This is a genomic window from Candidatus Moraniibacteriota bacterium, assembly GCA_016699795.1.
Taxonomy (GTDB): Bacteria; Patescibacteriota; Minisyncoccia; order Moranbacterales.
Genome location: CP065011.1, coordinates 115343 through 173013 on the forward strand (window position 1 = coordinate 115343; position 57671 = coordinate 173013).

Genomic DNA, 57671 nt, shown 5'->3' on the forward strand with positions numbered 1-57671 from the left:
TTTCTCCTTCAGGATTCGGATAGGTATCATATAAATATCTCGTCACTACTAACTCTAAGACAGCATCCCCCAAAAATTCCAATCGTTCATTATGATCAAGCGCATACGAACGATTCTCGTTAAGGTATGATCGGTGAGTAACTGCTTGTTGATAAAGGTCAATATTATTTGGTTCTACACCAAAAGATTCAAAATAAACAAGTATATCTTTCTTTGTCATAACTAAAAAGTTTCTCAGCTCGCGCTTGATTTCCATGCGCCAACAGATAAACAAATGTTTTTCAAAAAAAATTGATTAAAAAACTTTTCTTTTATTCACTCTCTTCTTTTTGTAAAGGATCTTCCGATTTAATAGTAAAGATACCTTTTTTTTCAAGTCTTTCTCTGTTCTTTTGAGAATCATCGTCTTTCATAGGCTCTCCCATTTCTCGATATATTGTTCCCAAAACGCCATTTACAAAACGAAATGAACTATCCCCTCCAAATGTCTTAGCTAATTCTATAGATTCATTTATAGCAACTTTAGGTGGAACTTCTTCATAATTTCCAAATAGCAATTCATAAATACCCAAACGAAGAATCGCCCTATCAACAGCCGCAATCTTTTCAACTGGCCATTCAGGTGCGCATTTAGATATAAATACGTCGATTTGAGAAATATTTTCAATAACTCCAAAAACAATTCTTCCTGCAAGATCTGAATCTTCTACGCCAGGAGCGAATTGTTCAACATTTCGACTCAAAATGGATTTCATTTCACGATTCTTTCCTAGCAAAGCATAAAAATCCCATTCAAAGAGAGATTGCATTGCTAAGGATCGTTGGAGATGGCGATTTGCCATAAAATAAAGAACTTATACCACTAAATATTACAAAAAACAATTTATTCTTTGCTAGAAATAACTTGTCGTCCACGATAAGTTCCACATTCAACACATGCTCGATGAGGAACTGTTTTAGAACCACAACTCTTACAGGGAACAACGCTAGGGGTCTTAAGCACGCTATTATGGCTTCTTCTTCTATCACGTCTTGAACTCGTGTGTCGTCTTTTTGGTACTGACATAGATTCGCTTAAATTAACATTTCAAAGACATAATAACATACTTTTTCAAAAAAGCAATATCTCAAATATTCCTTACATTTCACGTAAGTCTCCCTCTTCTCGAACAAGCGCTAATGTCTTTGCCTTACCGAAAAGACGAGAATAAACCTTTTTTCGAAAATCACAAAATTCTTCAATACGAAGCCAATGACTCATTATTATATATGCTATAACCCCAATTGAACCAGCAAAAAAAAGACGTCCAAAAACTTCCCAAAAAGTATTAAGGTCAGTGATACTTCCCCAAAACAATTTCATAATCTGAACACATACTCCCGAAACAAAAACTGCTAAAAGCATAGGAAATATATTTAAAGATACGCCAGTTTTTTTATCCATCCAGCCACTCCCCACACGCCTTCTTAAAAAGAAAAAGAGGAGAAAGATTTGAACGATACTCGCAAATGAAAAAGCAATGGCCAAAGAATAAACACCCCATATTTTCCATGTTAAAAGAATGCCTATGATATTTATACATTGCGAAAAAAGAGCAACAAAGAAAGGCGTTTTTGTGTCCTCTAGAGAATAAAAAGCGCGTATAGTAAGAGGAAGAAGGCTTTGTGCGAATAAACTTATAGAAAGAAGGCCTAAAACTTGAAATGTTCTTGTTGTATCTTCCCAATTAAAAACTCCGGAACCAAGAACAACTCGAACTAATTCTGCTCGAAGTAAAATAAGGAAAACAGAAGCAGGAATAACAAAATATAATATTCGACGTGCAGTTCCTATGAAAATATGTCGAAAATTTTCCATATTTTCTTCATCAACAGATGCACTTAATTTTGGAAATGCAGCAACAGCAAAAGATACTCCAATAATAGCTAAAGGAATACTTTGAAAATTATTAGCAAAATTAAATACAGCAAGAGATCCCGATACCATTATTGAAGCAAATAAAGTAATTATCCAAAAATGTATTTGTGAAGATGCAATCGAAAAAATTTGAGGAAACATAAGAAGTAATATCTTTTTTATTTTTGGATTTTTCCATGGAAATGCATAAGGACATTGAAAACGATAGCCACTTCGAACAACGGATATTGCCTGTATAAAAAAATGAAGTATCGATCCCATTACAACACCCCAAGCAAGACCAGAAGACCCAAATTTTTCAGAAAAAAACAGAATACCAAAAATAATTCCAATATTATACAAAATTGGTGCTATCGCATAAGCAAGAAATGATCTCTTAGAAATGAGCACACCCCCAAAAACAGCACTCGCACCCAAAAATATTGGGCTAAGGAGCATTATTCTTGTCAGTTCTATCGTTGCTTCCAATTTTTGCCCCGAAAAACCAGGAGCTACCGCATAAACGAAAAAAGGCATGCAAAGAAAAGAAATTAAAGCAAAAAAAGTTATAGCCCCAACCAAAAGCAAAAGAAAATCGGATGTTAATTTCCATGCTTCTTCAAAATCATCTTTTGCATAAATTTTCGAAAAGACAGGTATAAAAGCAGCACTTAAAGCACCTAAAACAAGTATTCCGTAAAGAAAATCTGGGATTCGAAATGATGCATAATAAACATCAAGAACGTCTCCAGCTCCAAAAGTAGAAGCTAATAATCTATCTCGGATAAGCCCAAGAATTCGACTTAATATTCCGAATATAGCCAAAATCAAAGCAGCTCCGGCTACTGTAGATATCGGCCGAGAAAAATGAGAAAACCAATCTAAGAAAAAAATTCTATGAATCATTATTATTCTCCTATCCTAGGGATTTATTCAAAAACAGCTCCAAAAAACATATCCGTATCCCAATCAAAGGTTTTTCCTATAAGTTCCCCTTCTTTTGATTCTTCGATATTTTTATTTCTATATAAAATATCCCATTTTTCTGGATATTGCAAAGTATAGGAGTATTTTCTTCCCATATTTCCCGATTGTTTTTGTGCAAGTAAAGAAAAAGATTTAATCTTCTGAGAACTTTTTTCTTGAACTCGGAAAGGTAAAATATACGTATACGTAACAGTTACTTCTTCTTTTGGACTCACGTAAACCCAATTTCCAAAAACAGTCTTTCCAGATTCTTCAAAAATTTGAGTCCCTGAATCATCCCGTATCATAGTAGATTCAATGTGAGAAACGGTTTCATCTGAAGTAAAGCCTAGCGTTTTATAATCAAGTGGATTTCGGATTGCTTCTCGAGTATGTCCCGTAACAGAAATTAATTGAGATCCTTTTGGTACGTATACACGGAGATAATCAGCGTTAACACCATTATACCATTGATACTCCGTATCTCCTCCATTATGTTTTCGATGTATGGATACCGTGTTTTGAATAGATCCATCTTCCATAATCTTCGATTCATGTCGAACATCTTCTTCTATAACCTTATCTGTTTTAAAGCCATTAATATTTGAATGAATAATATTTAAATAATCATAATCCGTTTCTAAAATATCGCCAGACCAACCGGAAGATTCATAAAGAGTTTGGATCTTTTCGTTTCGTGAATACAAAAGAATATGTTTTTCACTCAAAGAATGAATCATTAAGGAAAGTATAGCAGAAACCCCCTCTTCACGTACATTCAAGAATAATTTTTCTATAAGAAGTGAAGAAAGCTCACCAAGGATTTTTTTTGGACGATTTTCTTTTGGATCATAACCTTCTTCAACTTCATATTGAATAAGGTCCATAAAATTTTCAGCATCAATAGTCACCTCATATTCTGGAATATCGATAGGGCCTGAAATTTGCAATAATCGCTCTAATACTTTTGGCGTAATAGCAATAACACCATCCACGGTTGGTCCCCCTCCTTTTTCATAGAAATACATTGCTTTTTCTGCTGAAAGAGGAAAATGTGGGAACCAATTGCTATCATGAAGACTCCATCCAGCGCTAATTTTTCTTATAGGTTCAGGAGGGATGGTATCTACTCGAAGCTGACCATCAGGATTAAAAACATCGTCCACAAAAAACTTTCGGATATGTCCCTTTTCAACATCAAGAAAACCGTAACTTCCTATAAAACCACCAGTAGCTCTCACTTCATGAGTATTCTGAAAAAGAAAGAGATATTTTCTAGGACCATTAGCCCCTACCATATCAGAAAATGCTTCCATATTCTCAACATAATGATCTGTTAAAGAAATAATCTCAGGAAGAGATGATTTGAGAAGAAGAAATAATTCTCGCTTTTCCTCTGGTAAATGATCTATCTGTATATTCTCAGTCTGTTTTTGAGCTTCAACAAGATATAAACGCGCCTCTGCAATATTTTTTGAAAATTCTTCCAAAAAAACAATAAATGTTGTGTCTTCTGGATTTTTTGATGTAATAGCATCTCCTGTTTCCAACAAAAGTCTCGCCGAAGCGCTCATACTTTTTCCTGCGTAAGACAAATTCATTGCAATTTCCAAGGCACTTTTTCCCGAAGATATTTTTGAAATAAAAGGTATAGACAAATAAGATCCCCCAAGAATACCAGCCCAATCATTAAATTGAGTAGAAAGATTTTCAAATTGTTTCCCCGCATCATTAAAATAATTTTCGGATGAAAGGAAATCGAGTTCTTTCATTTTTTCCACAGCAAACATAGCATCGTCCAAACCTTCTGTACTCACTCCCAAAACATACTGCTCTAAAGCGAGTCCTCTGAAAAGAAAAATGCCTGAAAATACAAAAATAAATACAACCGCTGAAGAAAGTGCAAAAGGTTTTATACTTAAGAAAGAAAAATTTTCTCTTTTTTTTATTCTCTTATTCTTATTTTTATAAAAAGATTGTATTGAGGATTTATTCAAAAAATACTTTCTTGCATTAAAAAAACCTAAAAATATACTCTCTTTCTTCTTTTCTTTAAGGGAAAGTTCTGGGGTTATTTTTTTAATAGGAAATGTTGCAAGTTCTTTCTTGTGTTCTTTCTCGGTTTTCTTGAAAAGTGAGAAAAGTGAACGTTTCTCTGGTTTAGGTAAAGAGATTGAGGGCGCTTTCCATGGAAGTGTTGTTTTATCTTCTTTTTTTAGCTCCTTCGATTGGATTACTTGTGAGAAAAGGGATACCTTTTTTAATTCTTTGGGAGGTGGAACAGGAATTCCTCCAAAAAAATATCCTGTTTCTCTTAAGCCCAGAGAAGGCTTCGAGGATCTACTTTTCAAAGAATTTTCCCCTTTCTTCAAAGCCCATTCTTTATTTATACTCTCAAATTCGGGTTTTTGAATTTTTATTTCTTCTGAAGAAAAAATATTTTTTTCAAGAATCTTCTTTTTTTTCAACAACGATACTTCTTTTCTTTCATGAGAAAAGATGCTATCTTTTTCTTCACTATAAAACACTTTATTCTTTATAGTTTTTTCTTCTTTTTTAAGATTATGAACAATCTTAATTTTGTGTTCATTTTTTTCAAGAGCCTTCTTTGAAATCACTCTATTCTCCTCTACTTTTTGCTCTTTAATCTGAAATAATTTCTCTATATCAGTATCCGCTCCAACTCGAATACCTTTAAAAATAATTTTTTTCTTATTTTCCTCTTCCTTATTTTCTTTAGAAATAATTATCTCGCGATTTATAACTTTCGTTTTTTCCAATTTTATTATTTCTTTTTCATTTGAGACCAATTCTTTTTTCAAGGAAATATCATTTTGAGAATAGAAAAAACCCCTCTTTTGAGTTTTTTTAGGGCCCATGCTATCGATATTCACTATTTTCTTTTTCTTTTCCACAAGACGTAATATTTCTTGTTCTTTTACTATTCTACTCTTTCGATGTTTGTGTGTACACCCGATGAATTATATGAATGAAACTCCTCCATTTATACTTTTTCACCTGCTCATATCCCCTACGAATACATCGATTTCGAACATCTTCATTATCTAAAACCATTCTCATTGCCCGCCCTAGAGAATTCTGATCCTTAACATCACAATACAAAGATGCTCTTCCTTGAATTTCCGGCATAGCACTTATTCGAGAACTTATCACAGGAATTCCTCTTGCCATTGCTTCCAAAGGAGGAAGGCCACATCCTTCATAAAGAGAAACAAACGTAAATGCTTTTGCCTCCCTATAAAGAACATCTAAAATATCATCACTTACTTCCCCCACAAATATAATAATTTTTTCTTCCATAGCTTCAGAAAAAAATTCCTGAAGACGTTTATAAAAAATATCTATTTTTCCCACAAGAACAAGACAAATATCATCTCTTTTTATTGAAAGAAATGCCTCTATAAGATTCGAAAGATTCTTATGTGGGTAAGCATTTCCTACATAAAGAAGATACGGTTTTAGTATACCACATTTTTTCAATATATCTGAATAGTCTGATGAATTTTTTAAATCTCTCTTTATAAGAGAAAAAAAGGGTTGATACGCTACAGTAATTTTTTCTTTTGGAAGAAACGGATAATGAGAAATAATATCTTTCTTTGAAAATTCCGACACCGTTAATATATGAGAAGCTCTTTTTAAGGAAGTACGTAAAATATATTTATATGCATAAAATTTAAATATATAAAAAAAGAAAAATAATGTTGAATTTTTTTGATGAGTGCTGTGTCGAAGAAGAATAAGATCATGAATTGTAACCACAAAAGTTCTTCGATAAAAAATAGGAACATTAAAATGTAAAAAATGAACCAGATCAAGTTTATATCTTCGAAGTATTTTCGGCATTAAAAATTGCTCTCGAAATCCATACCACGGAATATCGGCAAGAATTTTATGAAATCGATCATTTTTTGGTATATATTCAGAAAAATTTTGACTACGCAAGAAAATAAAATATTCATTCTCTCTGTCCTCTAATTCCAGATAATGAATAAGTTGTTGTGTGTATCGACCAAGACCTTTTCCAAGTTTTCCATAGAATCTCGCATCAATACCTATTCGCATAGAACAAAAAATAAGAGGTGATTCAATTTTTCTTGGGAAGAAGTGTTTCAATAGCTTTGTCCAGTTGTGGATCACGATCTTTTTGATAATCCTCTTCTGTCATGAGGACTTCTATTTCAGGTGAAATCCCTTCTTTATCTATATGTTCACCTGAAGGGGTTAGCCATTTAGCTATTGTTATTTTTGCAGCTGTTTTTTGAGGCAAAGGAACAAGTTCTTGCACGGAACCTTTTCCAAAACTTTTCTCTCCTATTAAGGTAACGTCTTCTCTATGATGTTTCAAAGCTCCTGCTAAAATTTCTGAAGCACTCGCACTCCCTCTATTAATAAGAATAACCATTGGCATTTTAGAAAGATATTCTGTCTCCGTTGTTTTTGTTGAACGTAATTCATTTCTTTTTCCACTTCCGTCTTCTTCAATAACAACAATTGATCCAGGATTGATCATCATACTTGCTATTTCAACCGCTGTAGAAAGATATCCTCCTGGATTATTACGAAGATCAATAACTAATGATTTCATATTTGCCATTCGAGCATTCCCTACAGCAACACGAAATTCTTGAAGTGTTTTTTCTCCAAACTGTCGAATTTCAATTAATGCTACATCATCACGCATTTCCAGAACAACACTCTCTACTTTTATAGTTTCACGAACTATACTCACATCAATCGTTTTTGACGCTCCTTCTCGAATAATAGTCAAAACGACTTCCGTTCCTTTTACTCCTCGTATCTTCGATACGGACTCCACAAGGCCCATATCTGTGATATCTTCTTTATTTACAGCAATAATAATATCTCCCGATCGAAGTCCCGCGCGATCAGCTGGAGACTCTTTTAGCGGGGCCACTACGGTCAATAATTCATTCTTTTTTTCTAATTCAGCACCAATTCCTTCAAACTCTCCTGATATACTTTGATCAAATTCTTTATTTTCTTCAGGATCGAAAAAAGTTGTATAAGGATCTCCTGTAGCATGGAACATTCCTTCTATAGCACCATAAATTATCTCTTGATTATTTATTTTTTTAGTATCCACAAATTTTTCCTTGAGAATATCCCATGATTTCCAAAATAAAGAAAAATCTGCGTCAAAATTCGAAGGGTTACAGGAAGAATTATCTCCAAAAGCAAAAGAAGATAAAGATGTTCCTAAACCACCTTCTTTTCCTTGTGTATATCCATAACGATATACACCGAAAAATGAAATAAAAAGAATAACCCAAAATAAAAAATATCGTAAAAAAAGAAATCTTTCTTTATTCTTTGGGGAGGTTTGCATTGTTTCTTGGGTATGATTTTCCACGGTATTTCCAAAAATATTTTAACGCACTATCTATATGTATCCATGTTAGTTTATTCCATAAAAGCGATCGAATCAACCCCCCATTTGCACTTCCCTTTCCGTGAAAATGATAAATTCTTGCTTTAGGGAAATAAATAACTTTTTTTCCAATCTCCCAGTATCTTCTACACAAATCAGTATCTTCAAAATACATAAAAAATCGAGAATCAAAACCTCCTATTTTTTTCACTTCCCTACGTCGAACCATCATTGCAGATCCCATTATCCAATCAGGTTCAGAAATTTCATCATTTCCGAATTCTTTCATTGTAAATTGTTCTAAATGTTTTTTGGCGAAAGCAAGCTTTCCCAAAAAAGTTCGTCGATAAAGAACCGTTATGGGACTATAAAAACGAAATCGCGTATTTTGAACAGATCCATCAAAATTTAAAACCTTTGGTGCAACCAATCCAACATCCGGATTCTTATCTAAATACATACCGAGATTTATAAGAGCCTCCTGATCTATAATAGAATCATAGTTAATAAAAAAAATGTAGTCTCCTCGAGCGTGTTTAAGTCCACAATTAGCAAGAGCTCCCATTCCAACATTTTTTTTATGAGGGAAAAAGTGAATATTTGGAAAATCTTCCCGCATCATCATTTCCGTATCTTCTTCAGTTTCAGAATCAGCCACAATAATTTCCGCCTCAAGACCTTTCGTTGCAGACATCGCATTTCGAACACACCGAGAAAGCATCTGGGCATTCTTATAACTATTGATAGCAACAGTATATTTCATATTATAAAACTCTCATTTTTGTATTATTTTTGAGAACTTTTTTCTTTATCTACAGCGCCATCTTCTTTAGGAAGAAATGATTGAAACATTTCACGAATACGGTCATAGGAGTCCCCTCGAGGAAGAAGAATATATCCAGCGTCTCCTGTATTTTCAGGAGCATAAAGAAGACCTTCTTCAGAATTTTCTAAAACTTTTTGAGGTATATCTTGTTTATCTTGAAAAGATTGAACGAACTCAAAAAACTTCTTCATTTCCCACAATTGAAGATCCGTTCTAAGATTATTTCCAAGAGCATCGAGTATTGCATTTACTTTATCTATATCAGTAACCAGGCCCAAAGAAAAAGCTTTCTCTTTTAATAGCTTAATAACTTCTTGTTGGCGTCTTGCTCGATCGAAATCGCTAGAAGTAACTCGTGAACGAACATAGCATAAAGCCTGCTCTCCATTTAAAGTATTCTTTCCTGCTGGAACTCTAAAAATACCTCCGCATTCCTCTTCTGCGTTATAACACAAAGGATACCTAGCACTTATTTTTCCAGTTTTTTTACTTATTTTTTCTTGATAATTCCCAGAAGGAACAGTGAAGACATTTGCATCACAAACACGTTCTTCATGAAACTGTAATGGTTCAATAAATTCATTTTCTAAAACAATTTCTATACCACCAAGAGCATCGATAAGTTCTTCAAAAGCTTTAAAATCAATACGAATAGCATAATGTATTTCTTGACCAAGAATATCAGAAAGGACAGTTTTCATATATTGCAAACCTTCTCCTTCACCTTTCTCTTCTCCTAATGTATGTATAGCATTTATTTTTACTCTATTCGTTGTTTCAGGAACAGCCACCTGAAGATCTCGAGGTATACTCACCAAAGAAACTGACCCTGTTTTATTGATACTTACTATCATTATAGTATCCGAAAGAAGTCCACCCCCCTCAACTCCCAAACCACGCATACCAAGAAGGACAATATTTGTTCGACCTTCTTCGGTAGATTTAAGCTCATCAGAAACGCCAGGCAATGATCGAAAGAGACTATTCATAACTCCAGCATTAGGAGCTATTTTTATAATTGTTTTTCCAAACCAAAAAAAGATCACCAACAAAAGAAGAAAAAATACAGCTATTACACTAATGATTATTTTCTTTTTCTTAGAAAATTTTTCTTTCTTTTGATCGGTATTATTTTGCAATTTCTTTGTTCTTGTTAAAATCATAAAAAAATATTTATATAAAAATCACTCTTACATTTTATGGTATACTTCCGCAAGCATTTGAGCTGATTTCTTCCAATTAAAAAGCTTTTTTCTCTCAGAACCTTTTTCCCGAAGAGACTGAGAAAAATGCTTGTCTATGATGACACGATAAAGAGATTCCGTCAATATTTCTTTTTTAAAGGGAACAAACAAGGCAGCATTTTCAGCCACTTCTCTATAAGGAGGGATATCAGAAACTACAAGAGGAATATTTCGAGCCATTGCTTCAAGAAGAGGTAATCCGAAGCCCTCATAGAGAGAAACACTCACAATAGTATCAGAAAGATCCATAATAATTTTAAGATCCTCCTCTGGGATATATCCCAGGAAGAGAACGCTTTTTTGAAGCTTATATTTTATAATGGTCTCCTCGATAGATGTGTCGAAATGATACGACTTTTTTGATCCTGTAAACACCAATGCCACATCTGGAATTTTTTTTAAAAGTTGAGAAAATGCTACCAAAAGAAATGGTATATTTTTTCGAGGCTGAAGAGTTCCTATGTGGAAAATAAATTTTTTCGGTAATATATATTTCTTTTTTACTTCTTCTTTCTGAAAATTAGTAGAAATATCTTGTCCATATACGTCCTCTACAGCATTAGGAATAACAAATATTTTTTCAGATTTTATTCGATAATAATGTATCAATTCTTCTTTTGTAAATTCTGAAACAGCAATAATCGCCGAAGAACGTTCAATACTTTTTGGAATAAGTGTTTGAAGAAAAAATCTATCTTTGTAAGAAAGATATTCGGGGTATCGTGCAAAAGAAATATCATGAATATGCGTTATCATCTTTGTCTTTTTTGGTATCCCCCATGGAAGAATATATTGAGTATGATAAATATCTAGATCTAATTTTCTTGCAGCATTTTGAGCAGAAAAAGCATTCCATAAAAATTTATTTCCATTTCCACATTGATACAAAGAAGTATCTCTAAAAGCTTTTACTCCTAAACGATTTTCTAAGATTTTTATTTCTTCTTCTGTTCGATCATCCAAAAGAAATCGAAAAGAGTCTTCTTCGCTTACCAGAGGAAGATATTTTGCTAAATGAAAAAATACTGTTTCATCACCAGTTCTATTCTTTCCTACATTTCGGATATCTAATCCAATTTTCATACTAATGTAAAATTTTAATTTACTTTCTTTCTGGGATCATCGGATTGAGAAGACTTTTCATACAAAAGAGGCACTACCAAACCCAACCACATCCAAAGCATACCCAAAAATTCTGCAGAATTAAAGAAGTTAAATATTCCCACTACACAAAAAGTAGAAAAAATTCCGTATCCAATAATTCTCGTTGATCGTTTTCTCGAAAAAATACTTTGAAAAATACTCCGCACTATATCACCAAAAATAAAAAATAAACCTATTACACCCAATAATCCTGATCCTATAGCAATATTTAAGAAGATATTACTTGCATTAAGTATTTCTCCTCTCCCGTCATATCCAAAAAGAAATTCCATCGAACCCCAACCCACACCAAAAAAACCGTATTCACGAAGAGCTTGAAAAGACTTCATCCATACGTTTTTTCGTTCAGAGACATTTGGATCATTTCTAAAAACGCGAGTAACGAATTTTCCTAGAGACTCTTCTTTTTCTCTTTCTTCTAAATTAATGTGATAACAACCCATTTTACTTAATTCTTCCAAAGAATATGTTAAATTTTCTGAAAAAATCATTTCTTTCTGACATGAAATAGTTATTTCTTGAAGGCCAGAAATGCTTGATTGAAAACGATTTTGAAGTTCGAAATGAGTAAGGGGAATTATACGTACATAAAGGATTGCCACAAGAAAAAAAAGGAGGAGAAAGCCTATTTTCTGCATACTTTTCATCCCGTATTCCAAAAATGAAAAAATAAATAGAATTATCAAGCCAAAGGAGGAAGCTAGCCAAGCGCTTCGCGAAACGCTAATAATAAGTGCAACACAAACAAATAACAAAGCAATTCCTATAATTATAAAAAATAATTTTTTTTGATACTTTTCTCGAAAAAAAAGAAAGGTGTGCACAAGTAAAATCAATGCTAATGCCATTCCCAATCCAAACCAATCTGGTTCAGAAAAGAATCCATTAGGACGTCCTGGCATACTTTCGGATGGAAATGTCCAATGCTGAAGAAATGCTATATTTTGAAATATTCCCCAACAGGCCAACAAGAAAAAATCAAAAATAATCCAAGGAAAAAGAGAGAAAACATCTTTCTTCGTACGAAAATTCCAACGAATTATTCCATACATAAAAAGAAAAGAAAGCATAATAATACTGAGTCGAAAACTTTCTTGAAAAAACGGAGAAAAAAAAGAAGAAAGTAAGCTTCCTATCCCCAAAAGGAGAACTCCCCCATCAATAAATCTAAAATGAAACGGTATTGTATTTATTTTCTTACATTTTAAATGAGGAAATAAATTTTGAAATTTCAATTGTATATTTTTTCGTTCAAAAATGAAAAAACGAATACATGAAGAAAAAAATAAAGACAATGCAAAAAATTGATAAGGACGCAAAGAAAATGATACGGATTCAGGAAGAAAATTTATTATTTCAAAAACACTCGACACTACAAAAATTGAAAGTGCTTGTTTAAAAAAGAATAAAGAAAATAGGAAAAAAATAAAGAAAAAAAGAACACTCAACCAAAAAGGAAAAGATATCTCAAGAAAAGAGATTCCTCCAAGAAAAAGGCCTATTCCTAGTGTAAGAAAAATAGAAAGTATTTTTCCTGTTTTCAAAAAAAATATCATATTTCACAAATATACTTAGACACTAGACCTTCACATTCGCAAATAATATATCAACAAAGCGTTCCCAAGAAAAAAGTTGGGATCTCAAAATTCCCCGCCGACGTAATTCTTTTCGAAGATTCTCATCTTTCATTATTTCTCGCATTGCATCGGCGATACCATTAATACTTCCATCGCAATATCGAGCAGCGTCCCCCGCAACCTCACCAAGAGAGGTTTTTTTGGTAGTAATAACAGGTGTTCCTGCATACATAGCCTCTAAGACCGGCATTCCAAATCCCTCATACAAAGAAGGAAAAATGAAACACATTGATTCACTATAAAGTGCGCTTATATCATTTTGAGGTACATTTCCAAGGATTTTTACACGATCTCTTAAGCCTAATTCTCGAACAAGAGTTTCCACATCTACAATGAGTGGTGCTAAATGAGGAAGAAGAGTTCCGGATAAGACAAGATGAGGAATGCTTCTTCGATCACCATCATCATCTGCTAATAATTTATATGCTCGAATAACCGATTCGACATTTTTTCGGACCTCGAAACCTCCAGAATAGAAAAAATATTGCTTTGGGAGTGCGTAATGATTTCTCACAAGAGAAGCCTTTTCTTTTGTTACCGGCTCAGAGAATAAAGGGTTTACAGCGATCAATGCTAAAGAAATTTTATCCGGAGCTATATTTAATTTTTGGATAAGATCTTTTTCTGTATGCTTCGAAACTGACAGAATACGATCAGATTTTTTGATACCAGATTTTACACTTTTCCACGAAAAACGCTTTCTCATATTATTCGTATATCCATCCACAACCTCTGGAATAATGTCATGCACCACCATAGCATGAGAAATCCGAGAAAAAGAAGAAAATGTCGTTGCACTTTGATATAAACTTATAAAAGCATCCAGAGTGTCTTTTTTTGCTTGTTTAGGAATGGCCCATTTTTCAAAAAGCCATTTTCTTATAAGATCATCTCTCTTATACACTACCTCAGGGACTCTTTTTAGAAAACTTTTTGAAACACCTGTAGCTTCATCTTTTTCCAAATAAAGAAAAAAAGAAACGTCCTTTGCGTCAACTCTTTTATTATGGGCAAAAATATAGAAATCTCTTTTTGAAATTTCACGCAAAACATTCACCGTTACCTGACCTATTCCAGTATACGGCTTACGAAGAAATGAAGCATTGATTCCTATTCTATACATATTTTTAGTATACTCCATTTCCGTCTACATCACAACGAAAATATCTAAAGAATATTACCAATTAACTGAAAATATAATATCAGGAGAATTCCAGTCACCCTCAAAACCCTCTCCTTTAGAATCAGCTCCATCATAACCCACAGAATAAAGTATTTTTCTTTCTTTATTGTATTTTAAATCATTTCCATCAAAAGGATCTTTGGAAATTTCGGGCAAATATTGAGGAACTAATTCCTTTAATGTTTCAGGATAGTAACCCTTTTGATGATAGAAATATTTTAAAGCCAAAGTTATTTCAGAAGCTCCTACAAAAACATCTTCCTCACATCGTTTTTCCATAAGATCAAAAGGATCTATTCCGTAGGTATAAACAAGTTTTTTTCCAATACTATTTTCTTCAAAATATAACTGTATTTGTTCTGCTGGTGATTTTGATTTGTCAAAAAAATTAGATTCTACACAAAGAGCATCAACTTCGCGTATAAAAATTCTTGTATTCTGAGCGAAAATGTTTCTCGTTTTATTCGGTTTAAAATGATAGGTATTTTTTAATTTTTCAGAAAAATCTTCTTGATATTCAGCTTCTTTTTGAAAAATTGACGAGATCATTCCTGGATTTCCCTCAGAAAGCGTGGCTATCGCCAAAGCTTGCCCATGATATTCTGATTTAAAAGCTGAAATAATTGCTATTTCATTACGAGAATAACGATGTATCTCTTCGAGATATTGTTCCCATTCAATATCCACAGGTCCAGCGAGAATAAATATTTTTCGAGCAGCATTCATACCCACTTCCTTCATTGCACGTGCGGATAAATATTCTATCGTCGTACATTGAGACTCTTCAATCAATTGAGCAATACGAATTGATTTCATTGTTTCTTCTATAGCCTCGTCATATTTCTTTTCTTGCATAAGCACAAAAGCACGAAGTGTTTGTAATTGAGCTACATATTCCCACGCTACTGCTAGAGAAGAAAAATCAAAATCTTCCATAGTGATACTATCTGGATTGAAAAATCGAGGATTTTGATATTTTAATTTTTCAGAAGCTTGTGAAAAAAGATTTAGAGCATGTTCGTATTTAATTGATAATTCTTTAATAAAAGACTCCTCGACTACAGCACCTTTGATCATTTTTTTAATAACATCTTTTTCTTCGGTTGTAAGTGAAAAAGATTCTTCTAATTCAAGAAGTTGATAATAAGCATTTTCTTCTTTTGAAATTTCAATTTTTCGCCAACGAACATCTGAATCATCTACCAATTCATCATCGTGAGAAAATTTCTCAATCAAAAAAGGTCGAAAAAAAACAAAAAAAATACCCAAAAACAAAAAGAGGATAATAAAAAATAATATAATATTGTTCTTTTTTTTTCCCTTTTTAAGATTTTTTGGTTTTGATGGAAATATCTCCAAAGGAATATCGATAACATCATCGAATCCAGGAGTCTCTTTTTTCTCTCCAAAATTTTTCATACATTTCTTTCTGAAATTTTTCCTTTCTCGGTATTCTCTCAATATTTTCAAATATTCATTCAATCACAAAGAAATACTCTTCGGTAACAAAGTTTTACAAAAGTTTTTCAAAATACAAAAAATAGTAACTGAAAATATCCTATTGTTTATCTCTAACCTTTCTAAGAACCTATCTAAAGTCTTTGATTTTAAAATATAGTTCTATTTCCTTCTTTTTTGGCTTCAAGTAAAAATGAAACCGAAACTGTGGACCCGAGAGGACTCGAACCCCCCACCTCCTCGGTGCAAACGAGGCGCTCTACCAGATGAGCTACGGGCCCAAAACATATATACTATCTTCTTTACAACTAAAAATATATACTGTTTTTCTCACAATATCAAGAGCTCTCATTCTTTACAAGCTATATTGAAAAAATATAAGTATTAAATTTTTTTCTCACGTCGTACAATATTCAAAATAAGAGCTATTATTATAATACCCACAAGAAGAATCGAGGCAGGTAATATCCAAACATTCCGCTCCAAAAATCTATTTTCAAGGCTATCACATTCATCACCAATAGTATCCCTATCCGAATCTACTTGAGCACGATTGGGAATATCTCGACAATTATCTTCAGCATTTATGACACCGTCTTTATCGAAATCTTCACAAGCATCTCCCAAATAATTATTATTCACATCTTTTTGGTCTGCATTTGAAACATTCACACAATTATCTTTCTCATCTTCAATACCATCACGATCAAAATCAGCTTTTTCATATAAGATATTCTTTGATTTCACTCCAATAGTATTGAGTGACAAAAAGTCATTCCCCTTCAAAAAAGGCATTTCTTTTGTATAAGGCGCTATATTTCTATCTGCGTCCACAAAAATACGATATTCTCGATTAGGTTGAGCAAGAAATCGAACATTTTCTTTTTGTATTATTTGGACCTCCTCAAAATAAGGATTGATTTCTGTAAGGCGAAGAGGTTGTGCGTGTCTCATAGTAATAAAGAATGTCTGCGCTTTTGTCGGTGGAAATGGTGTTATTCGAGATTCTAATTTTTTCTCTGCTACTATAATTTTTTCTTCTCCATTTATTTGAGCTGTTATCTTAATCGTTTCAGGCAAAGCCACGTAGCGATCTAAGTGTAAGGCAAATGAACTTATAAGAGTCGGCTCCAAAAATTGTATCGCCACCTTACTCTGAGCTATTTCCCCATCCCCGTCTATAGGAAACTCTTCATATCTATCATAACGATTATCACTCAAATAAGATTTTGATATTCCATCTTTTTGAACCTCAAATCCTTTTTTATTTTCATTTATACGTGTAAACAGAGACGATCCTTCTCGAATCATTTCTTTATTAGCATCCAAAGAAAAAACAGCAATCTCTCTAGATGCCTGCGTATCTACTTCCACAGGGACTTGCACTATAGTAGGAACTGAAATATTGATCGATGGAATAATATACATCGAACGAAATGCCGAAATCGTCTCCTTATCAGATTCTTTAGCATCTTCAGCACGAACACTATATGAAAATCCTCCCCCCGAAAAAACAAAAAACAAAAGTAAAAAACTCCAATTCTTCATCGCAAAACCTTGAGAAAATTTCATATTTTTATAGTAAAGAATATTACTTTATTTTGAAAAAATTATACGCTCAAATCTTTTTTCTTTGATTTGTGCATAGAAGCTCCGATAAGAATCAATCCTATAATAAATGAAGTGATAATTCGTGCGACCATTTCCATTTCCCAAAATTCAATAACAAAAAATCTCAATAAAACTCCAATAATAATAGCCATTCCAAACTTAGCTATATATTTTTTATCATTAGATTCTACTGCTCCATAGAGAATACCACCAATCACAGCAAAAAGAATAAGTGATGCCATGCTGGCGAAATGATAATTCGGAATAATTATATGAAGCGAGAACCATATAAAAAACATCGTGTAAAAAACAAACATACTCGCATGAATCAATACCAAAATCCTTGATTCTTTATTCTCCCAAGAAAAAGATCGATAAAATGTTACCGCTACTGAAGCAAATAGCATCGCAAACAAACCAAATACGAACATTGATTTTGTGGGAAATTCTTTGCAGTAAGAAGGAATGGTTGGTGCGATTTCTTTATAGCCGTAACCGTCATCATACAAATCGATTGAATTCCTAGAAAGTTCCCATTCATCCATCCGTTGATCGTAATAACGGCATTCTATATACCGAGAAATTTTATAAGCATCTTCTTGAAAAGATAGTGCTACGGGCCACATAAGAAGAATCGTAGGGATAACAATAAGTTTTTTATCAATTTTTTCACCAAAAACCATAGCGCTAACAATTGTTAAACCTACCAATTCAAAAGCAAGTACCAAAGTAAACATCGACCCTGAAAGAAATTCACCTGTCGCTCCTATCAAAAGCGCCAAAGAAATAGCTCCGTACATAAATGTGGGAACTGCTATGTGTGTCAAACGATAGACCCCGTAAGAAGTTATGACATATATAAAAGCTCCTAATATATAAGCAAGTCCTACAAAATCTTCTGGAACTACCAATTGCATCCAAAAAAAGAAAGCAATACCCGTAAGAAATGCTACAACATAATCACTTATTTCTATTTTCTCCGTTTTGATAATGGAAGAAAGATTTGAAACAAAGAATGTTACCAAAAGCAATATTACAAAAATAAAATTTGGTAATGAGGGTTCGATCTCAAAAGATGCGATACCGGAATATAATAAAACCCCTATAATCGAAATTACTATCATCATTCTCCATTTCAAAATAAAATCAAGCCAAATCGTTCCCAATGAAAGAAAAAAGAAATAAACAAAAAGCACCTCTAAATCAATATAATTATAGACAAAAGCAGGTGCAATAAAACCAAGTATAGAAGCGGATATCGCTAATTCTTTTATCTTAAAAACAGCAGAAAGAGATGAAATATAGATAACTACCAAAAACATTACCAACAAAGCTGTGATCGATCCATAAAATTCATATAAAGCCATTCCAGAGAAAATAGAAATATAAAAAGAAATCGCACCCCCCAAAAGAAAAGCAACACCTTGTTTCAAAACTTTTTGAAGACGATAAGTTCCGAAAAGAATAAGTGCGAAGCCAAACATCACTCCAAGAAAAACTCTCCCAACAGGCCCTATCCAAGCATTCACAAATGCATAGGTAACCAGCCAAATAATCGAAAGTACGAGAAGACTTACTCCAATTTTTATAAGCCAGTTTCCTTGTGAAAACTGATTCTCCAGAAAACCATATTGTATTTTTTGGTTATTCACGTGAGAGGAATCCGAAAGCACTTCAACGCTTTCATTTAAGACAGGCTCTATTTTTTTCTCTTCAGAGAGAGATGTTTCGTTTTTTATTTCCACAAAAGGATCATTTTTCAATAGCTCTTTCGTAGAAAATTCTTGAGACTTCAATATCTGCTCTATTGTATTCAAACGTTTATTCGTTTTATTGATAAAAGCAAGGAAGAGTACTATCCCAACAAGAACTATGAGAATAATGAATGACATACACTATTATTTAAATATAAAATACAATTTTATGATATACTAAAATAAAGAAAATAACTATACGTGAATAACTTTTTTATTCTTTAAATATTTATAAAATTATGCTTTCTTCAAAAAAAATATTTATCATTTCCATTACTGTATTTTTCCTATTTACAGCATTTTCTGGGATTATGTATTATTACAGCGTCCGCGATGAATCAACCAAAAATTCTCTAACCTCTGAAGATAATTCAAAACAAATGAGTCAGGAAAAAGAAAATGAAATCATTCCTGAACCAAAAGAAAATCTTTCTAATAACATAAATGAAAATCAAATACCACCTATTCCATTAGACAATGCTTGCGAAACGCTTCTTGTGCACGAGTCCCTCATTGAAAGAGAAAAACTTCTTCTTATGATTCGAAATGATTTATCTTCCGGAGGAAAAGCGAAATATATAGCTCAAACCTATCAAGGAAATGAACCTCTTGATGAAGATGCTTGTGCTATATACATAGCGTTCCTTCTTGATAAACAAGACTCTTGTCTCGCCGATGCTCCTCGAGAAGCCAGACCACATACTCTAAACAAAGATACGAAATGCGAAATGCGTTATGAAACACTCGAACAAAATATAGAAACAGCTCTCCAACAAATGTTTGGTTTTTCTGAAATATACCCAAAAATAACTATCCTTAATGTTTTTGAGTGGCTTTCTTTTTAAAAAGTTATATTTCTATTGTAACTTTACAAAAACACTCCTTTTACAAAAAGGAGTTATTATCAATTTAGAGCATTCATCCCCTCTTTTTTTAATTTTTCATTCCCAGACTTTTTTCTGTTTTTATTTTCGGAAAAGTCGTTCAATATTTTTTTTCATAAGAGCGATAACGCAATCCATATCATCATCCTCGGAAAGTTTATTTCGTGATTGGTACTCACACAGAATACAACGGTGTATAACGAAATTTTCTCCTTTTTTCTGAAAAATATCCACAGGCTCCATCATTCCTTCACATGATTCCAGACGATCGCCTGGATATATGTCCACATGACATCCCCACAAACATTTTGAACAATGATTCGTGTACCCATTCCCACGAACAAAGAATCCACAATGTTTACAAGTAAAATCTTCCTTATTTCGTTTAAATTTTTTACTTTCCATAAAGGTCATCATTCTTCTTTTTATTTACCACAAGCTGTCCACACGCTGCCGCTATATCTTGGCCCATCGATTTTCGAACAGTAGCCACAACACCTCTTTGTCTTAGATATTCACGAAAATTCTCAATTCTTTGACTAGGCTGAAAATTAGTGTCAGTAGCATTGTAAGGAATAAGATTAACTCGAACTTTCCCTAACTTTCTAGAAAAATGTAGAAGTTTTTCAGCATATATTTCTGTATCATTTACTCCCCCAAGAAGAACATATTCAAATGTTAAATGTCGTCTTCTTTGATCATATACTTCGAAATATCGTTTTGCCCACAGAGAAAGTTTTTTCAAAAATCCCTCATAAGAAGAAGGCATGAGTAAATTTCTCATTTTCTCATCCGCACTATGCAGAGAAACCGCAAGACGAACATTTGGCCACGTTTTATCTGTAAGAATTTTTTCAAGCATAGGCAAGAGTCCTACAGTAGAAACAGTAATTCTTGTAGCTCCAATATCTGCATAAGAAAGAAACATATCGATCGAACGTTTTACCGATTTATAATTAGCAAGAGGCTCACCCATGCCCATAAAAACAATATTTGTTATCTTTCCTTCCAATTTTTTTTCATCACAATATTTTTTCCAAAAACGATATTGATCAACGATCTCATCTTCATTTAAGTTTCGAATAAATCCCATGGAACCAGTAGCGCAGAATGAGCATTTCATAGCACAACCAACTTGAGAAGAAACACATATAGTCCAATGACCTCGAGCATTTTTCATCAAAACCGTTTCTATTTTTGCTCCGTCAAAGATAGAAGAAAGGATTGCTTTATGTGTATCACCCCTTTCTCCTGAAAATATCTTATTAGTATCCCACAATAACCAAGTTAACTTTTCTTGCATCAATATTCGAATATCTTTAGGGAAAACGGTTATTTCATCAAAATTTTTCAAATTCTGTGAAAATAAAGCTTCAAAAAATTGCTTTTCTCGAAAAGACTTTTTCTCGGGCCAAATTTTTTCTAGTAATTGAATCCTGTTTTCCATAAAAATATTTTCTATTCTTCAACCAAAATGCCACAGATTAAGAAAAAAATAAAGTCTTTATTCTTTTCAAAGAAAAAAGAGCTGAAAAAAAATCAACTCTTTTTAAAAAAACGATGACTTGGATTTATTCGTAACTTTCCATAAAAGTACGAAATTTCTCCAATTCATACCGAGCAATCTTATCGAAATTATTGCATTTAGAAGCAAAAGGTGCCTCTTCGAGAGAGGTTACTACTATACCCAGACCGCGATCGTCTCTCCCGGCTGAAATAATAGGATTATTCTCTCTACTAAGAGTTACCTTAGAAAGAAACATCGGCATTTCTTCTATAATTTTTCGCAGTTGGAAAACCTCCTCTGGAAATCCCCCTTCTACAAAAATAGAGCAATTCCCATAAATATTCCATTTTTCAACAACTTGACGAGCTACATAAGCATAGAGAGGTTCTCCTCCAGCAAGAGCTCTCCCCTGAAATTCATCCGATCCAGAATGAGAAGTTCGACAGAGAACCATTATTCCTTTTTCTCTTCTTTCAAGGATTGCATTGAGAGATTTCATTCCCAAGTAAGGATTCACAGTGATAGCATCCACTCCCAAAACATCAAATGCATAATGTCCGAAGTTAGTAACTGCTCTAGGAGAGTTATTTAGACGAGCATCCAAAATAATTGGAACGTTTGGGGCCAAAGAATGAATATTTCTCACCGTTTGAAGAAGTGCTTCAATACCCTGAACTCCCCATATTTGATAGAAAATAACATCGAGTTTATATGCGCACACAAGGTCTTTCGTTGCTTGTATGATTTTTCGATTAAATGCTTCTACAACATTCGTAACGAAAAATGGCTGAAACTCTTGATATCTATCTTTCACACAACGAGGAATCCGGTACAAATCGCCATCAAGCTCCACGCAAATGAATTTACCTTGAAACCATTGAGCTTCCAACATTTATTTCGCGAAAATTACGATTCATTTTTCTCTCCACTGAAAGTTATTCTTAAAAAAGTACCCTATAAAATGTCTTGCATTTCATATCCAAGAAATCCTATCAGAAAGAAAAAGAAAAATCAAAAAAACAGCGACATTTCTTTTTAAGAAACACCGCTAAAAAATAAGAAAGCTAAGATAACACCGTTATGTCTAATAAGTTTTATTAATGAGAGAAGGTGTATGCACTACCATATTAGCCACAAAACTCATGGTAGTGTAGAACATTAAGGAAGTTATGATTGTTGGATTCCAATACCAATAATATGTATCCACGATATTCTCCTTTGCTTCATTTGAAGCTTTTTAGAACGGTTAAATGAACCCTCTTTCCTGCAAATCGAGTATATAACACAATTCTTATAAAAGAAAATAAAGTGTTTTAAAAAATGGACTTATTTACAAACCCCCACCTTCACAAGGGAAACAAGAGAGAAAGGATTCATTCTCTCCCCTCCTACCCTCCCGTCCAAGCAAAGATTTCTTTGAAGTTCTTTATGATGAGTTCTACAACAGATTCTTTTGTTTGTGGTGTAAGGGTGATGTAGTCTTTGGTTATGGTTTCATTCCCACTCAGATCTTTTACTATGACTTTGTAAGAGTAGAGAGTTCCTGGTTTCCAAGAGGTGAGTACAATGATGTGATTCTTTGTTGGGGAAGAACTTACATTCACTGTTTTTTCTTCTCCTGCTCTTCCTTCTTTGTAGATGAGGGAGGAAGAAGCATCTTCATCTGTTTGCCAGTTAATAATCATTTGTACTTTTCCGTTTTGTGAAAGAGCGGAGTCGGTAGAGACTCTTTCTACTGTAGGAGAAGTTTCATCTTTTTGCATAGTGAATTCTATCTCATCAGAGAGAGTTTCATTTCCCATATCATCTCTGACTCGTACAGTAAGAACGTAGTTTTCTCCAGGAGTGAGTTCTTTGAGGGTGAGGGAGTGAGTTTGGAGGAGGGAGGGATTTCCTTCACTCTTTTGATCTTCTTCTTTGTTTTTGTTTTTGTAGGTTACAAGAGAGTCGGTAAGAGTATCAGTAAGGAAGTTTACTTTTGCTTCTCTGTCTGAAAGAACTTCTATCTTGATTTCTTTGATTTGTGGTGGAGACTTTGGTTCAAAGGTAGAGTCGGAAGAAGAGAAGAGATTTTTTGATTCATCTTCTCCTTTTACTCGGAAGTGGTAGGTAGAGTTTTCTAAAAGATTGTTTATGATAATTTCATGATCTTTTTTGAGTTCTTCACTTTTTCTTGTTTGTCCATAGTTTTCTGTGTTTCCATATTCAACAATAGAGGTAGTGGGAGTGGAAGTTTTCCATGTGATAGTTGTTTCCCCTATTTGTTTGGAAGAAGCTTTAATGGAAGAGATGGAAGAAGGAGATTGCGTTTGGAAGGTTTGTTGGGAGGAGGTGCCTATGTTTCCGGCGGTGTCGTAGGAAAGTGCAGAATAATAGTATTTTGTAGATGGGATGAGACCTCGTAGGGTTACGCTATGCGCTGTGGAAAATTTAGTAGGATTTTTATTTACCAAATCATCTCCCGCCATATTTCCATACTCTTTTACACTCCCATAACTCACCAAACTATTCCCCACTTCATCCGTCTCCCAACTGACGACTGCACTCTCTCCTGTAATGTCTTTGACTTTGACTCCTGAGATAGAGGGAGGAGTAGATTCTGCTTGTTCACTTCCACTGTCTACTTGTTTGAGTTTTGTTGTGAAGCTTTTTTCTTCACTCTCTATGAGGGTTCCAAGATTATCTTCACAAAGAAGTTTGTAGAAGTAGGTTGTGTTAAAGATGAGTCCTCCAAGATGCAGGGAATGGAGTGTGTCATAGATTCCTGTCGCTTCTGTTTGAGGAACTTCTTGGTAGTTTCTTGATTGGGTTCCATATTCAAGGATGCAGTTTGCTGCTTGATCCGTCTGGAAGGTTATGACTGCTTTTTGATCAGTGAGTACTTTAGGAGGATCACTGATAGTATGAATCTTTGAAAGAGGTGCATGATTGTATTCTGGATCTAAGGTTGTTTTCATTGTTTGTATATCACTCTGTGATTCGTTTTGATTGATATCTTTAACACTCACTTGATATTCATACTCTGTATCAGGAGTAAGAGTATCGAGTACCCTGTAGTGAGATCTATCGTATGTTGTTCCTTGTTCTGTTTGTGTGAAGGTAAGGCTTCCTTTTTTTCTGTACTGAAGGAGGAAGGATGCTTCTTCATCTGTGTTTGCTGTAATAACTGCTTTGTCATTTGAGATAAGAGATGTTTGAAGATTCGTTATGGTAGGAGGTGTTTCGTCGAGTGTTGTAGAGAATTGAAAATAGTTTCCTCCATTATTGTCATTGGCAATGTTTCCTTGTGAGTCGGTGGAGGTAACGTAGAAATAGTAGGTGGTTCCTTGAGTAAGAGCATCTAAGGTTACTTGATGATTTTTTGTAAGAACACTTGATCCGGAGAGAGTGATAGGATCGATAAGAGATCCATTCTTGTTTTCACTGTAATGGAGTACAGAGTCTGCAGGGACATTCGTATTCCAGAATATGGTTGCTTGTGTGTTAGAAGCACTTGATACCGCTACACCACTGATAGAAGGTCCAGGATTCGTTGTGACTTCATATCCATTGCCATTATTGTCATTGACTCCGGTATTGCCTTGAGGATCAGTAGAGGCAACTCTAAAGAAGTAGGGAGTGTTTGGTGTGAGGTTGGTAAGAGTGACTCTATGAAGTCCTGATTGTGCTTGGGTGTCAGCATAGGTAGAGACTCCTGTTTGTTTGGTATAGGTGTTGGGAGTGGTTGCATATTCTACACGAGAGTCAGAGAGTTCATCTGTTTCCCATGTGATAGTTACGGTTGTGGTGTCTTTAGATTCTACGGTTACGTTTTGTAGAACAGGAGGGGTTTGATCTGATCCTCCTCCACCTTCTCCGAAGTCTTGAATACCATTTGCTTTCATCGTAACGGTTTGTGAGAAGAAAGAAACATTTCCTGGTGTGTCTGTTGTCTTTGCTTTGTAGGTGTAGAGAATGTCTGGTTGTGGGGTAGCATCAGTAAGGAAGTTTGTTGTTCTTGAGGTTATGATATTTTGAAGCGTATAGGTAGTAGCGTCATCACTTCTATAGAGTTTGTAGTTTCCGAATCCTGTTGGAGGTTCTTCTATTGTTTTGAATCCTACGAAGGCTCGGTATTCTGGAGGGGTAAGAAGCATATTACTCGTATCTTGAGAAATGACTCGTGTAGGAGTTTCTGGAGTAGTTGTGTGTATGGTTTGTGTTTCATTCCCGTATTGATCTTTGAAGCGAGTATAGACAATGTCGGGATCAGTTTCGAGTTTTATTGTTACCGTTGCATTAAAAGGTTCCCAAGGAGAGTTGGTAAGGTTTTCGTCAAGAGAAATCTTCATCTGTGTTGGAGAGTCATCACTGACTCCAAGAGTAAGAACAGATGTGGTGGAGGGAATGGTGAGGTCTTGAGTGGAAGCATCAACAAGGAGGGAGGGATTGGTGGGAGTTTTTGTATCGAGGGTAAAGGTATTTGATTCAGCTCGTGCGATATTATTCGCTCCTTCATTGTCACTTACGGTTACACGGATTTTTGCATTGGTAAGATAGAAAGATTCACTTACGAGAGAAGGAGTCCAGGTAGCACTGTGTGTTGTGTACGTATCTTGATTCACTGTTTTGTTTTGTATATCTTCGGGAGCTAGAGTATTGGAAGCGATATTGATCCAACTACTTCCATTGTAGTATTCAAAGCTCGGAGTAACTATTCCTGGAGTATTGGTTCCGGTATTGGTATCTTCATCTTTTGTTTCGTACGTGATAGTTACTGTTTTATCAGTATTGGGAGTAGTGGTTACATTTTGAATCATAGGGAAAGCATTCACAACATAGCCTACTTTTACATCATCGACTTGAGGTTGAGAAAGAAGGTCAGGAGAAGAAAGATCTACTTTGTATTGAAAGAAGCGATCTTCAAAGATATCTTTCATATCTTGAGGGATAGCACTGGCTGTGCAACTTACCGTTGTATTGTTTTTTGTACAATGTGTAGTAAGAGAAGAGGGAGTAGATTGTGCTATTTGTATCCAGGGGGAAGAAGAAAGATTTCCTTTCGTTCCTGCAGTTTTGAGAGAAAGAGTTACTGAAGAACCTGTTGGGAGTATTTCATTTTCTTTCCATTCTATTGTTCCCATGACATTAGCATCACTACTGGAATCAAATGCTGAAGAGATAAGAGAACCAGCAAGGTATCCAGATTTAAGTGAACCTGCGCTTCCATCAGTTGCAGGTGCGGTAGCTCCTTTTGTTCCTCCGAGTGTTTGAATCGTTTGATTGGTAAATGTTTTGTTTTCATAGGCATAGGCGATTCTTCCTCCTCCCCCTCCTCCTCCACCACCTTGTCCCGCCCCACCATTGGCTTGAAGCTTTCCACCGTTTATGGTGAAGTTTTTTGCATAGAGTATGTTTATAGATCCTCCTGATCCTCCTCCACCATTGGTGAGTCCAGCGCTACCGTTACTGGATATGGTTCCATAGAGGTTGAGATTGTTATTCGTTCTGATTCGTATATCTCCTCCTCCTGTTCCTCCTGTAGACTTTCCTCCTCCACTTCCAAGATCTTCGGGAACAAAGTCATTTCCATAGGTGTTAGGGGAAGTTGCTCCATCACTACTATTTCCTCCTCTTCCTCCATATGTTCCTCCTGATCCATATCCAAGAGAGCCTGTTGTTCCTGCTCCTGTTCCAAGAGTAGGAGTGTAACCTTTCGTGTTGGTGTTTATGGATGCTCCTGTACCACTTACTCCATGAATAGTGAGATTGGTAGAAATGAGAGTTCCTGTTCCATTGGCTACTATGTGTGAGGTGTCAGTAGAAGAGTTAAGAGTTCCTATGGTTATGTCTCCTGTAGTGTTAAGAGTGGTTCCTGTAGGAATGGCAAGAAGTCCTTTGTTTTTTACAATGATGTTTCCAAGGGAGAGGGAGTTGTTGGTGAAGTTGTCTTGGGGGATGAGGGTTTGGACGGTAGCTGTTTGATTATTGTTGTCTATGGTGAGGGTTCCATTGTTGGAGCCTTGGGAGGCGGTTTGGGTGTAGATGGTTCCGGCTGCTGCTCCACTAGAACCTCCGTAGGCTTGCATCGTGACGGATCCGAAATCATTTCCAGAGGTGAGTTTTACGGCGATGCGACCACCTCCACTAAGTCTATTTCCATTTGATCTCACTGCTCCAGAACCAACAAATAAACTAGTATTAATATTTACACTTCCACCGGATCCTCCGTTATTATTTACAGGCTCTCCATTTGAAGAAACTAAACCATTTATTAAAGAATTCCCACTAACATTCAAAATGATAGCGCCTCCACCACCACCAGCAGGAGGATTATGGCTTCCAGATCCTAAATTTATAGGATTCAATATAGATCCGTATGTGGAACAAGAAGAAGTTGACTGACCCCCATAAGAACCAGTACTTGTACAATATCCTGGTCCAGATCCAATTCCATATCCCTTCCCATCCACATTAATCTGTCCTCCGGTTTGAACATCGAGATTACCATTAATTGTAAGGTTCATTTTGTATGCTTCCGTATTCGTGTTAGCGCTATGCGTCATATACCCTCCGGATTTTACCGTAATATCTCCATTGAGCGTATGAGGAAGATCTGCAATAAGCGCCCAGTTTTCAATAGTAAGAGACCCCTGAGGAAGATCAAAAATTCCTCCTCGAAGAGCGATACCACTTTCTATTGCGGAGACTCCAGAAAGTCCGGTTACAGAATCGGGATTATCAAGTATGAGAGTGGTCCCGGTAGGAACGCTGATTTTTCCTCTATTTTTTACGACTAGATTTTTAATGGTCCATGTTTGAGTGGAGGGGATAGCAGTGAAAACGGAAGAAGTTTGATTGTTATTATCAATCGTTACTGCTCCGTTTCCCGTGCCCTGACTTGCGGTTTCGGTGTAGATGGTGCCGGCAGCTGCACCATACGCTTGCATAACAACGGATCCGAAGTCATTTCCGGAAGTAAGTTTTACCGCAATTCGTCCACCACCAGAACGAGACATTGCAGTTGTCTTAATTGAACCTGATCCATTAAGAATATGAGTGATAATATTTACACCTCCTCCAGACCCTCTATAAGCATCAAAACTACTAGATGAAATAGTACCATTTAAGGTAGTTACTCCAAAAATATTCAAAATAACAGCACCTCCTCCACTATCAGATCCTAAATTTATAGGATTCATTATAGATCCGTATGTTAGACAGCTTACATTTTCACTTTGTCCTCCATAAGCACCCCTTTCACCACAATATCCTGGTCCATATCCTGTTCCATACCCTTTCCTATCTACATTAATCTGTCCTCCGGTTTGAACATCGAGATTACCATTAATTGTAAGGTTCATTTTGTATGCTTCCGTATTCGTGTTAGCGCTATGCGTCATATACCCTCCGGATTTTACCGTAATATCTCCATTGAGCGTATGAGGAAGATCTGCAATAAGCGCCCAGTTTTCAATAGTAAGAGACCCCTGAGGAAGATCAAAAATTCCTCCTCGAAGAGCGATACCACTTTCTATTGCGGAGACTCCAGAAAGTCCGGTTACAGAATCGGGATTATCAAGTATGAGAGTGGTCCCGGTAGGAACGCTGATTTTTCCTCTATTTTTTACGACTAGATTTTTAATGGTCCATGTTTGAGTGGAGGGGATAGCAGTGAAAACGGAAGAAGTTTGATTGTTATTATCAATCGTTACTGCTCCGTTTCCCGTGCCCTGACTTGCGGTTTCGGTGTAGATGGTGCCGGCAGCTGCACCATACGCTTGCATAACAACGGATCCGAAGTCATTTCCGGAAGTAAGTTTTACCGCAATTCGTCCACCACCAGAACGAGACATTGCAGTTGTCTTAATTGAACCTGATCCATTAAGAATATGAGTGATAATATTTACACCTCCTCCAGACCCTCTATAAGCATCAAAACTACTAGATGAAATAGTACCATTTAAGGTAGTTACTCCAAAAATATTCAAAATAACAGCACCTCCTCCACTATCAGATCCTAAATTTATAGGATTCATTATAGATCCGTATGTTAGACAGCTTACATTTTCACTTTGTCCTCCATAAGCACCCCTTTCACCACAATATCCTGGTCCATATCCTGTTCCATACCCTTTCCTATCTACATTAATCTGTCCTCCGGTTTGAACATCAAGATTCCCTCCTATGTCCATAAAAAGTCTATGCGTTTCTGCAGATGAGTTTGCAGTATGCGTAAGATAACCATTGTTGAGAATCGTAACATTTCCTGTAACATTCAATTTTTTGTTTGTATCATTTCCGTTGTACCCATTACTCATAGTAAGAGTAGAAGTTGATGCTCCTCCTCCAAGAGTAAGAGATTGTATAGTAATGGTTCCACCATTTACATCGAGTGTAGGTTGATTCGTTCCTGTGTAATTTATAACAACATCATCTGTGCTTGTAGGAACAGTTCCTGTATTCCAGTTCGTTACTGTAGTCCAAGCAGTGCTTGTTGTTCCTGTCCAGGTTACAGTGGAAGCATGAGAATTTTGGGGTATAGTAAACAATCCTAAAGTAAGGAATGCGAAGAAAAAAAAGATTCTTTTTTTATGTTTTTGAAACATTCTTTTTTTCTTTTTTTAAAGTTTAGTATTATTGGGTAAGTATACTAAGAAAAGAAAGCATTTACAAATACGAGAGGGGATCTTTTTTTGTTTTATGTATTAGGAATTTTTTGAAATGTTTTTTTCTGCGTCATCTCGATTGAAACGAAATTCCGATTTCGTGAAGTGAAGAGATCTCTTTTGATTTCTTGTGTCTTTTTTATTCGGAAATTCGGAGAGTTTTCCGCCAAAGGCGGACCGAGTCTCCACTCCTCGAAGACTCGTCGGTCGAAAGAATAGGAAAGGAAATTCGAGGAAGTTTCTCGATTCTTTGTCTCTCCATCATTATTATTTTCAACCCTATTCATCCATTCCCCTCTGTAGTCGACACTGTTCCATATTTCATTTTTATATTCCCATGAGAATCTATATTCTTCTTATAAAGACATCCTATTCCTATCTGCTTATCAGGACGCGTCGTTATTTCAGTCAGTCCAATTCTATGCTTATGATGCGGATTAGAACCTTCAGCGAGAGCAACATCATTATCTATCATACAAACACCCGGAATATATTCCTCCATTCGTTGTCCGCCTGAAATATTTTTTTTATGTCCATGCACCACGAGAGTAACGCCCATCCTTTTTAAAAGAGTAGAAATCTCTTCTCCATATTCTTTATAATATTGATCCTCCGTCAATCCACCCAGATGTTTCTCCGTGCTACCAAAATCACATGAATGAAGTGTTTCTTTTTTGTCTATTCCTAAAGGTCTTTCTTCTAAAAGAGTGGATACTATTTCCGAAAATCTTTGATTTACTACCCAATCAGAAGTTGCCACATCACCATTATTTTCTTCATATTGAACCAGAAGCTCCTGGAGGAGTTCTCGTGTTGGATATCCATGCAAAAATAAAATGGATCCTTTTTTATAAACAATTTCACAATTTTTTAAAAACTTTATCTCCTTTTTTTTAAGACATTTTTCTCCATCTGCACTCCTTAAAAGAAGATCAATCTCATGATTTCCAACAAGCACCGTCACTTCACAATGTTCTGGTGCGGTTTTCTTTAAATGTTTTAGAAAACGAAATGTTTCGCTTTCAGGTGAATCTTTATTTACATTATCCCCTGTAAATACTAAATGTATCCGAGAAATTCCCTTCTTCCATTCTCCATCAGAATCTAAAATTCCTCGCTGTTCTAATGTAGTACGAGCCGCCAAACAATCATTATGAATATCAGATATTACCCCAAACCGATCACAAGAAGGATCTTTTTCCCAGTCTCCACTCTCTGAAAGAAAATTGCCCAAAATTTTCTTTGGAGACAAAGTCATCTCCTCAAAATGAAACATACTCATATAGATTCTGTATTATATTCATAAGTTATTTCATACTATCATAATTATTCACATACTAGAAAATTTTAACTTATCATTCACTATCTAAAGCATAAATCTTTTGTTTATGCTTTTATAAAGTTTCTTTATCTCATCCCATCAAGAAACTCTTATTAATTTGCAATAAGAAATTTAAAAATTGTAGAAGAAAATGAAAATTGAAAAAAATTCCTCCTCCATAGAAAATTCCCCGCCTTCTCGTGAAAAATAAAAAATACCTTCTAAAATTTTTAAAAGGTATTTTTCCAAAAAATCTATTTCATTTTTCTTCGAATGTTATTTTCCCGAGAAGAAGGAGGGAAATCCCACATCATTATTTCAGGATATCCTGAATCCAAAGGATCTCCCCCTTTTGCAAGATATTCATTCCTTTTTCTAACGACATCCTTTTGCCCCTCTTCCAAAGCAAAATCTCTATCAAGAGAAAGAAGTGATTTCCTATGCCAAGAAATGACTCGTGGCTTTAAAAAGCTAAAAAACCAATAGTCATATCCGACAGCTTCAGAAAACCAATGATAAAGCCTATCAGGATGCGGGAGAAAGGAATGAAGAATAACCCAGAACATATCATTTTCCTCTTTTGACAAAAGAACAGGTGATGCATTCTAGGAAGAAAAGTAAAAAAAATCAAGTTGTGGCTCTCAAAAATCATTTTTTAATTTTTCTACAAACTCCACAGATTTCATAGAAGTATCAAATAATGCGAAAGAAACAATTCCTGTAACTGATCCACAGATCTCTCCAGGATTAATAATAGGAACGTGAGAGATTTTCTCATTCCTTTTTTTATGAGTATGTCCATGAAAAACCGCTTCGTATTTTCCTGAGCATGCTGCGTATTCTGCAATATCTGGATAGTGAGAAAGAAAATATTTTTTCCCCTCTTTTTCCCATTCAGAATATTCTCCATCTGCCATAGTTACAGAGCTTCCTTCTCGAAGAGATTCTCGAATGATTCTCGCTCGATCCCCCTCATTATTTCCAAAAATAGAAAAAACAGGAAGAGGTGACTGAGAAAGTTTTTTTATAGCAAAAGGACTCACGATATCTCCAAGGCATAAAATATATTCTACATCCTTCTGAGAAATTTCATTCATCGCCCAAGAAAGATAATCGAAGTGATCATGAATATCTGAAATAATCGCTATTATCATACATTTTATTTATCAAGAAAAAATCATCAACATTTTTTTATAAATTTCTCGAGTGGCTGAAACATCACTTTTACAATAGGTAAGTATTTCATTCACACGACCATTTCGATAATATTCAGGAACTTGAGAGCCGTGCATGAGTTTCTTAGGACTAGGAATATCAAGAGCGAGAGAAATTTTTTCAAGACTAGCATATTTTTTTCCCAACCCCCACCCCCATGCAGTATCGAAGACTCGAGAATCTTTTCCTGAAAGATCAAAGTTTTTTGAAGGGCGTACGCCATGAACAAGAGATCTTTGATGTAAAAAAAGGAGATCACTATCTACTATTTTATGTCCCACAACAAGATCAGCTTCCTGTACCAATTTCCAAAAAGACTCCAAAACTATTCGCTCATTAATATGTTCATCAAAAATAATTTTTATTTCCTGATCTCCAAATACATATCCGATACAAAGAATCCTTCCAAAAGCTCCGTCAACAGAAGTTAACTCAATAGCATCTTCCATTTCAGAATTATGCTTTCCTATACCCTGAAAAAATTCTCTTACTTGGGGCTCTTTTTCTTGCGAAACAGGAATCATTTCCATATCGAAAATGAGTGTTTTCTCGAACATTTCCTTATCCATAAAAATATATATTTTCAATTTTGATTATCCCCTTGTTTCATGATACCATAGGAAACGTTTTCCAACAGTATTATTTTAAAATATGAGAAAAATTATCCTCGATATAGAAACCAAAAATACTTTCCGCGATGTGGGAAGTAGTGATCCAAGAATGCTCGACATTTCCCTTCTTGTTGCGTATGATTCTCATACTGATACCTACTATAGTTATCTTGAGGATGAACTTACAGGCCTCTGGCGACTTCTTGAGGCGGCTGATATCGTTATTGGCTATAACAGTGATCACTTTGATCTTCCCCTTCTGAATAAATATTATCCCGGAAATATTTCAAGGATAAAAAGCTTAGATATTCTCAAAGAGATAGAGAAGTCTATCGGAAAGAAAGTACGTCTTGATTCCGTGGCTGATGCAACATTAGGAAAGAAAAAAAGTGGTAATGGCCTTGAGGCTATAGAATGGTGGAAAAATGGCGAAATCGAAAAAATCCGACGCTACTGCGAAGATGATGTTCGCATCACCAAAGAAATTTATGAATACGCCTTAAAAAATAAACACCTTAAATATCGTGATATAGAAGGAGCTCATTCATTTTCTGTAGATACATCCCTCTGGGAAAAGAAAGAAGAGACTTCTGTAAACTTTACTCTTCCCTTCTAAAAATATTGCTTTTTTCTTTTTTTCTCAGTATACTTTTCTCTTATCCGGAGGGTAATAGGACTGTTGCCAATGTAGCTCAGTTGGTAGAGCAACGCACTCGTAACGCGTAGGTCGCCGGTTCAAATCCGGCCATTGGCTCCAAGTATTTTCAAACGCAGAGAAATTATTTATATAAATTCTCGATAATTTATTCTGAAAATAGAAAAACGAAAATAAAAAAAATATTCTAAGATCAAAAAAAAGACACTCATTATGAGTGTCTTTTTTCTAAGAAATACTATTTCTTATTATTTTCCTGCGGAAGTAAGTTCCTTTTCAATAGTAGCTTTGAGTTTTTCATATTCAACTGCTCCATTAAAGAAAGAATCATTTATAAAAGTACCAGGAGTTCCATTGATACCAAAAGATTGCGCCTCCTTCATATTGGAAGAAATCTTTTGTGTATATTGATTTTCATCAACACATCGATTGAAATCTGCTACATTCAATTTCAAAGTACCTGCATATCTTTTGAAAATAGCAAGTCCTTCTATTTCTCCCCAATCCTTTTGATTAGCAAAAAGATAATCAGCATATACTAAGAATTTTCCTTGTTCATTAGCACATTCTGATGCCAATGCAGCATTCTGAGCTTGCTGATGAAAGTCGAGAGGTAAATGTTTATATACAAGTCGAACTTTACCGTTATATTCTTTCAAGATTTTTGACATCGAAGTGTGAAGCACCTGGCAATAAGGACATTGAAAATCTGAGAATTCAATAATAGTAACTGGACCTGATCCAACAACGATATCATTTTCTCCAACCTCAGGAAGTTTCAAATATTTTCCAACCGGAACGCCTAATTGAGCGATATCAAGAGAGAAAGAAGATTTGTCTTCTTTCGGAATAAAAAGCTGAGCCGCTTGCAAATAAAAATCGGTCTTAGCCACGCTAGTATCAAAAACGAAAGCAGGAAGTGCGGTAATTTTTGACTCTTCAATGAGTTTTTTTCCTTCATTTGAAGTCACATCTACTTCACTAGCAAGCATAGTTGGAATATAGCGTCTCAAGAAAAGAAGTGCCTGACTCGGATCACATTCTTCACAATCTTTATCCACAAGAACAGAGACTTTTGTTATAGGCTCTTCGAAACTCACCCACGTTTTATTGTTTAAAGAAAATATATCAGTAGATTCTAAAGTCTGACTTGAAATACCTTTTCCTGTAACCAATTGAGCAATATCTACAAAAAGACTTCCTGCGAAAAGGCCTCCTACGATAATTAACACGGAAATAAGTGTTTTCATTTTATCAGAAGTTTCTCCACCTTTTTTCTCTTCTTCGTTAAGAGACTCTTCGTCTTTCTCTTCAATTTCCTTCTCGGCTTCATCGTCATTTTTCATTTCTTCATCATTCTCTTTATCCTCTTCATCAAAAAAATCTTCCTGCTCTTTTTCTGACTTCTTATCATTTTTACTTGTTTTCATAAAATCATCTTCAAAAAGATCTTTTTCTTCTTCTGTTGCAGTTTCAATTTTCTCTTGCTCTTTCATTTTCACATCTTCTGTCCCGGTTTCAACTTTTTCTCGTTCCTGTGGTTTCACCGTTTCAGTCTTATAGTATTTTCTTTTCGATCCTTTCGACATATTCGTATCGTTAAATTAGCGCGCACCATTTTAAAGTTTTTCTCTCCCACATTATTATTTACTTTAGGCCCCGCATGCAGCACCATTCATCGTTCCTTGAGACTCTCCTCCTCCATTAGCTGCAGCTTCTTTCTCTTCAGCTTTAGCTTTTTCAACAACTTCCTTTGTCATCTTTGCGTAATCATATGATTGAACATTCTTTTCGATCATATAATCCTCATACCCCATAGTAACGCGACTCGATATATTCTCTTTCACTATAACACCCACTACTATACCTAGAATCAAAAGAACAAAAAATTCAGCCTTTCCATGTTTGGAAAATAAACTTTGCGTTCTTTCCATATCATTTTTCTCTTTTTCTTCCATATTTCTTTATAATAATCAATTATGGTTTATAATAATATCATTCGTGAAAAAATAGTGCAAGGAAAATTTCAAACTTTATAATATTCTTTGTACCACAATACAAAATTTTTAATACCCTCTTCGATTCGAGTTGTTGGAGACCATCCAAGAGAACGAAGTTTTGAAATATCCGCAACTGTTTGAGGCACGTCCCCCGGCTGTATAGGAAGCATATTTTTCTTAGCTTCCTTCCCTATATTTAATTCAATTGTTTCTATAAATCTTAATAATGTTTCTTCTTTATCTCCCCCAATATTCATAACTTCACACTTTTGATTAGCATCCAAGACAACAATAGTTCCCGAGACAATATCATCGACATACGTAAAATTGCGAGACATTTTTCCGAAATTATAGACATCGATGGGAAGTCCTTCGAAAATATTTTTTACAAACAAGAACAATGCCATATCTGGACGTCCCCATGGTCCATACACAGTAAAATAACGAAGTCCTGTAGTCGGAATTCCGTATAAATGACTATAGGTATATGCCAAAAGTTCTGTTGCTTTTTTTGTCGCAGCATAGGGAGATATAGGATGATCTACAAAATCAGTTTCTGAAAAAGGAACTTTCGTGTTATTTCCATACACAGAAGAAGATGATGCGTATACAAAATTTTTCACAGCATATTTTCTTCCCATTTCAAGAAGAAGCATTGTTCCCTTTATATTAACATCTTCATAGAGAAGTGGATTCTTGAGAGAATTTCTCACCCCCGCCATAGCAGCTAAATGCACCACCTTATCAATTCCTTCTTTAGAAAATATTTTTTCAAGAAGTTTTTCATCCCGAATATCTCCTTCATACAAAGTATATTCCCTTCCTTTCAAAAGAGATGTTAAACGATCCCTTTTAAGTTTTGGTTCATAATAATCATTGAAATTATCAATAATAACCACATCGTCACCTCTGTCTCGAAGAACTTGCGCGACCTTCGATCCAATAAATCCCGCTCCTCCAGTAATAAGTACCTTCATACATTTCTTTTTTATTATTTACATCGACTCAAAATAATGAATATAATCTCTCGCCACAGAGGAAGATAGTGTTGTATATCTTTCAAGTGCCGTCTTTTTCGCTTCTCGCCCTACATGATAACGCAATTTTCTATCTTCGACGAGATCTGAAATATATTCTTCCCATTCCTCTTCATTTTCAGCAACGAATCCATCTTTTTTATGTTCTATAGCCTCTCGAAATGTTTGTGTAGAACTTGCAATCGTTGGAATATTCACAATTCCTGCCTCAAAAAATTTTAACTCAGATTTTCCTTCGCAGAAAGGATTCCCTTTTTCTAATGGAGCTATGTTAATATCTATTTGGGATATATTTTCAAAATGTTTTTTTCGAGAAGCAAAAGGAAGTCGATCTATTCTTTCAGAAAAAGGAAAAAATTCATCACCCAAAAGCAAAGGTCCTGCGATAACCAAACGAACAAAAGGATATTTTTTTAATATCCGAATCATTACCGGAGCGATAGAATTAAAATCCTTATCATGGCTTTTGGATCCAGAAAAATATCCTACATATACAAAAGAATCCTTTTTCAAATTCTTCTTTTTCTTTTTTAAAATTGAATGTGCCCAATTAAGGTCTTTCTGAGAAAGCATATTAGGAACGATAAAAACTTTTTTTCCTTTCTCTTGAAGTTTTTTGGCTAGAAAACTTGTTGTTGTTGTAGCTATTTGGACATAAGAATCTTTAAGAAGCTCCGCACCAACACCTGTTTCATATTGTTTTCTTTCAAGACTATTCATATTTTTTAAAACATCCATATGTTTAAGATATTCTTCATCAAAAACAAGATCGTCTGTTTCAAAAATGAGCGTCTTTCCTAGTGCTTTACTCTGCTCCACTATATTCTGAATCTCTGGTGTATACATCACTCGATGAAATACAAACACCTCAAACGCATGCACGTATCGAGAAAGAAAAGGCCGTCCTTGAACCGTTACACATGCCTTTATAGCATTATTTTTTAAAAACTCTGCTACATTTTTCGTTCGATACCTTGCACTATCTCCCATTCCTCCAGAAATAAACAATATTCGACCAGATCCAACAGGTTTTATAATCGCCCATACCCCCACACATATCCTTTTTAAAGCAACGAAAAAACCATCATTTTTCACAGCAGAGAGAGCTTTTCCAAGTTTTATACAAAAAAGATTCATACATCTCCATTATTAGCCCTGACCGAAAATAGCTATTATTACCCCGATAATTGCTGTAAGTAAGGTAAAAATCCAGGCACGCATAGTAACTTTCGGCTCTGGCCAACCTTTTGCTTCAAAGTGATGATGGAGAGGTGCAGCAAGAAAAACTTTTCTGTGAAAGAATTTTTTGGAAGTAAGTTGTACGATCACACTTCCTGATTCTAAAACATAAATAAAAACAATAACAAGAAGAACAATGGCCGAATTCGTTAGCATAGCAACGGTTCCCAAAGCAACCCCCAAAGACATTGCCCCAGTATCTCCCATAAAAAACCTCGCGGGATACACATTGAACCACAAAAAGGCCAAAAGCGCTCCCGATACAGCGGCGCAAAAAGCTGCGAGATCTATTCTATTTTGCGAATAAGCGATTGCTGAAAAAGCACTAAATGCCATAAGAAGAACACCCGCATTAAGTCCATCAAGTCCGTCTGTCTCATTGGATGATATAGCACAAAAAAGAACAATAAACATAAATAAAGGAATATACCACCAACCAATAGTAAAATCCCCCACTGCGGGAACATGTATTTCATCCCACCCAAGTTTTTCATAAAACCACCAAGCACCTCCACCAGAAATAGCGATAAGCCAATAAAAACGAAGAAGGAACCTCATTCCTCCTCCTTTATTTTTTCCAATGCCACGAACACTCATATAATCATCCAGCAAACCCAAAAGACCCCCTGAAACAAGCGCAAAAAGAGGCAACCAGACTTGAGATCGACTCAAAAAATCCAATCTTGCTACAAAATGAGAATCCCACCACAAAGCAATCCATGGAAATAAATAATGACTAGAAAAAGCCAAAATGAGAATTGAAAACCAAATAATAACACCTCCCATAGTCGGCGTTCCTTCTTTTCCTTTATGAAGAGCGCTTACGTACGTAAGAGTCTCGCCTTGAACAGAATTCTTTTTTATTTTTATCCCTATTTTTTTCTTATACAAAAAACCAGCCCAAAATGGAGTAACGATAAAAGCTATAATAAAAGCAAGAACTCCTGTGAAAAGAACTTTCAGAACATTAACAACTTCTGGAATATCTGATATATGCGCTATTTCCATAAAAATAAATTAAAAAAATATTTATTTCCATTCATAAGAAATAAAAGCCCAAGAAAACATATCTTTAATGGTATCCCATCGATAAGGATCGTCAAGAACCACGGCTACAATTTTATGTTTTCCTGTAGCATCTTCAGCAACCGCCATCAATGAATATCCAGCCTTAGGCGTGAAACCAGTCTTCGTTCCCAAAAGTCCAGAATACTCTCCCAAAAGAGCGTTTGTATTTAATAATTGATGAGAATATTTTCCATCCAGAGAAGAAATAACAAGTCCTGAAGGAAGGTTCATAAATTTTCGAATTTCTTCATAACTAAAAACTTTTGCAACAATTCTTGCTATATCATAAGCACTTGAATAGCAATCTTTTCCATCAATTTCTAAACCAGACGGAGTACAAAAATTAGAATCCCAAAGACCCAATTCTTTTGCGCGTGCATTCATTCGGAGAGCAAAGGCATCCACACTTCCATCAATATGAATACCTAGAGAAGTAGCAGCATCGTTTGCGCTATTCATAAGCATTGCTTTCATAAGATTGCGAACTGTTATTTTTTCTCCTACTTGCAATCGTGTATCTATACAATATCCAGATCGAGGACATCCAATTACAGTCCCTTCGACAGAACGCATTTCTTGCGTAATAGTAACAACATCATCAAGGTTTTTTATATTCTCCATAACAAGAAGTGCTGTCATCATTTTCGTAAGAGATGCAATTTCTCGCCGTTCTTTGCCCGCAGAATAATGAAGAATTGTTCCTGAATCCACATCAAGAATAACGGAAGCATGCGCAGTAGGAAACGCTGTTTCTGAATAATTTTTTTTCAAACTCGGCGTAATTTTTTCCCAAGCCACCAATTTTTCCACAGAAACAGAAGAATATCCCAATCCTTTTTTTTCTTCATCTTTTATAAATGCCCCTAAAACATTACCTGATGTCACCGATATATTGTATTCAGATTCTTCTTCTTTCCCTATCGCGAGAAGAAAAGGATGAGCCACATCCCAAACAAAAAAAGTCGAAAGTGTTATCGAAAAAATGAAAAAAAGTAATGTTGTTATTATTGTAGGTCTATGCATCTCCATCTCCATCTCGAATTAAACGAGGATCCTTCTGAAGCTCCTCATAATCCGGGAGTTGTTTAAGTGAAGTAAGTCCGACACTCTCAAGAAAAAGCGATGTGGGTCCATAAAAAAAGACTCGGTTATTCTGGGGATGATCGACTTTTTGTATAAGACCTCGTACCAAAAGATTTCTCAATGCAAATGTACAATTCGCCCCCCGAATATACTCAATTTCTTGTCTGGAAACAGGTGCTCGATATGCTACTATAGACAAAACTTCCAAGAGTGAAGATGAGAGAGGTGTCTCCACATCTTTCTTCATTAATTTTTCTACAAGAGGAGCATTCTTCGCTTTTGTTACCAACACCAGAGTATCATCTTTTTCAATCAAGGACAAACCACTTTCTGCACGACTACAACGCATTTCCAAATTCTCTAATATTTCTTCCAAATCCTCTTGTGTAACATCGATTAATTTCATCAATTTTTTCTTAGAAATAGGATCTCCAGAAATAAAAAGAATACTTTCTAAAGCACTTACCAACCGATTGCAATTCTGTTCATCCATATTTTTATACTATCATTTCTTTTTTTCCAAAAAAATATCCCCAAAACATTCTTCCTGTCGAGCTATTATAATTTGAGTGCGAGAAAGCTCCAAAACAGCAAGAAAAGAAACAGCTACCTCTTCAACCTTTGCAGAATCCCCTATAAGTTTAGAAAATGTTCCTGTAAGACGTCTCCCCACAAGCGTGCGGATATGTCGGATTTTTTCTTCCAAACTTATCACTTGACGGATCACTTTTTTCTTCAAAATTTTAGGATCAGGTATTCGAGAAAGTGTTTTTTTAAATAACTCATAAAATTCTTGAGGAAAAAGAGTGTATTTTTGATTCTTTTTTGGCAAGAAAAAACTTTCAGTTTGCAAATATGCCTCTCTTCGAAATAACGTATTTTTGGAGGTATAAAGTTCGAAAATAAGTTCACTTGCCTCTTTGAAACGTTTGTATTCTTTCAATTGAAATTCTAATTCGTAAGCATCTTCTTCTTTTTCAGTTTCTTCTTCCAAAACAGGAAGAAGTGCTCGAGATTTTATAACAAGAAGTTTTGCTGCAACCACAAGAAAGTCTGCCAGAAAATCCAAAGAAATATTTTTGGACGTTTCTATATACCGAACAAACTGATCGGTAACCAAAGAAAGACTAACTTGAGTAATGTCTAATTTTCTTCGTTCTATCATCTCCAAAAGTACATCCATTGGGCCTTCAAACTGTTGTGTTTTCACTATGTACATAAAAATCAGTCCTTAAATGCGTAGTTATCTCGAAGTGAAAAAGCTGGATATAGAGCTAAAATTATAAAGATAAATGCAAGCCAAAATACATAAGAAATACTTCCAAAAATAAGAAAAAAGGATGAGGTAATTGCAACTACCACATACCCCAAAGATCCCGCCGTTCGAAATAAGCTTATAAGTCCCACAGCATCCCCGTCAATTTTTTTGTAGAAATACGAATCACGAAGCACTTCCAGAAGAGCTGCGCCAATCCTTCCAAAAATAAGAACCAAGCCCCAAATAAAAATAGAATTTGTTGTAATAAAAGGCATGCAAAAAACTCCAATTCCCATAATAATAAGAGCTACCACTATAAGTTCTTTCTCTCCGAACCATCGATCAGCGATATAGCCAATAGGATATTGCAAAAAAACAAAAGGTAGCAATGCCAAAGAAAGAATGATACCAATATCAGTCAAAGCTAAGCCCAAAGAAGTTAAATAAAGAGGTGTGAAGATTATTAATACGGCATAAAAAACTTCAAGAGTAAATGCCAACCAATAAATAAAGAAAAGATCTTGATTTTTTCGTGCTTCGTGAAAAAATTTTCTAAAAACAATTTTTTGGGAGGTCCTTTGATTATTTTTCGAAAGTGCGAACACACTAAGAATAAGAAAGAGAGAGAAAAGTATTACGGTAAAAGAATACAGTGTTTGATATCCATAAGCATCAATAACGGCCGTAGAAAATACTGGTCCCAGAAGAAGTCCTGCGTTCATACAAGCAAGAAATATACCCCGAATCCTCCCCGATCGAGAATCAACAGAAAATCCTTCCAAAATAGAATCTAAATTTGTCCACAAAACTTTCCCCAAAAAAAGGGAAAAAATAAGAAAAATTGAAGGAAGTGGCGCTGGACTAAACAAAGACAATCCCAGAGAAACTAAAATTTCGAGAAAAAGCAAGAAAAATAAAACGGTTGATTTTCCAAATACATACACTATGCGATCAAAGAAGAGTAATTCACAAAAACTCAACAAATAAACGAAAAGATATATCAATCCAACATTTTCAGTATTCCATGCTTGGGAAAAATAAGATGATGCTGTGTACATTATCAACGACCCACATAAGCCCAAGAAAAAAGACATCCCAAATAAAAGTCTGATTTTTCCTCCATTAAAAACTTCATTCTTTTTCAAAACCATATAAGGTCTTTTATTTTTCAGGAATAATTTCTCGAACATATTCCACAAGCTCGCTTGGAGTTATGTGAGTTTTAAGAAAAAATCCCTGAATTCCCAATTCTCGAACCTCTTCTTCTTGTTTATCCAATATAGATGCTGACATAACAATAATAGGAAGATCGTATGTTTCTTTATTTTTTCGTATCAAACTAACAAGTTCATTTCCTGGCATTTCAGGCAAAAGAATATCTGTTATAACAAGATCAGGTTTGTTTTGATTTATTAAATCCAAAGCCTCTCTTCCGGATGTGCATACCGTCAAGCGAAATCCCTCTTTACGAAGTCTTTCTGAAAATAAATCAACAAAAACCTCTTCATCTTCAACAAATAATATATATCTTCCTTTTTCTTCTTCAACCTCCACAACTTCTTCTTTTATCTCCGATTTTTCTTTCAATGAAGCTTCTTTCTCTTTCAAAGCATCCATTCTCTCTTCATCAGAAAAATGTAATGTTCGGTTTTTTCTTCGCTCACGAATTTCTCGAAGATACCGTTCTATTTCTTTAAGAAATTCAGAAGGATTAAATTGTGATTTTGATATAAATCCGGATGCCCCATATCGAAAAGCGGATTCTTGATTCTCGGTATCATTTAAATTACTAAAAATAACAATCGGCGAAGGAAGTGGGAGAGCGCCTTCATTGGAGATTTCTTTCAAAATAGTTATTCCGTCAAGACCAGGGAGTACAAGATCCAAAAGAACAAGGTCATATGAGCCAAGACGAATTTTCTTTTCTGCTTGATTTCCATCAGCCGCCAACTCAACTTTATAACCTACTTGTTCCAGTTTTTTTTGGTAAATTTCTGAAATCATCTCATCATCTTCTACGAGTAAAATCTTTTCCATATTTTTTTACATTATTATTCCAGGAAATCCTGTTCTTTATTTTTTTCTTCCGGTTTAAAATCTAGAGGTAAAGTTATAGTAAATATCGTTCCTTTACCTTCCCCCTCTGAAACAAATGTTATCTTCCCTTTATGTGCGAGTATTATTTTCTTTCCCACATAAAGACCGAGCCCTGTACCACTTGCATGAAGCCGGCCCGTATCTTTTCCTCGACAGAATTTTTCAAAAAGATTTGGGCTATCCTCTGGAAGAATGCCTATTCCGGAATCTTGTATAGCAATCACAATTTTTCCAGAATCTTCAAAAATGGAAATTCGAACAAATCCTTTCTTTGTATATTTTATAGCATTATCGATGAGATTCCACAAAACTTCTCGGATCTTAGCTTCATCTACAAGTATCTGGGGGAGTTTTTCTTCTGGAAGTTTTAGAGTAAATTCCAAACCAGCATCTCGAGCCCTTATTCGAAGCATCTCAAAAACACTTTCCACAACATCATCTAATTGACAAGGTGCAAAAGTATATTCGAATTTTCCCGATTCAATACGAGAGATATTCAAAAGATCCTCCACTAATTGAATAAGGCGATCATTGGAAAGATATACTTTATTGAGAGCATTTCGGACAGAAGCTTCCACACTTCCATACGATCCCTCCAAAATAAGAGAAACAAAACCCTTTATAGCAGTAAGTGGGGTCCTTAACTGATGAGAAGCGATAGAAATAAATTCTGATTTTACTCGATCAAGCTGTTTGAGTCGATCATTCGCAAGAAGTAATTTATCCGCCATCTTTTGGAGCTCTTCCTTTCGCTGGATATTTCTCTTCGTTGAACCAATAAGCATAAATCCTGCAATGCTAATCAGAATAAGAGAAATAGCTGTTAAAACCATATTAATTCGATTCTGTATAAAAAAGAATTGTGAGCCAATAAGAAAAATAATTGTCCACACCAAAATCTGAATACCTAATAATTTTATATTCATGATATTAAATTTCACAATCGCATACGCAAGAAACCCAATAAAAACAGGCATTCCAAAAAGACCATACAATTCATATGAATATCCAACTGTTGCCTCTAAATAACCTTTTTCTATAACATAATTAGATAACATATTAGCAAATAGAAACATAGCAAGAAAAAGATTTAAACCTATAGCCACCGTTCGAACTTTTCTTTTTTCTTCTTCCTTAGCTTTTTTATATTCTCGAAAAGAAAAAATAAGAATAATCGAAAAAATTATTATTTTTAAATAATCAACATAATCCTTAAATAAAACCTCCTCGACAGGAACACATTCATTACCATCAAAATAAACAAGATTATAGGGAGTTCCTAAATAAAATATAATAGGAACAAGGAAAAGAAAACCTATTATTTTAAAGAGAAAGGGAATATCCCTTTCATAAATAAAAACATAAAAAAAATAAAAACCTAACATAAAAATGAGAGCATCTGTCAGAGATCCAATGGACCAAAAAAACATATACATTCTACTGTCATAGCTCGTCCAAAGAATGATATTCATAGCTAGGAACAAAGAAAAAACCAAACACAAAGAAAAAAATATTTTACTTATTAAAGATTTTCCTCCTTTAAAATAAACCAGCAAACCTATGAATAAGGAAATAATTGCTGTGGGTATATGAGAGTAATACACAAGGCCCAAAGAAACAGATTCTTTCACAAGCATCGCACATTGTTCTATGTTGGAAACAAAATCAAATGTCATATTTTTTATTTTCTAATAAACGTTGAGCCACTTCTTTCATTTTACCAGAATATCCACACCAAAACAATTCATTTTCATCTGGTATGACTACCATAGGAACAATGAGGGGTTTTATACCAAAAGTTTGAATAATTTCTTGGAAACTAGGAATAAATCTTTTCTGTGTAAATTCAACCTCAGCGCCCTCAATAAGATAATTTTCAAAGAGTATTCCATGCGTAAGAAATAATGCCAAATACTGAGAATAGTATTCTCCTATTACTCTATGTTCATTAAACCAATCCGAAAACTCCACAATAGAACTCAAATCAAAATTGGGTATTGATTCTGTAAGCATCGCGTGATGAAAATCTTTTAAACTCATTCCATTTAGAGTATTCACATCTTTTATACAAAGACCCTCATAAAAATTGAAATCCACAATCCTCTTGGCCGATATTATTTTTTCATATTTTTTATTTTTATTTTCTTCGAAAAAATAAAGTTTACAAAGACAATACTTTGTTTGATTTTTTGCTACGAATTTTCCCGCGAGGTATTCCAGATAGAGAGGAGAAAGACCTGAATGTGTTACCATGTCATAAAAAAAATGAAACTCATAATTAGGACTCATAATTTCTCTAGAGATAACAGCTCGTGGAGATTCTCCCATACCAAGAGGAAAGTCATTTCCCAAAAATTTTTCCACCCTTTTTCGTAAATCTTTATCTTGCCACCTTTTTTTTATTTCATATTTGGCTTCAGATAATTTGGTGTACACATTTAATTCGGAAAAATCTTTCATATATATTTACATTATTTAAAATACCTATTTATAGGATTGTTATCAATCTTCATTTTCCATTGCAATTTCCAAATTTTCACTGCAAATTCGATGAAAATTTAAAAATTTCATTTACAAAAAGAAATTAGCAACAATTCCTTTATACCATAAATTAAAAAAGGAATCTCATTGTATAAAGATTCCTTTAAAAGAAAATACTCGCTGAGTATTTTGTTAATTCCAAAAGAAAAAACTGTCGAGTAGTCCAGTATGCCGTACCAATGACCGAACTACCCAAGAAAACAAGCCAGTCTTTCTTGGAAAAAATCAAGGATCTTCTCGTGCCATTACTTGTTCGCAAATAAGCAACAGCAAAAAATGAATCCTGGAAAATACTCAGACTGAGAAAGGTGATAATCCTTCTCCAAGAAGAGAATTTTTCAGAGAAAATACTCAGGATTTTTCTTAAAAATCCAGTCTCTCCGACAAATACCACTCTGAAGTAAAAGGCTATTATTATTTTTCTTATAAACCTTTCCACCAAATCTAGACCCGTCCAATCGAGTTCAGTCATTGCGTGGAAATGAATGAGGATCCTATTTATAATGATAGCCCCTACCATAAGCCAGATCCAGCCATGAATAGGTCCCAGCCATTCAATTACCACTAGCCATAGTGGATAATTGTAAAGCCAATTAATGACAGCAAGGGTTGAGAGTCCCGCTCCAATTTGAACGATTCTTTCTCTATATTTGGAGAGAATATTCACTTTAGCACCTCCTTTTTTTGAATAAGAACTTGCTCTATAATAACAGAAATCAAAGAAAAAGTCAAGAAAAAAAAGTATTCGTCAAGGCTCTAGACTAGAAGAATTTTTTCTAATAGCCTAGAGCTATATTTAATTAAGATTTGATAAATTTAGCAAAAGACTTATTAATAATCTATAGTAGTCCAAGTGACTCTGTCACCAATTTTAATATAGAATTCTTTGTACCCCTCAGAGTACCGGACGGTACCCAATTCAGGTAAAGAATGGATGGAACTGCCCGCATAAAGGACCCAGTCTTTGTCGTCTTGTGTCATCATTCTGTTTGAGAATTTTGCTTCAAACTTCTCTTCGCTATTGATGAATATTTTAAATCTCTGACCTTCTTTAAATCTTGGTGTTTCACCCATCATCTTGAGAAGGCCAAAATTATCAATATGGACAATTGTTCCTGTGCTGATATCAAGGCTGATTAATTGCTCAGCATCAAATGGTTTACCGAAGCTATTTAATGGTTCTCCTGCAACTAATTTCGCAACATTTGGTGCATGTACATATTTACCACCGAAAGAGACAAAACCTGGGTCATGTACTTCATACAATGTTTTGTATCCAAAATCTTTTAATACCCAACTTAATGCACCCGTGTTAGCGCTAAAAAACTTAATTCCATTATTAAGTTCTCCATATATTCGCGCTGAGCGATGTTTTTGAGGGTTAATTACCACTGAAAAAACAGTGTCTTCGAAGTAGTAATCAGCCATAAGCCTTGTCAAAAAAGCAGCATTTATAAGTGAGAATTCTGCAACACACACAAGTTCAACCTCGACATCTTTAACTCCAAGTTTAAAACATTCGTTTAAAACAATTCGACGCATTTCATTAAAAGCAACATCTTTGCAGTCGGTGATAATTACTACATTTTTCTTATTCATATACAGTTATATTAAAAATCTCGTGAAATAAAATCATATCTTATCTGCTTATTCCTGTCTCTGAAATATATATCCATATTAATCACTCCGGATTCATCAGTAAGATAGAAATCAAGAATAATGTACTCCCCAAGTGCTGGAGCCATATAGGACGAAAACGTCTTAATTCCAAATATATCATCAATAATATGCATCATTATCTCAAAGTGTGACACTGCCAATACTTGTCTGAAAGATTCACCCGCAGTAATTCTGCGCAAAACAAGATCTGAAATGAATTTATAAAAGCGTAGACGCCTATTTGCGTGAGTCTCGACAATGTGCGAGCTTTTATGATATAGCTCACGATTCTCGTAATGCTCCCTCGCCACATCGTCAAGTGTAAGTCCAAGATCCTTTTCACGAGTCAAAAAGGTCTGTAGATCTGCATAGTCACTTGAGCGAATCTCTTGTACCTCAAAATACTCATCGCTAGGCAAACCGGCACCTTTAACGATAAATTCAAGCGTGCCTCGCGCCCGCGCCTTAGGGGAATGCAATAGGTCAACTCTTGATTTTGCGTCAATAATACCCTGTTCAACCAAATCTTCACCAAGATGAATTGCTCGCTCAACACCCTCGGGTGTCAAATCGTGTCCTATGTCTTTGTAATACGGTGCCTCGTGTCTTATGAGCACTAATCAAAATAGTTTATTACTCATATATCAGATTTTATTTGCTCAAACAACTCCCAAAACGTACTCTGATTAAAATGCTCACGCTCGGCAATAACTGATATTTTTGAATTAGGCAATTTTTGATGTAGGTATATTGCATTTCTTTCCGTGCACACTGGGTCGTTGTCCGAATACCAAACAAAAATATTTTTACATTTGTCCGCAATAGTATGAACTGCGGAATAATCAAATGTAAATGTTCCGGTACTCTCGTTAAAATCTTTTGGTTGAAAATCGTCAGACACAAATGGGGCAATGAGGTGTAAATTTTGTATTACGATTTCGTTCTCAACTAGATACTTAAGAATAAAGGTAGTACCTAGAGAGTGGGCCACAATATCAATGTTTCTATTTTTATATTTTTCTATATATTTTTCAAACACGATTTTCCAAATAGAGTACTGTGCATGATCAACACCAGGCATTTTAACCTTCGCCACGTCAAAGACATTTTCAAATGACCAAAGTAACCAATCCATCCAGTATTTATCTGTATGCACATACTCTATATCAAAACTTTGATAATATTTTTGCATTTGCAAATCATCGCAAAATGAATTTCCACCACTGATACCAAGTAATACTTTTTTCATACTCTATATTATTGTTAATACGCTATGATAATATTTTCTGAACAAATTCAGGACCAAAACCAGAGGAAATACTTTTCTCTTTTGCATTTCCAAGCAATTTCGACGACCAATCAACAGACCCCCCTCCAGCAACAAGCACCGGACTATCATCATCTTTTTTGACAAAGATATTAAAACAGAGATCATTGTAATAGCCTAATCCGCCTTTTCTGTTTAGTTCAATTACGAAATTAACCTCTGGAGAAAATGATCGCATGGAATCTAGCAAGGTCTTCTCTTTGTAAGCAATGTTTCTTACTGCATCTTGTATGCCGTATTTTTCTAAGTGATTTGTGGGAACTTCAGAAATAGAATACACCTCGTAAGGAAGATCGATATGATAATTCTTAAAAAGATCCCACTCGTCATTTAAAACATTTTTATTTATTTCCTCTCTAGGAACAGATATGTAGGATGCTAATAAGGGGCTAGTATCATTTCCTAGTTACAGTGTAAAAAAGTATATTTTTTTCCTATTTATCTTCATTTTTCTCTTTCATTCATTTTTCATTAGGATTAGAACATTCTTCTTTCTGAGAAGATTCCTCTTCCTGACAAAAAAGTACTTCACAATCCTTTTCTTCCATCTCACATTTTATTTCTTCATCGCAAGATTCTACTGAGTCATCTTCACAAGAAGGAAATGCGTATGCCTTTTTGTTTATAAGTTTATAATATTGAAGTTCTCTACCGTCTTCACTCAAAATACAATTTTCTTCTCCTTCTTCACATTCATAGACAAAACAACTCTCCAAAGAAGGATCGCATGGCAAATGCATTTGAATAGTATAATCTTTTAAAAGTATATATTTCGTATATGTTGCGCCCAAAGAAATAGCAACACCCACAAGAAAAACGATGAGAAGTATTTTTGATTTTTTATCCACAAGATATAGAGTTACATTTTATATTCTCTCTTTAAGATTGTACCACTTTGTATTATTTTTTCAAAAAATTTTCATTATTCTTCATTTTTTTCTCCCGAAGGAAAATCTCCTCTTTTTTTACAAAGGCCATATCCAATCATGCTGTAGCATAACTGAGCTGCGACATATTCAGTTCGGACATCATCTTCAAAAGGAGCTATCTCTACAATATCAGCCGATACAACTTCTTTTTTCAGAAATAAATGTTTTAAAAATTGAGAACAAAATTCCCATGTTAATCCCCCAGGAACGGGAGTTCCTGTGGCTGGCGCAACCGCCGGATCTAATCCATCAATATCTAATGTGAGATACACTTTTTCTGTAGGGATAGCATTTACAATATCTTCAACGGAATAATTCATTCCTGTCCCCCACTCAAAAATCAAAGATTTAGATTCTCTTGCAAAAAGTATTTCGCTCTTTGCATACGTTCGGATCCCTATTTGCACGGTTGGAAAACCCAATTCCACACCCCTTCTCATAACACAAGCGTGTGAAAATCTCCCAGGATTTACCTCATTAAAAGAAGAATCATCATCATACATATCCAAATGTGCATCGATTTGAACCAAAGATATTTCATTACTTTCTTTGAAAAAATCAGCTAGCCCTTGGAAAACTCCTATAGAAATAGAATGTTCCCCTCCCAATGTAATGATAAACTTTCCAGAGGAGAAGTGATGAAGCCATCGCTCACGAACAGTCTGGATCATTTTTTCAGGAAGTTCCGAATGAATAGAAAGAAGAGAATCATCATGAAAAATCGAAAATTCTTTGGCTGTTTCCAGAAGAAGAAAACGATCAAATAATTCCACTTTTTCTTCTAAGCAATGAACGATTTTCATGGGTCCTTTATCTTGTCCTTTTCGAAAAGAAGAAGAATAGTCATAAGGAACACTTAAAACAACAGCATCACAAGATTTTTCATCAATGACATCCAAAATAGATTCTACCATAAAAAATCATTTACTCTTTGTCATTATTTATAAATATTTTTCCCAATTCTTTCTTCTCTCTTTTTTTCCAATCTCCCTGATGATACACATAACTTATCATAAGAGGAAGAACGGATGTTGCTTCAGCATACACCATTTGTGTATTTTCAATGGTAACCTTCCCCCACGAATGAGCTTCTTTTAGCGTCGAGCTTGAACAAGCTCCATCTCGAACATCCGCAACTGTTATCTGCACTGCGTATTTATGCATCGGGGTATTTTTTTTACCCAACATTTCAGCACACACAACAGTGTCTTGAGTGAAATTTTTGGGAACACCGCCTCCTATCATAAAAACACCTGTTTGTTTTGCCTGCATTTTTATCTCGGTAAGTTCTCTAAAATCAGCAACGGAATCGATTGAAATATGAATATTTGGCTTTTCAACTTGATTCATAACTAAGCCAAAACCAGCACTACTGTCGGAAAAAGCAGGGCAAAATATCGGCACATTATTTTCATAAGCAACCTGAACTAAAGAATCTTTTTTCTTGGCCTTCTTAGGATTTTCAGAGAGAAACTTTCCCATATGATAAATAAATTCTCTCGAAGAATAAGGTCGAGGCTCAAGAGAATCCGCTATTTCTTTGATAGCGTTGTCGCACATTTGTAGTTCATTTTCATTTATATACGTATCATATATTCTATCGATATAAAGCGATCGTAATTTGCGGTCATCTGAATCTACTGATCCCTGATAATGCTTTGCGCCAAGAGCTTCGAAAAAATCCATATCTACTATCGTTGCTCCTGTTGCAACAACAACATCGATCATGTTTGTCTTTATCATGTCTACATAGATTTGCATACATCCAGCAGCACTTGTACTTCCTGCTATAGTAAGGATATTCACACATTTTTTTTCTTTTATCATGGCAGATAATATATCCGTAGCATGAGCAACTTCTCTTGCCGAAAAAGACATTCCTCGCATGGAATCAATAATGTATTGTGAATCAAACTTCTTAATATCGATATGCTGAACAACGTTTGAAAGTAATTCTTTCTTTTCCTGTGATTTCTTCATATTTTTGATCTATAATAAATTTTGACTTGGGTATCGAGTTCCTCTTTTAACAAAATTAATTTCCGTTTCTTTCAATTGAAATATTTCAGTAATGTGAGAGATGATCAGGTCTGTTTCCATATCATTTTTGCAAGTATAGACATCCGCACTCAAAAATCCTCTTCCAGGAAATGTGTGTATACTTATATGACTTTCTTCGATCAAAACATATCCACTCCAACCTCCAGGATCCTTTGTATCATTTCCCTTTGCAAAAAAAACTTTCGTCTCCGTAAGTTTGTGCATTTCACATTTAACCACCAGATCATCTAGACATTTACGAACAGATTCTTCATCGTTTAATTTCTCAAAATTCCCACCATAACCGTCAATCATAAGATGCTCTCCGAAGTTTATTGTTTCCATATATTTTTCTAAATTATTAATAATTAACTCATCTAGGTTCATTCCTAGGAAAATGCCCCAATAGTTTTGTGATTTGCAGTAACGTATCAACTAAGTTATACCTCTATTGTAACACTTTTCTATATAAAGACAAAGGTGAATGTACGAGATGAGTACCTCTTGGACACTTTACTATATTTTTTCGTAAACTCTATAGGTGTCATATAGTCAAGAAATTGAAAGATTTATAAAAAATTTCAAATATCGCCTTTTGATATATAATAGGATTAGATAAATATTATCCTCACCTACTAAAATAGGAACTTATATATGGAGCCCTTATTAATAAATTATTATCTCCATTTTTGAGCAATAATATTTCAAATTTATGATAAAGAATCTTGATAAATCCATTATAATAACAGGCGCCTCGGTTAGTGGAAAAACGACGTTATGTCGTCGTCTCATGGTACATTTTAAGCTTCAGCCACTACCTGTACACATGACCCGAGAATTGCGAAACGGCGAAATTGAAAATGTTGATTTGGTTTTTATTGTAGAAGATGAATTTAAAGCGCGTTTTCTAAATGGAGAATATTTGCAAGAGTCCCTTGAATCGGCATATTTTAGCGGAGCCTATTACGGTTGCCCCAAAGAATGGATTAACCATACTAGAAATGAAGATTATTGTTGCTTTGTATGTCCAACAGTCAAAATGGCGAAAGAGTTAAAAAAAACACTTGGACAGAAAATTTTTTGGATACATCTGACTACTAATAAAAAAGTTAGATTAGAGAGGTTAATGAAAAGAAATCCCGATATGAAAAAAGAAGATTTTGATGCAAGAATTGAAAAAGGAGATGCGATTGTTGATACAACAGGACACGATTTAATCATAGATACCAGTTATCTTAATGCTTGGGAAATTTTTTTCAACGCATTAGCGAGACTATAATATATGTGTGGAATTGTAGCCATTGCTGGAAAAATTATAAACAAGAATCACTATGACACTGAAGCTATGCTTCAGAAATTAAAGCATCGCGGACCGGACGGGCAAGGAGAAATAACATTTCCCCATTGCTGGCTTGGACATCGACGACTCGCTATCGTTGATTTAAAATTTGGCAATCAACCTATGGTTGATGATAAATTAGCTATAACTTTTAATGGCGAAATATACAACCATCGCGAATTACGTAATCAATTAGAAAAAGTAGGATATCATTTTCAAACTCAATCTGACACAGAGACAATTTTGAAAGCATATCGAATGTGGGGAAAAGATTGCCCAAAGTATCTAGATGGAATGTTTGCTTTCGCAATTTGGGATGATCAGCAAAACGAATTATTTATTGCCCGGGACAGATTGGGGAAAAAACCCCATTATTATTTTTTTGATGGAGACACAACGTTTCTTGCTTCCGAAATAAAATCATTAGTTGCTTCGGGTACTTTGGTTCCGGAAATAGACTATAAGGCTATCGACAATTTTCTAAGGGTGATGTATATTCCGCCATGGAAATCAGTATATAAAAATGTTCATCAAATTCCACCCGCACATTGTGGAGTCTACAAGGATGGGAAACTTTCACTCGACAAGTACTGGACACTTCCTTCTCGGAAAATCGATATTTCATACGAAGACGCCAAGGTTGAAGTTCGTAGACTTCTTCATGCTGCAATAAAAAAAAGAATATCCTCTTCCGATGTAGAATTAGGCTCATTTCTCTCCGGCGGACTAGATTCATCATTGGTCACGCTTATTACAGCTGGCGAGCTTAATCACCCGCTTAAAGTATTTTCTGTCAGTTATGATAATCATGATGAGCTCCCTTTTGCCAAGCAAGTATGCGAAAAAATAGGTGGTGAACATTTTACAACACGCATCGATGGGTGCATAACGCAAGAATTGGATAAAATAATCTCCTATTTCGATGAACCGCACGCTGATACATCCGATTTTCCACAACATCTTGTTTCACAACTCGCGGCACAAAAAGTAAAAGTTGTATTATCCGGAGACGGAGCTGACGAATTATTTTTGGGATATAAGTGGCATCTCAAACATAAAAAACCCAATCAAAACCATGGTTCATCAGATATTTTCCGTAATCGCCTTCAATCAATATGCGCATTTCCCTCTTCTGACAGATCACTACTTTGGAAATACCCGGATGCATTAAATGACGATATTATCATAAAAGATGCTTATAAAAAAAATTTCACCTCTATTGATAATGTTACAACATTTGATTTAACCTCTCACTTGCCAGGTCAAATTCTCACAAAAGTGGATCGTGCCAGCATGATGCATGGGCTTGAAGTTCGCTCACCCTTTCTGGATATAGCGTTAATAGAATTTGTTTTTAGTCTACCTTATGAATATAAAGTTCGTAACGGTGAACAAAAATATATTCTCAAAGATATTCTTACCGAATATATGCCCATCGATTTTGTTTATCGCCGCAAACAAGGGTTTGGAGCTCCAATAGAACGATGGTTAAATAACCCCACAATGAAAGAGTATGTATATTCGAAACTAGGTTCTGATGCAAAAATAAGATCCATTTTTTCAGAAAAAATCCTTGATAACTATCTGCATGATTTCTATATTAATGAACATAAGCACGAGCGTTCCGCACAGCGACTTTGGGTACTTCTATCCTTAGAACGCTGGATGACACAATTAAGTTTAACCTTATGAACAATAATAAAAAATCTTCGGCTTTGCTTGATAGTCTCCATACTGACTTTAAAAAAATATATACAACTATGTCAGAAAAAAACTGGCATGAGCAAATTACTTTTTATCTAAATAAAATAGGATTTTTTTCTGGTAGCCCTGCTAAAGAAAGAATGGTTACCGGCTGGATTGCCGGGCTTTGTGAGCGTGCATACTATGTTGCGGCGCATAGAAAACCAATAAATATTCGTTCAAACTTTAGCCGTCAACTCAAAAAAATAATAAGCTCCACATCCTTACCTGAGTTTCTTAGTTGTCCCGGACAAGTCATTTGCGGTAAACGTCAACCCTCATTCATCGAAGGCATTATTCCGACACTTGAACGTCTTCAAGTCATGGAACGCTTACCAGAAGTGTTTGGTGCCGGTATAGATTCTATTATTATCGGCGGATCAATGAGTTATATCCCCTTCTTCGGCATACGCGAAAATAAAAAAACTAAGGATTTTTCCGATATTGATACGCTTATCGTTATTAATAATAAGTTCTTTAAAAAGGCTTCCTGGAAAAAATTTATAAATGACAAGCTATTTCCCGTTAAAGAGAAAGAAAAATTTCTTGATCGAATAAAGGTTTTCCAAAAACTCAACCGCAACAATATTGCTGACGTATTCAGCCAAAAATTTTCTATTGTTGGGAAGTCTTTTATCGTAAGCAATCACTTTGTTACTCGTTCAGTATTCGAAAAAATGGTTTATACTGACTTAAAAAAATCTCTTCAAACAAGAAAGGATATGCAGTACATTATGCGCGATTTTCGAATAGATCCCTTTAGGCACCCTTGCCATGCGCGTCATACTTTTGACGGCCAACGTTTTGAATCAGTAATTGCTGGACAGGAATTAGAATCAGGCGGATTTATTTCTAATATGCCAGGCTATATTATTTCTAATGAAAAGCTTTATCCTGGTGTCTATCAAACTGTAATTTCTCCCGCATTTTTAGTGTTTTATGATCGCATAGGAGAAACGACAAAATTGGTTAAAGAATTTGAAAATATTATTTACAGAGAGGTTAAATATATACGAAAAAAAACACCGTCAGCAACATATGCTAAAGCACATAACCGTTATGATATTTTCCCTCTCGGCAGATATGATGACGGGCATAATTCTTACATTTCACCAAAGGAAATTAAAAAATATATACCACCCCCCAACTTTAATATTATTGGAATCAAATCGGTTATCTCACCAGAAGAAGTTATAGCCGATAAAATTAAAGATTCAAAAGAAAATCAGCTCGTTCGTTATAAAGCAAGACGCTTTCTAGAAAACTGGAAAAGGAAAATGTTAAGAAATGCCGAAATGGAAATTGATAAATTCATTAATCAAGAGAGCCTTAAATCACTAATGCTATCATCTAAAGAGCAAGGAAAACAATGGGCTACAGTAGCTGCCATCCCCTACGGCAAACAGATAATCGAAAAAATTCCGCATCCATATAAAAAATCAGATTCAAAAAACTTAATTGTGCGCGAAGAATTATTTACCCAAATCATAACGCCTGGTGATATTATGCGTTTAACTACATATGAAAAATTAGCACAAATATCTGGAAAAGTTTATGTAGCAAGTATTATGGATTCAAAAGAAAAACGCAAAAATTTACCACTAAGCTATGAAGTAGTGATACCGATACCAACATAACATCCTACCGCTTAAGCGTTATTATAATTTTCTTGTCTTCAATTGAGAATTCTTTTTTGATATCATTTTCTGAAAGCAAGTTTGATTGGATATTATTTGCCAAAACTTCTTTTTGAATCATTTCTCCAAACTTATTGAAAATTTCTTCCATTCCATCATATCCGACTCGAATACGATTATCAACTTCATATCCCGCTTCTTTGCGCATTTCTTGAATAACTCTAATTATCTCGCGAGCATTGCCTTCCATTTTCAACTCCTCAGTAATTTCAATATTTAGTTCAACCTTATTTTCTGGTCCACTTTTAATAACAACATTTTTGACATTAACCTCTTCTTTCATAATTTCTATAAAATCTTCCTGCATTTCATAGTTCGTAATTATCAATTCGGAAAGTGGTTGTCGGACCTTGATTCCATTTTTTGCACGCAATTGCAAAGCCTCCGTAATGATTTTTCTGGTATTATCCATTTTTTCATTTAACTCCGCGTCAATCAATTTTTCATCAGCCACAGGGAAGTCAACCAAATGTACAGATTCTTCATTTGCTAAGTTCTTATAAATTTCTTCTGCAATAAATGGAGTAAATGGTGACATAACCTTTGATAATTCCACCAAAACATAGTGCAATGTTTGGTAAGCAGCTTCTTTATCACCATCATCCTCAGATTTCCAAAAT

Annotated in this window: 50 protein-coding genes and 2 tRNA genes (2 of these 52 running past the window's edge); 6 read left to right on the forward strand and 46 right to left on the reverse strand. The window is 34.9% G+C overall.

What is annotated here, in order from left to right; translation table 11 throughout:
- The 16 genes from rnc to IPN70_00665 all read right to left on the reverse strand — a co-directional run.
- On the reverse strand, positions 1–220 hold the start of the coding sequence (gene rnc, locus IPN70_00590) for a ribonuclease III (protein ID QQS61421.1). Its footprint begins 476 nt before the window's first position; only the first 220 of its 696 coding nucleotides appear in the window; its start codon is at positions 218–220; its stop codon lies beyond the left edge, outside the window.
- A gap of 91 nt (positions 221–311) precedes the next feature.
- On the reverse strand, positions 312–842 hold the full coding sequence (nusB, locus tag IPN70_00595; protein ID QQS61422.1) for a transcription antitermination factor NusB: 531 nt from the start codon (positions 840–842) through the stop codon (positions 312–314).
- A 41-nt stretch (positions 843–883) separates the two neighbouring features.
- A complete protein-coding gene (rpmF, locus tag IPN70_00600; GenBank protein ID QQS61423.1) occupies positions 884–1066 on the reverse strand; it encodes a 50S ribosomal protein L32 in 183 nt (60 codons plus the stop codon).
- Positions 1067–1138: 72 nt separating this feature from the next.
- The gene (gene murJ / locus IPN70_00605; protein ID QQS61424.1) at positions 1139–2803 is read right to left on the reverse strand and encodes a murein biosynthesis integral membrane protein MurJ; all 1665 of its coding nucleotides are present in this window, start codon (positions 2801–2803) and stop codon (positions 1139–1141) included.
- Between the two features lie 23 nt (positions 2804–2826).
- Positions 2827–5778, reverse strand: a complete 2952-nt coding sequence (locus IPN70_00610) for a DUF4012 domain-containing protein (protein QQS61425.1) — start codon at positions 5776–5778, stop codon at positions 2827–2829.
- A gap of 31 nt (positions 5779–5809) precedes the next feature.
- The gene (locus IPN70_00615) at positions 5810–6949 is read right to left on the reverse strand and encodes a glycosyltransferase family 4 protein (GenBank protein QQS61426.1); all 1140 of its coding nucleotides are present in this window, start codon (positions 6947–6949) and stop codon (positions 5810–5812) included.
- A gap of 22 nt (positions 6950–6971) precedes the next feature.
- Complete coding sequence (locus tag IPN70_00620) at positions 6972–8258, reverse strand: S41 family peptidase (GenBank protein QQS61427.1); 1287 nt, start codon at positions 8256–8258, stop codon at positions 6972–6974.
- Positions 8212–9039 (reverse strand): glycosyltransferase family 2 protein, encoded by an 828-nt coding sequence (locus IPN70_00625; GenBank protein QQS61428.1) that lies wholly within the window; start codon positions 9037–9039, stop codon positions 8212–8214. The genes IPN70_00620 and IPN70_00625 overlap by 47 nt, the downstream gene beginning before the upstream one ends.
- A 23-nt stretch (positions 9040–9062) precedes the next feature.
- Positions 9063–10265, reverse strand: a complete 1203-nt coding sequence (locus IPN70_00630) for an LCP family protein (GenBank protein ID QQS61429.1) — start codon at positions 10263–10265, stop codon at positions 9063–9065.
- Between the two features lie 27 nt (positions 10266–10292).
- Positions 10293–11429, reverse strand: a complete 1137-nt coding sequence (locus IPN70_00635) for a glycosyltransferase family 4 protein (protein QQS61430.1) — start codon at positions 11427–11429, stop codon at positions 10293–10295.
- Positions 11430–11443: 14 nt separating this feature from the next.
- Positions 11444–13066 (reverse strand): O-antigen ligase family protein, encoded by a 1623-nt coding sequence (locus tag IPN70_00640; GenBank protein QQS61431.1) that lies wholly within the window; start codon positions 13064–13066, stop codon positions 11444–11446.
- Positions 13067–13088: 22 nt separating this feature from the next.
- Positions 13089–14270 carry a glycosyltransferase family 4 protein gene (locus tag IPN70_00645; GenBank protein QQS61432.1) on the reverse strand — a complete coding sequence of 394 codons (1182 nt, stop codon included), beginning with the start codon at positions 14268–14270 and terminating at the stop codon, positions 13089–13091.
- Positions 14271–14324: 54 nt separating this feature from the next.
- The gene (locus tag IPN70_00650; GenBank protein ID QQS61433.1) at positions 14325–15749 is read right to left on the reverse strand and encodes a hypothetical protein; all 1425 of its coding nucleotides are present in this window, start codon (positions 15747–15749) and stop codon (positions 14325–14327) included.
- 247 nt (positions 15750–15996) lie between these two features.
- Positions 15997–16069 (reverse strand) — tRNA-Ala (locus IPN70_00655).
- Positions 16070–16172: 103 nt separating this feature from the next.
- Positions 16173–17360: a thrombospondin type 3 repeat-containing protein gene (locus IPN70_00660; GenBank protein QQS61434.1), complete on the reverse strand. Its 1188-nt coding sequence runs from the start codon at positions 17358–17360 to the stop codon at positions 16173–16175.
- A gap of 38 nt (positions 17361–17398) precedes the next feature.
- On the reverse strand, positions 17399–19291 hold the full coding sequence (locus IPN70_00665) for a DUF2339 domain-containing protein (protein ID QQS61435.1): 1893 nt from the start codon (positions 19289–19291) through the stop codon (positions 17399–17401).
- Positions 19292–19392: 101 nt separating this feature from the next.
- Between IPN70_00665 and IPN70_00670 the strand changes: the two genes are divergently transcribed.
- Entirely contained in the window at positions 19393–19998 is a 606-nt protein-coding gene (locus IPN70_00670) for a hypothetical protein (GenBank protein QQS61436.1), read from the forward strand.
- A gap of 120 nt (positions 19999–20118) precedes the next feature.
- Here IPN70_00670 and IPN70_00675 read toward each other — a convergent pair whose 3' ends face one another.
- The 8 genes from IPN70_00675 to IPN70_00710 form a co-directional block, all read right to left on the reverse strand.
- Entirely contained in the window at positions 20119–20442 is a 324-nt protein-coding gene (locus IPN70_00675) for an RNHCP domain-containing protein (GenBank protein QQS61437.1), read from the reverse strand.
- On the reverse strand, positions 20432–21484 hold the full coding sequence (locus IPN70_00680; protein QQS61438.1) for a 23S rRNA (adenine(2503)-C(2))-methyltransferase RlmN: 1053 nt from the start codon (positions 21482–21484) through the stop codon (positions 20432–20434). The genes IPN70_00675 and IPN70_00680 overlap by 11 nt, the downstream gene beginning before the upstream one ends.
- A 124-nt stretch (positions 21485–21608) precedes the next feature.
- Positions 21609–22436, reverse strand: a complete 828-nt coding sequence (gene pyrF, locus IPN70_00685; protein QQS61439.1) for an orotidine-5'-phosphate decarboxylase — start codon at positions 22434–22436, stop codon at positions 21609–21611.
- Positions 22437–22932: 496 nt separating this feature from the next.
- Positions 22933–30132, reverse strand: coding sequence for a fibronectin type III domain-containing protein (locus tag IPN70_00690; GenBank protein QQS61440.1), 7200 nt, complete (start codon positions 30130–30132; stop codon positions 22933–22935).
- Positions 30133–30475: 343 nt separating this feature from the next.
- The gene (locus IPN70_00695) at positions 30476–31468 is read right to left on the reverse strand and encodes a metallophosphoesterase (protein ID QQS61441.1); all 993 of its coding nucleotides are present in this window, start codon (positions 31466–31468) and stop codon (positions 30476–30478) included.
- A 299-nt stretch (positions 31469–31767) separates the two neighbouring features.
- Positions 31768–32079 (reverse strand): hypothetical protein, encoded by a 312-nt coding sequence (locus IPN70_00700; protein QQS61442.1) that lies wholly within the window; start codon positions 32077–32079, stop codon positions 31768–31770.
- Positions 32080–32154: 75 nt separating this feature from the next.
- The gene (locus IPN70_00705) at positions 32155–32667 is read right to left on the reverse strand and encodes a YfcE family phosphodiesterase (GenBank protein QQS61443.1); all 513 of its coding nucleotides are present in this window, start codon (positions 32665–32667) and stop codon (positions 32155–32157) included.
- Between the two features lie 12 nt (positions 32668–32679).
- Positions 32680–33297, reverse strand: a complete 618-nt coding sequence (locus tag IPN70_00710; GenBank protein ID QQS61444.1) for a hypothetical protein — start codon at positions 33295–33297, stop codon at positions 32680–32682.
- 82 nt (positions 33298–33379) lie between these two features.
- Here IPN70_00710 and IPN70_00715 point away from each other — a divergent pair, with 82 nt between their 5' ends.
- Both IPN70_00715 and IPN70_00720 read left to right on the forward strand, forming a co-directional pair.
- Positions 33380–33955 (forward strand): ribonuclease H-like domain-containing protein, encoded by a 576-nt coding sequence (locus IPN70_00715; GenBank protein QQS61445.1) that lies wholly within the window; start codon positions 33380–33382, stop codon positions 33953–33955.
- 65 nt (positions 33956–34020) lie between these two features.
- A tRNA-Thr gene (locus IPN70_00720) sits at positions 34021–34096 on the forward strand.
- Positions 34097–34242: 146 nt separating this feature from the next.
- Here the strand turns inward: IPN70_00720 and IPN70_00725 are convergent.
- The 21 genes from IPN70_00725 to speD all read right to left on the reverse strand — a co-directional run bounded on the left by IPN70_00725 (position 34243) and on the right by speD (position 52659).
- Positions 34243–35583: a DsbA family protein gene (locus IPN70_00725; GenBank protein QQS61446.1), complete on the reverse strand. Its 1341-nt coding sequence runs from the start codon at positions 35581–35583 to the stop codon at positions 34243–34245.
- 63 nt (positions 35584–35646) lie between these two features.
- Complete coding sequence (locus tag IPN70_00730; GenBank protein ID QQS61447.1) at positions 35647–35952, reverse strand: hypothetical protein; 306 nt, start codon at positions 35950–35952, stop codon at positions 35647–35649.
- Between the two features lie 68 nt (positions 35953–36020).
- The gene (locus tag IPN70_00735; GenBank protein QQS61448.1) at positions 36021–36971 is read right to left on the reverse strand and encodes a GDP-mannose 4,6-dehydratase; all 951 of its coding nucleotides are present in this window, start codon (positions 36969–36971) and stop codon (positions 36021–36023) included.
- A gap of 18 nt (positions 36972–36989) precedes the next feature.
- A complete protein-coding gene (locus IPN70_00740; protein ID QQS61449.1) occupies positions 36990–38168 on the reverse strand; it encodes a glycosyltransferase in 1179 nt (392 codons plus the stop codon).
- A gap of 12 nt (positions 38169–38180) precedes the next feature.
- Positions 38181–39278 carry a phospho-N-acetylmuramoyl-pentapeptide-transferase gene (gene mraY / locus IPN70_00745; protein QQS61450.1) on the reverse strand — a complete coding sequence of 366 codons (1098 nt, stop codon included), beginning with the start codon at positions 39276–39278 and terminating at the stop codon, positions 38181–38183.
- A 21-nt stretch (positions 39279–39299) separates the two neighbouring features.
- On the reverse strand, positions 39300–40361 hold the full coding sequence (locus IPN70_00750) for a D-alanyl-D-alanine carboxypeptidase (GenBank protein QQS61451.1): 1062 nt from the start codon (positions 40359–40361) through the stop codon (positions 39300–39302).
- Positions 40354–40914 (reverse strand): SMC-Scp complex subunit ScpB, encoded by a 561-nt coding sequence (gene scpB / locus IPN70_00755; GenBank protein ID QQS61452.1) that lies wholly within the window; start codon positions 40912–40914, stop codon positions 40354–40356. Before scpB ends, IPN70_00750 begins: the two co-directional genes overlap by 8 nt.
- 12 nt (positions 40915–40926) lie before the next feature.
- On the reverse strand, positions 40927–41640 hold the full coding sequence (locus IPN70_00760; protein ID QQS61453.1) for a segregation/condensation protein A: 714 nt from the start codon (positions 41638–41640) through the stop codon (positions 40927–40929).
- Between the two features lie 5 nt (positions 41641–41645).
- On the reverse strand, positions 41646–42869 hold the full coding sequence (locus IPN70_00765) for an MFS transporter (protein QQS61454.1): 1224 nt from the start codon (positions 42867–42869) through the stop codon (positions 41646–41648).
- Entirely contained in the window at positions 42841–43716 is an 876-nt protein-coding gene (locus IPN70_00770; GenBank protein ID QQS61455.1) for a response regulator, read from the reverse strand. Before IPN70_00770 ends, IPN70_00765 begins: the two co-directional genes overlap by 29 nt.
- Positions 43717–43730: 14 nt before the next feature.
- On the reverse strand, positions 43731–45452 hold the full coding sequence (locus IPN70_00775) for a HAMP domain-containing histidine kinase (GenBank protein ID QQS61456.1): 1722 nt from the start codon (positions 45450–45452) through the stop codon (positions 43731–43733).
- Positions 45442–46236: a hypothetical protein gene (locus IPN70_00780; protein ID QQS61457.1), complete on the reverse strand. Its 795-nt coding sequence runs from the start codon at positions 46234–46236 to the stop codon at positions 45442–45444. Before IPN70_00780 ends, IPN70_00775 begins: the two co-directional genes overlap by 11 nt.
- Before the next feature lie 184 nt (positions 46237–46420).
- Positions 46421–46984: a hypothetical protein gene (locus IPN70_00785; GenBank protein QQS61458.1), complete on the reverse strand. Its 564-nt coding sequence runs from the start codon at positions 46982–46984 to the stop codon at positions 46421–46423.
- Between the two features lie 164 nt (positions 46985–47148).
- Entirely contained in the window at positions 47149–47916 is a 768-nt protein-coding gene (locus IPN70_00790; GenBank protein QQS61459.1) for an SAM-dependent chlorinase/fluorinase, read from the reverse strand.
- Between the two features lie 11 nt (positions 47917–47927).
- Entirely contained in the window at positions 47928–48545 is a 618-nt protein-coding gene (locus tag IPN70_00795; GenBank protein ID QQS61460.1) for a phosphoglycerate mutase family protein, read from the reverse strand.
- Positions 48546–48613: 68 nt separating this feature from the next.
- Positions 48614–49225, reverse strand: coding sequence for an alpha/beta hydrolase (locus IPN70_00800; GenBank protein QQS61461.1), 612 nt, complete (start codon positions 49223–49225; stop codon positions 48614–48616).
- A 22-nt stretch (positions 49226–49247) separates the two neighbouring features.
- Positions 49248–49481, reverse strand: coding sequence for a hypothetical protein (locus tag IPN70_00805; protein ID QQS61462.1), 234 nt, complete (start codon positions 49479–49481; stop codon positions 49248–49250).
- Between the two features lie 283 nt (positions 49482–49764).
- The gene (locus tag IPN70_00810; protein ID QQS61463.1) at positions 49765–50151 is read right to left on the reverse strand and encodes a hypothetical protein; all 387 of its coding nucleotides are present in this window, start codon (positions 50149–50151) and stop codon (positions 49765–49767) included.
- A gap of 74 nt (positions 50152–50225) precedes the next feature.
- Positions 50226–51146 carry an agmatinase gene (speB, locus tag IPN70_00815; GenBank protein QQS61464.1) on the reverse strand — a complete coding sequence of 307 codons (921 nt, stop codon included), beginning with the start codon at positions 51144–51146 and terminating at the stop codon, positions 50226–50228.
- A 10-nt stretch (positions 51147–51156) separates the two neighbouring features.
- Positions 51157–52212: a deoxyhypusine synthase gene (locus IPN70_00820; GenBank protein ID QQS61465.1), complete on the reverse strand. Its 1056-nt coding sequence runs from the start codon at positions 52210–52212 to the stop codon at positions 51157–51159.
- 9 nt (positions 52213–52221) lie between these two features.
- Entirely contained in the window at positions 52222–52659 is a 438-nt protein-coding gene (speD, locus tag IPN70_00825; GenBank protein QQS61466.1) for an adenosylmethionine decarboxylase, read from the reverse strand.
- Between the two features lie 325 nt (positions 52660–52984).
- Here speD and IPN70_00830 point away from each other — a divergent pair, with 325 nt between their 5' ends.
- The 3 genes from IPN70_00830 to IPN70_00840 are packed head-to-tail and all read left to right on the forward strand — an operon-like array spanning position 52985 to position 56991.
- Entirely contained in the window at positions 52985–53551 is a 567-nt protein-coding gene (locus IPN70_00830; protein QQS61467.1) for a hypothetical protein, read from the forward strand.
- 3 nt (positions 53552–53554) lie between these two features.
- Positions 53555–55303, forward strand: coding sequence for an asparagine synthase (glutamine-hydrolyzing) (asnB, locus tag IPN70_00835; protein ID QQS61468.1), 1749 nt, complete (start codon positions 53555–53557; stop codon positions 55301–55303).
- Complete coding sequence (locus IPN70_00840; GenBank protein QQS61469.1) at positions 55300–56991, forward strand: hypothetical protein; 1692 nt, start codon at positions 55300–55302, stop codon at positions 56989–56991. The genes asnB and IPN70_00840 overlap by 4 nt, the downstream gene beginning before the upstream one ends.
- A gap of 4 nt (positions 56992–56995) precedes the next feature.
- Here IPN70_00840 and IPN70_00845 read toward each other — a convergent pair whose 3' ends face one another.
- Positions 56996–57671: the end of an isoleucine--tRNA ligase gene (locus tag IPN70_00845; protein ID QQS61470.1), read on the reverse strand. The gene runs 2231 nt beyond the window's last position; the window shows 676 of its 2907 coding nt (coding positions 2232–2907); its start codon lies beyond the right edge, outside the window; the stop codon is at positions 56996–56998.

Bases quoted from the DNA above. Each gene is read 5' to 3' on its own strand.
- nusB (QQS61422.1), bottom strand. From the start codon at position 842: ATGGCAAATCGCCATCTCCAACGATCCTTAGCAATGCAATCTCTCTTT.
- rpmF (QQS61423.1), bottom strand. From the start codon at position 1,066: ATGTCAGTACCAAAAAGACGACACACGAGTTCAAGACGTGATAGAAGA.
- murJ (QQS61424.1), bottom strand. From the start codon at position 2,803: ATGATTCATAGAATTTTTTTCTTAGATTGGTTTTCTCATTTTTCTCGG.
- IPN70_00615 (QQS61426.1), bottom strand. From the start codon at position 6,949: ATGCGAATAGGTATTGATGCGAGATTCTATGGAAAACTTGGAAAAGGT.
- IPN70_00625 (QQS61428.1), bottom strand. From the start codon at position 9,039: ATGAAATATACTGTTGCTATCAATAGTTATAAGAATGCCCAGATGCTT.
- IPN70_00630 (QQS61429.1), bottom strand. From the start codon at position 10,265: ATGATTTTAACAAGAACAAAGAAATTGCAAAATAATACCGATCAAAAG.
- IPN70_00635 (QQS61430.1), bottom strand. From the start codon at position 11,429: ATGAAAATTGGATTAGATATCCGAAATGTAGGAAAGAATAGAACTGGT.
- IPN70_00640 (QQS61431.1), bottom strand. From the start codon at position 13,066: ATGATATTTTTTTTGAAAACAGGAAAAATACTTTCTATTTTTCTTACA.
- IPN70_00645 (QQS61432.1), bottom strand. From the start codon at position 14,270: ATGTATAGAATAGGAATCAATGCTTCATTTCTTCGTAAGCCGTATACT.
- IPN70_00650 (QQS61433.1), bottom strand. From the start codon at position 15,749: ATGAAAAATTTTGGAGAGAAAAAAGAGACTCCTGGATTCGATGATGTT.
- IPN70_00660 (QQS61434.1), bottom strand. From the start codon at position 17,360: ATGAAATTTTCTCAAGGTTTTGCGATGAAGAATTGGAGTTTTTTACTT.
- IPN70_00665 (QQS61435.1), bottom strand. From the start codon at position 19,291: ATGTCATTCATTATTCTCATAGTTCTTGTTGGGATAGTACTCTTCCTT.
- IPN70_00670 (QQS61436.1), top strand. From the start codon at position 19,393: ATGCTTTCTTCAAAAAAAATATTTATCATTTCCATTACTGTATTTTTC.
- IPN70_00675 (QQS61437.1), bottom strand. From the start codon at position 20,442: ATGGAAAGTAAAAAATTTAAACGAAATAAGGAAGATTTTACTTGTAAA.
- IPN70_00680 (QQS61438.1), bottom strand. From the start codon at position 21,484: ATGGAAAACAGGATTCAATTACTAGAAAAAATTTGGCCCGAGAAAAAG.
- pyrF (QQS61439.1), bottom strand. From the start codon at position 22,436: ATGTTGGAAGCTCAATGGTTTCAAGGTAAATTCATTTGCGTGGAGCTT.
- IPN70_00690 (QQS61440.1), bottom strand. From the start codon at position 30,132: ATGTTTCAAAAACATAAAAAAAGAATCTTTTTTTTCTTCGCATTCCTT.
- IPN70_00695 (QQS61441.1), bottom strand. From the start codon at position 31,468: ATGTTTCATTTTGAGGAGATGACTTTGTCTCCAAAGAAAATTTTGGGC.
- IPN70_00700 (QQS61442.1), bottom strand. From the start codon at position 32,079: ATGTTCTGGGTTATTCTTCATTCCTTTCTCCCGCATCCTGATAGGCTT.
- IPN70_00705 (QQS61443.1), bottom strand. From the start codon at position 32,667: ATGATAATAGCGATTATTTCAGATATTCATGATCACTTCGATTATCTT.
- IPN70_00710 (QQS61444.1), bottom strand. From the start codon at position 33,297: ATGGATAAGGAAATGTTCGAGAAAACACTCATTTTCGATATGGAAATG.
- IPN70_00715 (QQS61445.1), top strand. From the start codon at position 33,380: ATGAGAAAAATTATCCTCGATATAGAAACCAAAAATACTTTCCGCGAT.
- IPN70_00725 (QQS61446.1), bottom strand. From the start codon at position 35,583: ATGTCGAAAGGATCGAAAAGAAAATACTATAAGACTGAAACGGTGAAA.
- IPN70_00730 (QQS61447.1), bottom strand. From the start codon at position 35,952: ATGGAAGAAAAAGAGAAAAATGATATGGAAAGAACGCAAAGTTTATTT.
- IPN70_00735 (QQS61448.1), bottom strand. From the start codon at position 36,971: ATGAAGGTACTTATTACTGGAGGAGCGGGATTTATTGGATCGAAGGTC.
- IPN70_00740 (QQS61449.1), bottom strand. From the start codon at position 38,168: ATGAATCTTTTTTGTATAAAACTTGGAAAAGCTCTCTCTGCTGTGAAA.
- mraY (QQS61450.1), bottom strand. From the start codon at position 39,278: ATGGAAATAGCGCATATATCAGATATTCCAGAAGTTGTTAATGTTCTG.
- IPN70_00750 (QQS61451.1), bottom strand. From the start codon at position 40,361: ATGCATAGACCTACAATAATAACAACATTACTTTTTTTCATTTTTTCG.
- scpB (QQS61452.1), bottom strand. From the start codon at position 40,914: ATGGATGAACAGAATTGCAATCGGTTGGTAAGTGCTTTAGAAAGTATT.
- IPN70_00760 (QQS61453.1), bottom strand. From the start codon at position 41,640: ATGTACATAGTGAAAACACAACAGTTTGAAGGCCCAATGGATGTACTT.
- IPN70_00765 (QQS61454.1), bottom strand. From the start codon at position 42,869: ATGTTCGAGAAATTATTCCTGAAAAATAAAAGACCTTATATGGTTTTG.
- IPN70_00770 (QQS61455.1), bottom strand. From the start codon at position 43,716: ATGGAAAAGATTTTACTCGTAGAAGATGATGAGATGATTTCAGAAATT.
- IPN70_00775 (QQS61456.1), bottom strand. From the start codon at position 45,452: ATGACATTTGATTTTGTTTCCAACATAGAACAATGTGCGATGCTTGTG.
- IPN70_00780 (QQS61457.1), bottom strand. From the start codon at position 46,236: ATGAAAGATTTTTCCGAATTAAATGTGTACACCAAATTATCTGAAGCC.
- IPN70_00790 (QQS61459.1), bottom strand. From the start codon at position 47,916: ATGAATAAGAAAAATGTAGTAATTATCACCGACTGCAAAGATGTTGCT.
- IPN70_00800 (QQS61461.1), bottom strand. From the start codon at position 49,225: ATGAAAAAAGTATTACTTGGTATCAGTGGTGGAAATTCATTTTGCGAT.
- IPN70_00805 (QQS61462.1), bottom strand. From the start codon at position 49,481: ATGCGATCATTTTCTCCAGAGGTTAATTTCGTAATTGAACTAAACAGA.
- speB (QQS61464.1), bottom strand. From the start codon at position 51,146: ATGGTAGAATCTATTTTGGATGTCATTGATGAAAAATCTTGTGATGCT.
- IPN70_00820 (QQS61465.1), bottom strand. From the start codon at position 52,212: ATGAAGAAATCACAGGAAAAGAAAGAATTACTTTCAAACGTTGTTCAG.
- speD (QQS61466.1), bottom strand. From the start codon at position 52,659: ATGAACCTAGATGAGTTAATTATTAATAATTTAGAAAAATATATGGAA.
- IPN70_00830 (QQS61467.1), top strand. From the start codon at position 52,985: ATGATAAAGAATCTTGATAAATCCATTATAATAACAGGCGCCTCGGTT.
- asnB (QQS61468.1), top strand. From the start codon at position 53,555: ATGTGTGGAATTGTAGCCATTGCTGGAAAAATTATAAACAAGAATCAC.
- IPN70_00840 (QQS61469.1), top strand. From the start codon at position 55,300: ATGAACAATAATAAAAAATCTTCGGCTTTGCTTGATAGTCTCCATACT.